Source organism: Anaerohalosphaeraceae bacterium, assembly GCA_035378985.1.
In the GTDB taxonomy this organism is placed as follows: domain Bacteria; phylum Planctomycetota; class Phycisphaerae; order Sedimentisphaerales; family Anaerohalosphaeraceae; genus JAHDQI01.
In genome coordinates, this window is the sequence record DAOSUR010000014.1 from 1 (window position 1) to 57,671 (window position 57,671).

Consider the following 57,671-nt stretch of genomic DNA (forward strand, 5'->3'; position numbering starts at 1 on the left):
GTTTCAATCCCTTATTCATCAGGGGAAAAATGCAAGATTATCCGGGGGAGGAAGCAGTTCAAAAATTTTTTCATATGGGAAGTTTCAATCCCTTATTCATCAGGGGAAAAATGCAAGTCCTTTTAGTCTTTCTGTTTTTACGTTTTTGGACTTTTGTTTCAATCCCTTATTCATCAGGGGAAAAATGCAAGCCGGTTCTGAAATTCGGTCAGGGAGACTATGCCGTTGAAGTGTTTCAATCCCTTATTCATCAGGGGAAAAATGCAAGTCGGAGATGACCGAGGACGGACGTCCCTGTTTCCGCACGGGTTTCAATCCCTTATTCATCAGGGGAAAAATGCAAGTTATAAAATAGACGGAAAAATCCTGAAATCCTTCCATACAGGGTTTCAATCCCTTATTCATCAGGGGAAAAATGCAAGACAAAACATACTGGATTTCACTGGCTTCTGACGAAGACGTTTCAATCCCTTATTCATCAGGGGAAAAATGCAAGACCGGCCTTTGTAAGCCCTTTGTTTTCAAGGGGTTGCGAGGGCAAAAACTGTAATCCCCCCTTTTGGGGCTTTTTTTCAATCGTTTTTCAAAGACCCTGAACCGCCAAAATCGCTATAAACTTTTGAAAGACCACAACTTACAGATTTTCTGTAATCGATTTATTTCAGATTATAAAGAATGTCTCCTGCTGTGTCAAGTGCCCTTGTCCCTGAAATTGTGTTTTTGCCAGACAATTTTGGCATATATGGTAGATCCGAACGGAATCCTCCTGCGGGTTGATAATCTGAGCCAGCCGCTGCATCATTTCTTTCAAAAGAGTCTTGTCCAAATCTGCTTCAAACACACTGTATTGAACCCGGTCGCCGTAGTCAAGCAGGGTTTTGGCGACCCTCAGCCGTCTTTTATCATCGGTACAGTCATAGGCAATCACGACAAACATGTGAGAGATTCTCTACAAAGGCAGCTGATAAAAACGGTAGATTCGGCCGGTCTGAATTGACTTTTCCAGGCGTTCAGCCTGCTCAAAAAGCAGAGAAAAGGGACTCAGCGGTTCCCGTTTTTCCAACAGACGCTGCGGGGTCTGCAGATATGCTTCCCATTCGGCAATCAGCCGTTTTCGAGCCGCATCGGACAAAAGAACCGGCGCCGGCTGCCCCCTGCCGACCTGAAAATCCGCTTTCTGAAGAATCTTTTTGTTAAACAGAAGCATGACAAACCGGTCGGCTATCGGCTGACGAAACTGCTCTACAAAATCAAACACCAGCGCCGGCGCGCTGCGAATCGACGCATGCATCAGACCGCAGTAAATATCCAAATCGGTCGCTTGAAGGGCGTTCTGCGCCAGCGCCGTCAGCAGCATATACACATACGACAGACAGGCATTGACCGGGTCCGCCGGCGGGCGGCGAACCCGTCCGCCGAAATCCATTTCCAGCGAATGAAAGATTTGCACGAGGGCCTGAAAATACATTCTGCCAACCAGACCCTCGATGCCCCGTACGGTCTCGACGGAGGGCTGTTCATCCACCCGCGCGGCGATTTGGAGAATCTCTTCCGATGCCTTCGTCAGCTCGGAATTGCGGTGATTATACGCATATCGTCTGATAACATTTGCGGCAGAAACGGCCTTGGCCCTCACAAGCTCGCGGCAGAACAGAAGGGTTTGAGCCGGGTCTTCGGCCAGTGCATACTGCCGGCGGCGGAGCGCTGCACGGGGACTGTCCGGCGGAATCAGCGTACCGCGAACCTGACCGCGTGAAGTAAGCATCACCACAGATGCCTTCCGGTCCAGCAGCAGCGCCAGGGCCGACGCCGTCAGCTGGATTCGTCCGATAATCACCAGCCGCTGAAGGCGGTGGACCGGTATCGACAGCAGCGGCTGGTCCTCTTTGGAAACCAGCAGTCGACGACCCTGTCGGGAAACTTTGGCCCCCTGTTCCTGCAGATAGACTGTGCCCATCCGACACCCCGTTTCTGCTCGTCCTGCTTCGGAGCCTATCGGCAAAGAAGACAAGGGGATTCACCGGAAGAGGAAAACAAACAGATTTTGGGCAGACAGCATTTGTGAAGGGACATGAAAAGAAACTGCATCCAAAAGCTGATGCCACACAGCCTCCAAACGGGTGGAAGATGGGATTCGAACCCACGACCCTCAGAACCACAATCTGATGCTCTAACCAGCTGAGCTACTTCCACCGCAACCGCCGTCGAACCCCGGCGAACCAAAATAACTATCTTACCCGATGGAATAGAAGTTGTCAATCAACCCTCGAAAAATCGCTCGCTTTTCCGAGCCCGTTTTTCTTTTTCCGGCTTGATTTGTCCCCAATGTCCCGTATAATTGTTCCCCCGATAAACCCAAGATAATCTGGTTGAAGAAAGGGGAAAATCCAATGGCAAACGCGGTAGTCAGTCAATCCGGCGGCCCTACGGGGGTTATTAACGCCTCGCTGGTCGGCGTGATTACGGAAGCAATCAAGCACAAAGAAATCGACAATCTCTATGGGGCAGTCCACGCCGTCTCCGGCATTGTAAAAGAAGACTTTATCGACCTGAAAAAACTGTCCGTCGAAACCCTTCGCCGGCTGGCTCTGTCGCCTTCCTCAGCCCTCGGCTCCAGCCGCGACAAGCCGGATGAGGAATACTGCAAAAAAATCCTCGACGTTTTCCGCAAATACGAAGTGGAATATTTCTACTACATCGGCGGCAACGACTCCGCCAACACCTGCTACATAATCAACAATATGGCCGAAAAGGTCGGCTATCAGTTCCGGGCCTTCCACGTCCCGAAAACCGTGGACAACGACCTGCTGGTGACCGACCACTGCCCGGGCTACGGCACCGCCGCTAAGTTTGTCGCCTGTGCCCTCATCGGCGATGACCTCGACAACCGCGCCCTTCCGGGCATCAAAATCGATGTCATCATGGGCCGGCACGCCGGCTTCCTGACGGCCGCCTCCGTCCTCGGCAAGCAGCGGGATGATGACGGTCCGCATCTGGTTTATGTGCCCGAGCGGCCGATTACGATGGACAAGTTCCTGGCGGATGTCGAGGCCGTCTATAAGAAGCTGGGCCGCTGTGTCGTGGCCGTCAGCGAAGGCATCTGCGATACCGATCACGTCACCTGGACGGAAAAAATCGCCCAGACCGGAGAAAAAGACGCCCACGGAAACGTGCAGCTGTCCGGCACCGGCGCCTTGGCCGACTACCTGGCTGCTCAGGTAAAAACCAAACTGAAGGTCAAACGCGTCCGCGCCGACACCTTCGGGTATCTGCAGCGCAGCTTTGCAGGCCTGCAGTCCGAAGTGGACCGGCAGGAGGCTGAAATGTGCGGGCGGATGGCCGTGCAGTACTCGATGAAATACGACAACGGTTCTGTAGCGATGAAGCGAACCGGAAACGGCAAAAACTACGGCGTGGAATACTTCCGCACTGAGCTGGCCAACGTGGCCGAAAAGACCAAATCCCTGCCGGATGAGTTTATCACTGCGGAAGGCAACGGGATTACGCAGGCCTTTGTCGAATACGCCCTGCCGCTGGTAGGCCAGCTGCCGCAGACCGAGTATCTGGGCAACTACCCGCGAATCAAGAAAAAATAATAACGCTCTGTAAAACAAAAACGCCTGTCGGATTCGCTGTTCCGGCAGGCGTTTTTTATCGGCCAGGTTATTTTCTGCAATAATCGGTCTTGTATTTCGTGATTACCGCCTCCACCCCGCTTTCCGTACCATCAGCGGCGGCATCTGTTCAGGCTTGACTCGATTCATATCCGGCTTAACACAGCTGCGTAAATTCGGATAAACCTTAATCTCATAATTGAGCATAAGCCAAGGTACCGGTTTCTTCTCCAAACGCTTCATAATCGGCCTCTATTTTGACGTTTCGTACTTCCCCTCTCTCATCGGCCGAAATTTTGCCTATCTTAACCACCCCAATCGTACTTTTCCCCTATGCCAAAACGCCCGATAATCGTATAATAAACAACACAAAAACAGGAGATGGTTATGGATTTGATTTTACGTGAATCGAAAACCTCGGCGCACTACAGCATCAGTTATGTGCTTGCAGGCAGCTGGAATGCCGACCCGAGCGTTCAGATTGATTTCCAGAAAGCCCTGCTCGAAAACGGACTGGAATTCTCCCAATCGCTGTTTTATAAAAACGGCTTCCAGCTCCGCCGGGAACCGCCGTCTTCCCCGCTGCAAATCCTCCTCGAAAGCCCGGCGCCCCAGATTCACAATCTGAAGATTATCGCCCTGAATCCCAACTGCGACTTGGACTATTTCTGCCGCGAGGCGGAGGCCGTCACGACTGCCTATCAGCAAATCTGGCCGGCCGAACAGTACCAGATTCTGAACACCAGCGCCCGCATCGACCATCTGTATAGTACGAAGGTTCATGCCTTCCAATATTTGTGGGAAAATCGGCTCAATCAGTCGCCGGAGGATTTTAAGGCATTAGGCGGACGGCCCGTTCACGGCGGCGGCCTGCGTCTGCTGATTCCGCCCCACGCTGCCGAAGGACAGGAGCCGGTCACGATTGAACTGCGGGTCGAATCGTTTCTCCGCGAACCCCGCAAGCTCCTGGTTGAAACCGCCTTTACATGGCCCAAGCCGCGCGTCCTGACAGACGGGGAACGCTTCGACCCAAGACCCTACCTGGAAGCCGTCGAAAACTACGCGGCAACAGAGGTATGGAACTTTATCACCCACGGCTCCGGTCCAGCCGGCTCTTAAAACACAAGCGAAATGTTATAGATCCTGAAGCGGAAACCGTCCCAGGGCCGCCAGGGCCATCTCAACTTGCCCCAGCGGGGCACTGACGGCAAAACCCGCTACGTGCGGAGCCAGCTGGGCAATCATCTCGTGGGCAATTTCGGCCCCGATGCGGCGCCCCTCCTGGCGGGTTTTGGCTTTGGCCATGCGCTTCAGCAGCGCCTCCGGCACAACAACCCCCGGCACTTCGTTGGCCATAAACTCGGCATTTTTAAAACTGACAAACGGCCAGATGCCCGCCAGAATAGGGATGCGGCAATTCTCCACCGCTGCCTGAAATGCATAAAACATTTCCAAATCAAATACCGGCTGCGTTATGGCATACTCCGCCCCGGCCTGCACTTTCAGCCGAAACCGGTCAATCTCCCGGTGAATATCCGACGCAACCGGATTAGCCCCGACCCCAATGGTCAGTCCCAGCGGCTCCGGCAGAGGATTGCCCGCTATGTCAATCCCGCGGTTGAGATTCTGAACCACCCGGGTAAGGGCGATCGAATCCAAATCAAATACCGCTGTGGCATTCGGATAATCGCCGAGTTTGGGCGGGTCGCCCGTAATAATCAGCACATTTCGAAGACCGACGGCATACAGCCCCAGCAAATCGGACTGAAGACCGATGAGATTCTTATCCCGGCAGCAGACGTGCAGAATCGTCTCAATCCCAGCCTCCTGCTCAATCTTGACGGCTGTAACCATCGGGCTGAGCCGGGCGCTGGCGCGGGGGCCGTCCGGAATATTGACCGCATCAATGCCGTGCTGGGCACACAGGCGGGCCCGCTCGAGCACCCCGCGAAGGTCCACGCCGCGCGGCGGCGTCAATTCCACGCACACAATCGGCTGACCGGCAGCCAATTTGGCCCCCAGTTTGGACCGTTCTTTGAGCGGCCGGGGCTCGACACCGGCCGGAGCGGACACCTCAATCCGGCTTGACGGCACAGACACGGCCGACGTCACCCGGTCCAGCGGACGGACGGCCGTGGCAATCTGATGAATATGCTCCGGCGTGGTCCCGCAGCAGCCCCCGATTATCCGTGCCCCGTTTTCAAAGAACCGCTTGGCATACTCGGCCATATACTCCGGCGTGCACATATACAGCATCCGCCCATCCACCTGACGGGGCAGACCCGCATTGGGCTGCACGGAAATCGGCTTGTCGGTAATGTCGCGAATCCGCTGAAGGGCCTCGAGCATATGTGAAGGCCCGACCGAACAGTTCAGTCCGACCGCCGCAACTGCCGGATGCTGGGCAACCGCAGAAAGGGCCTGTTCAATCGGAGTCCCAAAGACCGTCTGGGCATGCTCCAAACAGGTCATCTGGGCCAGAATCGGCAGCTCACAGACAGACCGAACCGCCTCCACAGCAATCAGAAGTTCCGCTTCGCTGCTGAAGGTTTCCAGCAGAAAGAAATCCACTTCCCCTTCGAACAGCGCCCGCGCCTGTTCGGCAAAAACCTGATGGAGCGTAGAAGTCAATTCCGGGTCCGGGACCGGAATATTCAGCCCGCTGGGGCCGATTGAGCCAGCCACCAAAACTTCCACGGGCGCAGCGTCTTTGGCGATTTCCGCCGCCGTCTGGTTGATGACCGCCGTCTTGTCCGCCAACCCGAACCGCCCCAGTTTGATGCTGTTGGCCCCAAAGGTATTCGTTTCAATAAAATCACAACCCGCCTGGATATAGGCCTTATGAATCTCCCGTATCCAGTCCGGCCGAGATAAACTGAGCTCCTCAAAGCAGGTGTTGACAAAGGCCCCCCGCTGATAGAGCATCGTGCCCATCGCCCCATCGCCGATGACAATGCCTTCTCGAAGCCGCTGCAGCAATCCTTTCTTCATTGGAGCAATTGTATACAAAAACTGATTCGTCTTGTAAAGAATCCTCTCTGCAATGGACAATATAGACCTGCTTTGTTGTTTTATAAGCAGACAAAAACCCTTGCATTTTTTTCGTCTTTTTCTATACTGACCCCTCAGTCTCTTAATGATAATCCCCCATTTGATAAGGATAAACTCGAATGGCTGACAAACTGGATGACCTGAAAAAGGTACGGGAACTAATCAATTTAATGAAGGAAAACGACCTCATCGAGGTGGAAATCGCGGATGGGGACCAGAAAATCCACTTGAAACGTCCCCAGCCGGCAACCGCTCATTATATTCCTTCGGTGGTCCCAATGGCACCTGCAGCCCCTGCAGCTCCGGCCCCCGCCGTCCAGAAACCTCAGCCGGATATGGCTATGCCGGAAGAAAGCGGTCTGCTGGAAATCAAATCTCCCATCGTCGGGACTTTTTATGCCGCTCCCAATCCGGAGGCCGCCCCCTACGTCAAACCGGGGGATAAAGTCAAGCCCGACACCGTTGTCTGCATCGTCGAAGCGATGAAAGTAATGAACGAAATTAAGGCCGAAGTGTCCGGAACCATCGTGGAAGTCCTCGTTAAAGACGGCCAATCCGTCGAATTCGGCCAGACTCTCTTCCGGGTGCGCCCCTAACCCCGCTAAACCGTTCCGGCAAAACTTGAGGAAATTATGTTCAGCAGAATCCTGATTGCCAATCGAGGAGAAATCGCCCTGCGGATTATCCGGGCCTGCCATGAATTGGGCATCGAGGCCGTGGCGGTCTTTTCCGAAGCCGACCGCGGAGCCCCGTATCTGGAGACCGCGGACGAGGCCATCTGCATCGGTCCGGCGACACCGGCTAAAAGCTATCTGAATATCCCGGCTATTATCAGCGCCGCTGAGATTGCGGATGTGGACGCCATTCATCCCGGCTACGGCTTTTTGGCCGAAAATGCCCACTTTGCAGAAATCTGCGGAGAATGCGGGATTACATTCATCGGCCCGGACCCGCAATCCATGCGGATGCTGGGCGACAAGGTCCAGGCCCGACTGGTGGCCCAAAAGGCCCGCGTGCCCCTCGTGCCCGGGTCCGAAGGCGAGCTGAAGGATGAAGCGGAGGCAATCAAGCTGGCCAACAAAATCGGCTATCCGGTCATCCTCAAGGCCGCTGCCGGCGGCGGCGGACGCGGAATGCGGGTCGCCCACAACGACATCAGTCTGCACAAGGCCTTCGCCGCTGCACGCGCCGAAGCCGAAGCCGCCTTCAAAAACGGGGCCCTGTACCTGGAAAAATACATCGTGGAACCCCGACACGTCGAAGTGCAGGTGATGGCCGACAAAACCGGAAATGCCGTGCATTTTTACGAGCGTGACTGCACCATTCAGCGGCGGCATCAGAAACTCATTGAAGAATCCCCCTGTCCGGTGCTGGATGAAAAAACCCGTGAGGAGCTGTGCCGCTCGGCCCTGCGGCTTGTGCACGAGGCCAAATATCACAATGCCGCTACGGTCGAATTTCTTCTGGACCGTGACAAAAACTTCTACTTTATCGAGGTCAACACCCGCATTCAGGTCGAGCACCCCGTCACAGAGCTGGTAACGGGCCAGGACCTGATTAAATGGCAGATTCAAATCGCCGCCGGAAACCCGCTCACGCTGCGCCAGCGGGACATCAAACACACCGGCGTGGCGATGGAATGCCGCATCAACGCCGAAGACCCCGCCCGAAACTTTGCCCCCTGTCCGGGTCCGATTCACCGCTTTATCGTCCCCGGCGGGCCGGGCGTGCGGGTCGATACCCATTTGGCTCAGGGCTCCGTCGTCTCCCCGTATTACGATTCGATGGTCGCCAAAGTAATTGTCCATCAGCCCACCCGCGAACAGGCCATTGCCACGATGAAGCGGGCACTGCGGGAGTTTCGCATTGAGCCGATAAAGACTACGATTCCGGCGTGCCTGAAAATCCTTTCGCACAACCTGTTCGTAAAAAATCAGGTGGATACGAGTTTTATCGAACGGCATATGAGTTCCTGATTCGAAAGGAAATCCTATGCATTTGCAGCGGACTGTGGTCCCGTTTCTGCTGCTTTTGCTGCCGCTGACGGCTGTTCTGGCTGTCATTGCGGCCCATCGCCAGGCCAAACTGCAGAAAAAGGAGCCGCTGTCACCGCCGGCTGTGCGGGTGAGCTTCGGCACAGACTCCTGGCCGATGTTTCGCGGCAATCCGCAATTAACCGGCACTGCCTCGGGCGAACTGCCCGAGCACCTCACGCTCGCCTGGAAATTCAAAACAAACGGACCTGTCAAATCCACTCCTATCGCCGCCGACGGCAAAGTCTATATCACCTCGACCGACCAAAAACTCTACGCCGTGGACCTGAAGACCGGCTCCCTCCTCTGGAGCCGGGAACTGGGAGAAATGGAGGCCTCCGCTCTCTGGACTAAATCGGCCCTGTATGTCGGCACCACTACCGGCTGGTTCTATGCGCTCAACCCCGCTGACGGTGCCGTCCTGTGGAAATATGAAACCAAAGGCAAAATCGCCGGCTCCGCCAACTTCCTTAACGGTTGTATCTTCTTCGGAAGCTATGACGGGACCCTCCATGCACTCAGCCCGGATGGAAAAGTCCTGTGGACTTTCCAAACCGAAAGCTATCTGAACGGCACACCGGCGGCCGTTCCGTCGGCAGTCATTGCCGGCGGCTGCGATGCCAACCTGTATCTGATTCATCCAGACGACCCCAGGCAGGTTCGCCGAATCGACACCGGCTCTTATATTCCGTCCAGCCCGGCTGTGTACGAGAACCTGGCCTATATCGGCAACTTTGAAGGACAGCTCTTTTGTGTGGATACCCAAACGGCACAAATCGTCTGGACGTCCAGCCATTCGGACGACGCCTTTTTTGCCGCACCCGCCGTCAATGAACAATACCTGGTTGTCGGCTCGCAAAAAAATAAAGTCCTTTGCCTGGACCGAAAGACCGGCGGGCTCCTCTGGACATTCCGCACGGAGGATGCCGTTAATTCCAGCCCGGTCATCTGCGGTACCAAAGTTCTGTTCGGTTCCGACGACGGCTTCTTCCGGATGCTCTCGCTGACTGACGGCAAAGAACTCTGGTCTGCCAACCTCGCCCGGCCGATCGCCTCCTCTCCGGCTGTCGTGAGCAATCTTGTTCTGATTGGCTGCGACGACGGCTTCGTGTACGCCTGGAAACAGCCGGACTGAACGCCCTATGTTCTTTTTTGTGTTCAGTACATCCTGTCGGGAAACGGAAGGGCCTGCCCTCACAATAGACTGCCCATCCTGCGGGGAAAGGGGGCCTGCGGATTCTGCAGAGATTGTGGAAAAGGGGACACTGTTTTTCTTCATACCATCGTTTCGGGTTCGCACAACCCGACTGACCTGCCGAAATTGCGGGAGGAGTTTTTACCTGAACCTTCCGCTGGAAGATGTGTCCCAACTGACACCTGCCGACCTTCACCAAATGCTCTGGAATACTCCTTCCTCCCTGCTCCCGACTGTACTGGCTCTAATTGCGTTGGTCGCCTCTATAATCCCATTCGCCGGGCTTCTTGTTGCACTTATCACCCAGCCCTTCATCTGGAAAACCCCAAGCTGGCAGCGAATTGTTTCCCTGTTTGCCATAATAATTTCCTTTTTCTCAACGTTTTTTTATCTTGTTTTCCGCTCGTAAACCCTTAAAAATAAAATGGATATGCTTTTATAGGACCCGCAATATATCAACTATTAAACATTTCAATAAATAAACATTGTATTTCTTGAAATATTTTCTGTATAATGAGCGTATAACCTTACAGAAAAGACGACGGTTCTTGGACGGCCCCATGGGACCGGAATTGGAAAAGGCCATACAGGATTTGAGTTTGCGGATGCGTCTGATTCGCGCCGCACAGGAAGGCGATGCGCCCGGCTCCCTGAGTGAACGCGAGGCCCTGATCCTGCAGCAGCTGCTCGAACGCCCCGAGATGACGGTCTCCGAAATCGCCCAATCCTGGCCGAACGTCAGTGAAAGCACCATCTCGATAACCCTCACGCGTCTGTGGCGCGAAAAAGGACTCGTGTCCAAGACCATCAAGCCCGACAACCAGCGGGTGACCCTGGTCAAACTCACCGACAAAGGCCGACAGACAATTCAAAAATATTTGGAGCAGCAGACAGAACGCTTCAACGCTCTTTTCCATGCCATCAACGTTACTCCGGAAGAAAAAGAGGTCCTGATTCGCATTTGCACGCGGGCATCCGAATTTTTGGACAAATACCTGTCAGCGATGCAGAACCAGCCCTCGAAATCGTAAAAATCGCATGAGCAAACCGGACTTTCCCAAGCCGGTCTGCCCAGAAAGGAGATAAGCCATGAAAAGCAGACATATACAATGGCTTCTGTTCGGGATGGCAATTCTGGCAGTGTCCCTGACCGCTTTGGCACGAGAAAAACCGGACAATCGCGGTTCCGCTCGGGGAAACGACCGCCCCGCCGCTGCACCGCAAAAGCAGGAATCTCCTCCATCGCAACCGGCGCCGCCTGCTGAACCGGCTAAATCGGCAGAGCAATCCGCATCCACTCAGCAACCCTCCCGCTCGATTCAGCAACCCGCCGCAGCACGAGATGCTCTCACCCGGCCTGCTGTCCCTGCCGCAAGGCCCACGCGGTCTTCTGAAAGCCGCAGGCTGTCTGCGCAAACCTCGCAAGGCAGTCCGCAGCAGACAGAAAGAAAAGTCGTCTCTGCTGAAAAAACTGCACGCAGAAACAGCCCGCCGTCTGTTTCCAGACCTGCGGAAACACAGGATGTTTTGAAAACCCGTCCAGCCGATTCAAAAACCCTCTCCCGTCCAACCCGACCGGAACGCTCCGCTCCCGCTGAAATCAAAACGCCGACAGATGTATCCTCCCCATCTTCCGTACGTTCTCAAAGCCGTCTGAACAGCCGGCGGCACGTTGTTGTCGCCAATCTTTCCGCCGGTCGAAACAGCCGACGCACTCAATCCGATTCCCCGGAAGAACAAGAAACAAAATCCTCTGCCGACAAAAACAAACCGGCTCGTCCGCAGAATACACGCAGTACGCTGACCTTGAAATCCTCCGAGCAGAAAACGAACGACAGAAAAGAAAAGTCCGGGCAGCAAACCGATTCGGTCCGTGCCGCTTCGGAGCGGAAGAATCGCCGCGTCATCGTTTCCAAAATCGAACGGCCCGCTCCGCGTGAAACCCGCGACGGCGGCACAAAACTTCAGCCCCCCTTGGAGCGCCCTCTTGCCCAGCCCGCACGCCCCGGCAGTCAAAGCATCATCCGGGCCGATGAGCTCAGCGAGCCGACCCGACACCATCCGGGCCGAGAGGCAAGGGCGTCCGTGCACAACAGTCGTCCAAGCCATAAAGAGCGATACGACAGCAAAATCACCGTCACACCCGAAAAGAAAATTGTTGTCGTCGGCGACATCACGCCTCACCGTCCGCGGCCCTATATCCCTCGCCGGCTTCATCCCGACCTGGTGATTGTCCGCAGCAGTCCGCACTGGCACGATTGCGGTTCGTATTTTTCCCTGACATTTTCCTTTAATTCCTGTGCCCGTCTGGCCTGCGTACCCTATCGTTCCTGCTGGGGTCTGACGTATTATTACCCCCGCTATCACCGCCGCTATGTCTTTGTGAGCATCGGCGGCTGGTGGCCGTGCGAATACCGATACATTCGCTATTACTGGTACGGCTGCCATCCGTACTACTGGTACGGTCCGACCGTCATCACCTCTGCCCCCGTTATTGAGCAGAACATCTACAACACGTATAACTACTACGGCAAAGCCGACGCCGACTCTTCGCAGAAAACCTCTGCTCCGTGGAAGTATCCCTTCGGCGATTCCAACTATGATGTGAGCGGCTATATCGAAAAGATTTCTGCACCTGACGCTCCTCAGTTCCAGACTGCTGCCGACCTGTGCTTCGATCGAGCCGTCAATCTGTTCCTGGCGGGCAAATACGCGGATGCCGCCGCTCAATTCCGAGAGGCGGTCCGGCTTTCTCCGGATGATATTATCCTGCCGTTCACGTACAGCCAGGCCCTCTTTGCCGACGGCGACTATGCCCATGCCGCCGCCGTGCTGCGTTCGGCTGTGGCGGCCATTCCGGATGACCAGCTGACGATTTACTACCCGCGCGGACTGTATGAAAAAGAGGAAACCCTGCTGGCCCAGATTGAGGTCCTCGAAAAGGCGGCGCAGGAAGAGCCTTTTGCGGCCGATTTCCATCTGCTTTTGGGGTATCAGTACATCAGCATCGAAAAGTATGACAAGGCCGCCGACCATCTGAAAGAAGCCGTCAAAGACCCGGCGAATCAGCCCGCCGCCCAAAAACTCCTCGACCTGCTCACCCAGCTCCAGCAGCCCGAAGACGATTAGCCCCTATGGGTAAAACAGCCCCGGGCGAATGAGCCCGGGAAAAAAAATTGAAATCTTTCACCATACCCTTACGGGCAGGGCTATCCTATGCCGCCTGTGCAGGCTCAAAGTTCGTTTCTGGCCACCGAAAGCCGGCCGAGGGACTCTCTTTCTTCATTCTTAATTCGTAATTCTTCCTTTCTTCAATCCGTGTAAATCCGCGGTTTCTTATACGCTTTTAGGCGGTCTTCCTTAAACTTTCCACATCCCGTCTTGACAAAACAAAAAAATCTCTTATACTGCAATTTATTAAAGAAAAGGAGGAACGGAAAATGAGAAAGCTGTCCTTTTTCCGTTGGTTGGTTGTTGGAGGATGGATGTGCTCATCAGCCCTGTTCGGCTATTCCGGAGGCGATGGTTCCCCTTCTAATCCCTATCAAATCAGCACACCCCAAGACTGGCTGACCCTTTGCAGTACCCCCGCCGATGCAAACGGCCTTTGTTTTATCCTCACGAGCGACATCAACCTTTCCGGATTTCCTATCTCGGAGGTTGGCACAACTGAACAGCCGTTTACCGGGTCATTGGACGGAGCCGGACATACCATTTACGGGGTAAACTTTCAGTCCGCTGCCGATTTCTCCGGATTATTCGGAACAATCGGAACGGAGGGTCTTGTGCAAAATCTGACGGTTTATAATCCCGTCATTTCGGGTACCTCTTTCCACAATTTTTACATCGGCGGACTGGCCGGTTATAACAAGGGTACTATCCGCCGCTGCACCGTGGTCCGGGGTTCCTTAACACCAGAATATATTTTCATCAGCGGAGGTTTGGTCGGGGGTAGTGAAGGGCTGCTTCTGGACTGTTCCTACATCGGAGATACAACCCTTTCCGGCTCCTATGCAGGAGGTCTCGCGGGCATGAATTGGGGGACTATGGTCTCCTGTAAATCTCAGGGGAATATCTCTATCAACGGTACGCGCGGCGGGCACCTGGCTGGAGGAAATTCCGGAAGAGTCTTTCGCTGTGCGGCATCCGGCAGCTTGACGGTTTCCGGAACCGAAGGCGGCGGACTAATCGGAATCAATACCGGAACAGTCGAGTCCTCCTCGGCAGATGTAAACATTACCCTGTACCCCGGATCCAGCAAATACGCCTTCATCGGCGGGCTGATTGCCGACAACGGGGGCCCTGTTTTGAACTGCTGTGCAAAAGGAAACGGTACCGCCTATCTCTTATATGGTCCATCTTATACATGCAGAGCGGGCGGACTAATTGGCCGAAGCAATCCGAATATACTCCATTGTTATTCAACCGGCCAGGTCCGCGGCATTCCGGCACCTCAAACGATTCTCGGCGGTCTTGTTGGGGAAAAAGCAGGTCAGGGAAATATCGATGAGCCCTATTCATTCTGGGATATTCAAACCAGCGGATGCACTGTCAGCGCCGTCGGCACAGGCAAGACAACCGCAGAAATGAAAATGCGTTCGACGTTCCTTGCGGCCGGCTGGGATTTTACAAACGAAACAGACAACGGCCCTTATGAGACCTGGCGATTATGTACGGATGGAATCGATTATCCGCGGCTGAATTGGCAATCTCGCACAGGAGACCGGAATTGCCCGCCGGGAGTAGAGAAAACGGATTTGGCCTTTCTGGCAGAATGGTGGTTGGCAGACAACTGCGGGTTTGACAACGAGTTCTGCGCAGGAACAGATTTGAATTATTCTCAAACGGTGGACGGGGCGGATTGGGCAATCTTTACCCAAAATTGGCTGAAAAATCCGTAAAATCACCTATTCTCCTCCTCTCCTTCTTGCCCAAAACAAAAAACCGGATTATATTGAGGACACAGTCAGCAAAAGGACTTGCAGCGATGCTCGAACGACTGGAACAGCTTCATCCGATTATGCAGGCCCTCTTGGCCACGCTCTTTACCTGGGGGCTGACCGCCCTCGGAGCGGGCACCGTCTTTTTCTTCAAAAGCATCAACCGCCGCACGCTCGATGCGATGCTGTCCTTTGCGGCGGGCGTGATGATTGCCGCCAGCTACTGGTCGCTGCTGGCGCCGGCCATCGAGATGGCCTCCAATCAGGGACAAATCGCCTGGATTCCCGCCGCCGTGGGCTTTCTGCTGGGCGGAGCCTTCCTGCGGGGGGTCGATGTCCTCCTGCCGCATCTGCATCTGGGCTATCCGACCGAAGAGGCCGAGGGCATTCATACCTCCTGGCGGCGAAGCGTGCTGCTGGTTCTGGCCATTACCCTGCACAATATCCCGGAGGGACTGGCCGTGGGCATCGCCTTCGGCGCCCTCAAATACGGCCTGTCCGAAGCCAGCTTCAGCGGGGCCCTGGCCCTGGCTATCGGCATCGGCATCCAGAACTTCCCCGAAGGAGCGGCCGTATCGGTTCCGCTCCGCCGCGAAGGATTCAGCCGCCTGAAGAGTTTCTGGTACGGCCAGCTGTCCGGCGCAGTCGAGCCGATTGCAGGCGTGCTCGGGGCCTGGGCCGTAATGAGCATCACCCCCCTGCTGCCGTATGCACTGGCCTTTGCGGCCGGGGCTATGATTTTCGTCGTCATCGAAGAGGTCATCCCTGAATCGCAGCGGGCAGGCCATGTGGACCTGGCCACCACCTCCGCCATGCTCGGTTTTACCGTCATGATGGTTCTGGATGTGGCCCTCGGATAGCCGTCGTCAGGAATCCGCAGGCGTCTTCTTTCTGCGCGTCAGGATGTGATAGCCCAGCATCAGGACAAACAAAACCAGCAGCAATTGCAGGATTCTCTTGGCGGCGTGATCAACGGAGGCGTTAATCTGCCGGGTAATCTGGTCCTGGGTCTGGGGCATCTGCTGAAGCGTCTGAACAACCTGATGAATTTGCTCGGCAGTCCGGCCGATATTGGACACGAGGGCATCAAAATCCCGCATCGTAAACGGCGGACCGGCCTGGGGGTTCCGTTCCCTGCGAACCGTAAACGGCTCCACCAGTGCGCGAGCTGATTCGGCAGCCCGGGCAACTTCCGCCGCCGTCTCTTTGAGTGTTCGCCCTGTCGTATCCAGCGATTCAATCGCCGCCCGCACCTCAGCGGCTGTCTCTCGGGCCGAGACAAGGGCTTGATTCAGGGCTGTCTGAGAAGAGTCCTCCTCAAGCATGGCCGTCAACTTCTCCGCAGCAGCCGACAGACGGACACTGCTCTCCGAAAACCGCTCCAGACTGGTCAGCAATGACTGCATCTGCTCAGAACCGGCCCATTCATCCATAAACAATTGGGCCTCCCAGTGCATCATCTCCGGCAGGTCGCGGACGACATCCGTAAACCGCTCGGCGGTATTGCGGAACTGATAGACGGCATCGGCCGTCCTGTCCACGCCGCGCATCGCACTGAACGGCGCCATCGGAATCGTAATCACATTCATCAGCGGGTTGGGGCCTTCCTTCTGCTCCTTGGTGGCCATCACCACCAGATTCGAGTAAGTCCCGCGGATGGGGTTCCGCCGGGCGAAATCCATCAGATTGTCATAGGCCTCCTGGTACTTCTGCTCATCGAGGAACAGCCGGGCAATCCGCCGGATTTCCTCCTCCGCGCGGCGGGTAAAATCCACCACAACAGACTGCTGACTGCCGTAAAGGTGCATCCCGTCTCCCTGCTCGAGATACAGACGCATCCGGAGGGTAAAACCCCAAATCTCCAGAAACGCCGCCACCGGATCGGAGGGCTCCAGCATGGTGTCAATCGCGGAGATGATGCGCATCCGCATTTGGAGGCTGATTCGCTGGGTCCGGCGGGCTCCGTTCTGCGTATCAATCTGTTCGCCAATCCGCTTCAGCTCCGCCACATAATAATCCCGATAGCTGTTCAGCAGTTCCCGCAGCTCCTCTTTGGTAATCATTCCCTCCTGGGGTGTTCTCATCGTGCCGACCGTGGAACGATGACCCAGCTCACAACCGCCGAACCCCAGCAGAATCAGCCCTGTCAAAAGACAGACGGATAATTTCATATTCATTCCTCTTCCTACAAACAGATGTCAGCCCGATTCCAGCCGGCTGAATTCCATTGTAGCCCGCTTCCATCAGATAGAACAAATAAAAAAACTGTGAGGGCCCACAGACCCTCACAGTTTATCAAATGCATGTCTTTGAGGGCTTATTTATAGAAATGCGTCGATTCGGTTTCCTGAACATCGCGATCCAGCTGATCCGCATTCAGAACCACTCCAAATCGGACATCCCCTTCCTTGGCAGCCTTGACCGTAACCTTCCAGCTCGCTTTGGCCTTGGCGTTCAGAGAAGCCAGCGGCGCAAAGGTCACCTTGTTGCCCTCTGCACTTCCTTTTGTAGCGCCGTCGGCAGAGACAAACTGCATCGTATCTTCCAGCATGCAGACAATCTTGAGATTTGTAGCAGTTGCTGTGCCTTGGTTCGTTACGGTGATGACATATGTCTCATTCTGACCGACTTCAATGGGGTCTGCCACATCAACAACTTCCAGCAGCAAAGCCGGAATTCCGCGGATTTCCACCGAAGCGGACTTGGAAACATCCTGAGCGCACACCGCTTTGGCAGTGGCGGTATTGCTGATCTTGCCGAGCGCGGTCGGAACATAGGAAACCGTAAACTGCTTGGAAGCCCCGGGCGCCAAATCGCCGACGTTCCAGGTAATCAGCCCGCCGGACTGCGTCCCGCCGCCGCTGACCTGAAGCTGTTCAACTCCTGTCGGTATCATGTCGGTAACGACGGTATTCCTGGCCACCCCGTCCCCCTTATTGGCCACTGTAATCGTGTATTCTACGCGGCGTCCGCCGTATTCCCATTCCCTTCCAATCGTTTTGTCAATCGTCAGGACGGGCTGGGTCACTTTCGTCCGTGTCACATTGGACTCAGACTTCAGATTGCCGTCTGCTACAGCAACGGCCCTGTTCTCATACGTACCGGTTTTGGTCGCCTTGATCTGAACGGTCTTGGTCGCCGAACGCCCGGCCGGCAGCGAATCCACCTTCATTGTAACCTGCGAGGAACCGTCCATCGTTGTCAGACCTGCCGGCAATGGGTCGGTAATCTGAATATTCCGTGCTTCGCCTGTTCCCTTGTTGGTAATCGTAAATGTCACCTGCATCGGGTCGCAAATGGAGACTTCTGCCGGCGCATTCTTTACCAATTCAAGAGCCGGCTGAACCACCTGGGTCTTGGCACAGGCCGGGATGATATAGGTTGCATCCGCACAGGTGGCAAGCCAACCTTCACTAGTGGCTTGTCCCTTGACCACCATCGTCTTGGCCTCATTGGGTCCCATGCTGTCCAGCTGCCAGGTCAAAATCTGACCGGCCAACTTGCCCTCCGGCGACGAACTGATGTATTTAAAATTCTGCGGAAGCCGCTCTGTAATCACAACCGAACTTAAGGTCTTATCTGTCAGATTGGTGGCCTTAATCGTGTATTCAAACGGAGCATTCATCGTGACCGTCTGAGGCAGAATTTTTTCGAGCTTAAGCGTTCCGCAGCAATCATTGTTGTACAATTGGGTCGCCGTGTAATAGGCCGCCGCCGGGGCCGGTGCGGGCTTAGGAGCCGGGGCCGGAGTCGGAGCAGGAGCCGGTTCAGATTTGGTTTCTTCGCATTGAAAACACTGGCAGCCGCTTGCCGCACAAAGACAAACAATCAGCAAAATAGATAAAAGTTTTCTCATAAGTAACCTCCTTAAAAAGTTGAAATAGGGAAATAGATTTCATCACGTCTGATTTCATCACGGGGGAATCTTGTTGGGCCAATACTGACATTTATCCATAAGTTTTCTCCCAAAATCCATTCAAAATCGACCCTTAAAAATCTATGGTAATAACTTCTTCTCCTTTTGGAAAGCAATTATTTTAAAAATTATGAGCGTTACCGCCTGCTTAACTTCACCGCATTTCATCTTACAAAACAGGCAATTTGCATTTTGACGGCTTCATCCTCAGCCGATATAATTTTTCGCAAAAGTATGGAAGAAGAAATCCGGAGTCTGATGCATGCAAACTGCTCTCCTGACATTGATCGCCGTATTCATTATTTTGCTGCTGGCGGCTGCTGGAGTCTTGATTTTTAATCTTTCAGCGCTTCGCCGGGACACGGCCGCTCAGCAGACAGCCGCAGGGCTTCTTCAGCAGCAAATAGAACAAATGCGGCAGAGCAATCTGATTCTCTCGCAGACACTCGAAAAGAATCTTCAAACGGGCCAGCAGAGCATCAGTCAGTTTCTGGCCCACAGCGGACAGACCCTGGGCGAGCTGAAAGAACAATTGGGCCGACTCAAAAGCGACAGTGAACAGATGCTGCGCATCGGCCAGGAGGTCCGTAAACTTCAGGATATCCTCAAAGCCCCCAAACTGCGCGGACAAATCGGCGAATATTCGCTGGAGGGACTTTTGGGGAATATCCTGCCCGCCGAACACTTCGCCATTCAGCATACATTCAAAAACGGCAGAATTGTCGATGCGCTGGTTCGTCTGCCGGATTATTCGGTTCCGATTGATGCGAAGTTTCCGCTGCCGGCGTTTGAAAAGATTGCCGCCGCCGAAACCGAAGAGGAACGCAGCAAAGCGCGCCGTCAGTTTCAAACCGACGTCTGCAGACACATCGACAAAATCGCCGAAAGCTATATCCTGCCTGCTGAGGGCACAGCGGACTTTGCCCTGATGTACATTCCGGCCGAAAACGTCTATTACGAAACCATCGTTCATTCTGATTCGGACAAAGTCAATCTGCCGGACTATGCCCTTGCCAAAAAAGTCATTCCGGTCTCCCCCAATCTGCTGTACGCTTATTTGATGACGGTCGCCATGGGGCTTCGCGGAATGCAGATTGAAAAACAGGCCGCCGAAATTCGCACCGCCCTGGAACAGCTGACCGGTTCATTCGGCTCATTCGTCGACAGCTGGGGGGTGCTGGGCCGGCATCTGCGGAATGCTCAGAATCAATACGAAGAAGGCGACAGCCGCTTGAACAAGTTTACGCTCCAGCTGGAACAAATCCGTCGCGCAGACAAGACATAACGGAGAGCAAACAATGAAAAGGATTATCCTTTGGACATGTCTGACGGTATTGGGACTCGTGCCGCTCATCAGCTGCCGGCAGCAAACGAAGCCTTCTAAAGGCGTGATTGTCCTGGTTCACGGAGCCTGGGGCGGCGGCTGGGGATTTCGTCAAATGGAGGAACTGCTGCAGGCCAAAGGGTATCAGGTTTATCGGCCCACCCTGACCGGACAGGGAGAGCGGGTCCATCTGGCCGGCGAGCAAATCAGCCTGGAAACCCACATTCAGGATATTGTGAATGTGATTGTGTTCGAGGACCTGAAGGATATTGTACTCCTCGGCCACAGTTACGGCGGAATGGTCATCTCCGGTGTTGCTGACCGGATTCCGGAGCGAATCAGCCGGCTGATTTATCTGGATGCCGTTCTCCCGGAGGACGGAGAGAATCTGCTGGACCATCCGGCCTTTGCCGCCAACAAGGCACAGCTGCTGGCCGCAGCACGCGGCGGATTCATCTATCCGATGTGGGTCAAAGAGGACCAAAGTCCGCCCAAGGATGTCCCGCATCCCTTAAAGACCCTCACCGACCCCATCGTCCTGAACAACCCGAAACGTCTGGAGATTCCGGCTGATTATATTCTGACGATTGACCCGGGTACGGCCGAACAGCTGGATACATTTTATCCATACGCTCAGCGGGCGGCCCAGTACAAATGGCCGGTGCACCGAATGGAGGCCGACCACAACCCCCAGCGGTCCAAACCCAAGGAGCTGGCCGAGCTTCTGGACCAAATCCTCCAAAGCCGCCCGGTCAAACAACCACGCCCTTCTTGAGAATCAGGTTGGCATAAAGGGCCGGCTCGCTGGTGGCTACAATCGCAAAGGCATTTCGGGCACGTTCATAGAACGCGTGCCGCTCGATTTGCTCAAAATCAGTAAACTTCTCGCCGCTGGCCCGAATGATTTTCCGGTATTCCTCCCAAATCGTCGGGCGAGTCGGGTCGCCGGGCACCACCTGCATCAGCACAGCCGGACGCTGGACATACTGGTCCAGCGGAAAGAATTTCAAAACGGCCTCCAGCAGCGGCGGAATCATCAGGCCGTCGGCCCGGATGAGACGGCGGGCATTGGAACAGGCCGGAAAGTTGCCGTCCGCCAGCACCAGTTCATCCCCGTGGCCCATCTCCATCAGAACCTTCAGCAGCTCGGGCGAAAGAATCGCCGGAATTCCCTTGAGCATAGCATCCCTTTCCCAAAACAAGTCCGATCTATTCTAAAGGGAAAAATCTCCGCCGACAAGCCCAAGAGGAACGGAAACATCATTTCTGTTCCCTGACAGCTGATGACTGTTAACGGGTGCATCCTCTTTTCCCCAGGCTTGCGCCCGGGGCTGATTCCCACGTCAGGCCCTTGTCCTTCCCTCGCATCCCCCGTCATTCCCGCGGCATCTTGTCATTCCCGCGGCATCTTGTCATTCCCGCGGCATCTTGTCATTCCCGCGCAGGCGGGAATCCAGTCTTTTATTTCACTCCTTCCAGCATCCTGTCCACCGAGGCTTTTCGCCAAGGAGGAAGGCGGGAATTCAGCCCTGTTTGGAAACAAAGGCTTTAGTACACTCCCGGCGAAGGGGCCCCGGCGGTCCAGTTGGCCGGGTCGTTTCCATAGGCGGAAAGAGAAATCCGCTGCAGAGCTGCCCCGCCTCCATCCGGCTGATTCGGCCAAGGAAAATCATCATCGTAGGCAACCTGGTCGACGCGAATCCAGAAACGGTTTTTCCCGAAGGGCTGTTCCCCGGGCCGACAGAGCCGGACTTTCTCGCCGCCGTTGCTCAAAGACGTATCATTCTCAAACGGCCCCAGAATGGGAACATCTGCCGGAATCTGTGAACCGTAATAGGCCCGCAGAGCAGATGGATTTTTGGCAATAATCAAGACACCCCCGGCGGGAATTTCCGTGTTCAGCGGGAAAGGAAAGTCAATTCCTTCCGTAAAGGCCCACGGAACCAATTCCTGAATAATAGCGCCGGGCGCTGTTTCCGTATCAACCCAGTCCTGCAGGACAACCGGTTCAGAAGAGATGTTGACCAGCTCGATATACTCATCCCCCGTATTGTCGGGAGCGGGATTGTACTGGATTTCCGAAATCACAATCGGCCCAACCAGCGGATACGCGTTGGGGCCGCCGGGGGTTGGAGTGCTCATCGCCACAAAATCCATATCACCGTCTGTTTTTAGATAGCGTCCGAACGAAATACCGGTCAGCGAAGCATCAAATGACTGAGAAGCCTGGCAGGTGCCGTCGCCGGAGGTCAAATAAACGGTTTCGCCGTTTTCGCTCAGGGCGAAGGCCGAACCAAAATGCTGATTTTCATAAAAAACCGCATAGCCGTATGGCTCAAGGACTGTCCCATTCGGAATTTGGTATTTCATCAGGTTGGTGCTGCTGTCGCTGAGGAACCATCCGCCGATGGAAATCGGCTGTGCGGTTGTGTTGTACAGCTCAATCCAATCCGGTGCCTGATTATGAGAATGAGCCAGCAGCTCATTGATAACAATGCTGCCGGGCACTGGACCGACTTCAAAGACGGCCTCCGCCAAAGCACTCCACAGTCCCACACTGGTTCGGGCACGCGCTTTGACACAAACGGTCCTGGACAGGGTCAGCGGTGTGGTATAAACCGCTGCCGAAGCGGTATTCACCGCTCCGCCGGTCAAGCGAGGATCGGCGCCGTCAAGGGTGTACCAGATTGTATTTTCGCCGGCGGACATTGTCAGAACGGCTCCGCTGTCAGCCCGTCCGCCGTACTGCAGAACACCGTTCACAAAAAACTCCGGAGCCGCAATCGTCGGATACCACGGCGGATTTTTCGAGGTAAACTGGGCCAGCACAACATCTCGCCGGGTCGGGATGAAATTCGTTAAGAGCCGATTGCACTCGTTCAGCCATTCCGTATTTCGGGTATAAGGAGTCGCCGGCCGCCGGTTGTCGCCCCAGCGGGCGGATTCACCGACAATCGCCCGGTCAATCCAGGTGGTTAAGTTTGTAAAGAGAGCCGCAAAATTCTCCGGCGTCAACGCTCCGTTGTGGAAGAAATGTTTGTGAACCCGGTCTGCAAAAAGGATTCGATATTCGGGATTGACAATCCACTTCTGATGAAGTCCGGTCGGCGCCATCGCCGTGTTCTTTGTGGTGGCATCGACTACGGTAAACGTGCCGTCATCCATCACATGTTCGCCGTCCCACATATGCCAGCGCCAGCGCCCGGCTGGGTCAAACCGATTCCGCGTCGCATACCAGTTCTTGTGGTCCCAGTCGCCGTTGCCCAGATAGAAGTTGGCCAGCAGGTAATCAATAAAGTCGGCAACATCCAATTTCTGCTTGAGATTTTCGAACGCCGTCAGATAATCCGGGCTGGTGGGAGAAAGAGCAAACAGAGCAATATAATCCTCATTGCTGCCGCTGACAATGTTGGTGTAATCATGTTTGAGCACATCATAATCATCCTTCTCGCCGCCCAGATAGGCCGCTGCAAAAGAATCATCCGGCCGCTCGTGCAGCCAGTACAGCCCCCAATACAAGCCGTTCAGATACAGATGCACGGGTCTGCCGTGACAGGCATAGCCGCCCATTGCCAACTGCGTATTCGACGCCGCCTGGTCGCGCACATACTCCCCACGCAGACGCTGGGTTGCATCCGCGTGAACCCAGCTGTTTTGAGGACGTGAATCCAAAATAACCGTATCAAACCAGTCCGCTGCACTGGGTCCGAACAAGGGGTATTCGAGCCGGCCGCCGTAAACCCCGCGGAAGGTCAGCCGGAAGGATAATTTATAACTCTTCCACCGGTTCAGGGTCGTGCCGCCGCCGCTGACGCCGCCCTGCATCCGAACTCCGCAGTTGGTGTGGAAGGACTCGATGCCCTGCGGGTCCAGCCATTCGACGGAGCCGGCCCGTTCCGTTCCGTCCTGACTCTGATTGATATAGATTCCGGTGCCGGAGCCGAAAAGCTGGGCTATCGGCACCACCAGTGAAACCGACGGAATCGCCTTCAGGTCGTCTTTGAGCGTCGCTGCATACAAAGCCCCGAACTGCCCGCTTGGCGAGGCAATATCCGGGTCCACCTGATAATCCCCTGTAACGGAACCGCTGTAGGAACCGCCGGGCCAGGTTATCGGATACCCATCCGGCACCACCTGGGCTCCGGTGGATGGATTGGCTGCCTGCGTAAGAACATTATCCAAAAACAAATAGGTCTGCGTATCCACATTCGAAGGCAGCCAGCCGGTTTTGAAGGCCGCCGCACGCAGACACGTTGTTTTGGTGATTTGAATCGGATTGGCCGGATTGTAGATTTGACCGTTTGTTTCTGTAGGCTCCGTCGTATCCGTTGTATAGCGAATAACGGCATCCGGCGTGGGGCAGAAAAGCTGAACCGTAAACGGGGCATCAAAAAATCCTCGTTTCACACTGAAACGGGTGTCGCCGACAACTCCTTCATAAATCCCCGTATTGGCAGCCCCTCGTGTCGGCGAGATCAGATAACCGACTTGCCCGTCGGAGCCGATTCCGTACGAGACCAGACCCCGTTGAGGCGGATAGGTCTCAAAAGAGTCCTCTATCCATTGTCCATCGGGACGAACCAGGGCCAGAAACTCCCCATCCATCGACAATTCAAAATTGGTATGCAGGTTCCCCCAGTCGTCCACAAAAGGATAGCCGTATTTCGCTTCGTCCTTGTTGGATGCGTAAACCAGCAAATAGCCCCAGGGACCGATGGAAACGCCGGTTGGAAACCGCCATTTGGTCAGATGGTTTTGGCTGTCGGTCAGATACCATCCTTCCAGCGAAACGGTCTGGTCGGACAGATTGCGGATTTCAATCCAGTCTTCGTAAGCGGGCTGGCCATTGACCTGCGTGTAGAGATTGACGGCCGGCAGCGGACGCAAATCGCTGACATTGGAGTTGACGGCCATAAATTCATTGAGCACCAGTACCTTCGGCGGATGGGTGTATTCCGCCGAAAAAGCGGTCAACTGACCCTCGGAAACAAAAATCTCATGAGGCGGCGGAGAAAACCAGCCCGAAAGCGCCGAAAACTCAATGGTATGAGGCCCCTGCGGCACCGAGGATAGAACGGCCTGGGAAGACAGCCAGGTTCCCCCGTCCAGCCGCCACTGAGCCCCGGCCGAAACAGCTTCTGGAGGCAGAATCATCACCTGAACCGACCCCAGCCGCTCCTCCAGCCAGGAAGAGGCCAGAAAATAAAGGTCTGACAAATCCGCCCGACCGCTGCCGTCCAAATCGAATTGATTCGGTTCACTTTCAGTCAGCCAGCCGGCGGCCCAGTCGCTCAGGTCCGCCAGATTCACCCGACAATCCCCATTCACATCCCCCAAAGGACAGAGCGGCTCTTCCACCGTGATAACCACTGTATCGGCCGCTTCCAGTTCGCCATCGCTCGCCCGCAACTGCAGCTCGTAGATGCCGGCTGTCGGAAAACGCACCGCGACCTGCGGCTGATTGGGAGACGAAACAAACACCGCATCCGACGGTCCGGAAATCTGCGACCAGGCGAATTGCAGATAGCCGTCGGGATTTCCATACCCGTCGTCAGATACAGAGCCGTTTAAGATCAGATACTCACGCGGGCGCCGGATGGTTTTGTCTGTTCCGGCATTCACTCTGGGAGCCGTGTTGCCCTGCTCGGCGAGCATAAACCCGCCGAACGGATACGCCCGATAGTCGCTGCCGTAGGCCTGAGCCCGCACTATGAAACTTCCCGTTCCATCGCCCCGGTCGGCTACGCGAATTTGGTCCCAACGCACGACATATCCGGTAGTGCTCAAGTGATTGCCGCCGGCCTGCAAAACGGTTTGGTCCCCGCTTTTCAAATAAACGCCGTCTGAACTGTTATTGACGGCACTGATATGTCCGGAAAGGGTAAAAAGGGTCAGACGTTCCGGATAGAGATACCCCCGAATCGCCGTTGTAACAAATGTATAGTTTTTTTGAGGGTTCAGACCGGTAAACTCAATTTCAACCCACCAGCCGCTGCTGCCGTAATAAATCAGCCGATTCGAAAAATCGACAATCCCGCCGAACACGTCATAAGCCGGCGTCCCTGGCCGCGGCTGACTTTCCCCCTCGGCAGAGCCGCTGGTTTCACTGACAGCCAGTCCGGCTGATGCATTCCATCGAAAAGCAACCCTGACGGGGGTCTGAAGACCGGTCGCAAAATCAATCAAATAGCCGGAGGTTTGGGATGTAAACCCGTTATAAATAGTCCAGTTTGTGACATTGGGGGCTGTTGTATCATCCGTTCCCCGAATGCAGTCATTGTAGGCAATAAAATTACAAACAGCAAAAGATGGCAGAAACAGGACAAAACAGATGTGCTTTTTCACTTATCCCCCGACAAAAAATCTTTCTCTTTTTTTAAAATAAATGTCGGGAAAGCAACGACTTTTACAAAGAAAATTAGTTTTTTGTTAAATCAGAAAAATTACAATTCGCTCAAGGCCCGCAACGCCTCTTCCTGGTCGCTGAAGTGGCTTTTTTGTGTTCCGATAATCTGATAATTCTCATGCCCCTTTCCGGCTATTAGGACAATATCCCCCTCTTTGGCTTCATGAATCGCCAGCCGGATGGCTTTTCTTCTGTCGGGCTCAATCACGACGGACTGGGTCCTGAAAGTCTGCGTAAATCCCTTTACTATATCCTGAATAATCGAATTCGGTTCCTCTGTCCTCGGATTATCACTGGTGACGATAACCCAGTCAGCAAGGGCCTGAGCCACCTGGGCCATTCGGGGACGTTTGGTTTTGTCCCGGTCGCCGCCGCAGCCAAAAACGACAACGAGCCGCCCCCGACACAGCGGCCGCAGCGTTGTCAGAACGTTTCGAAGGGCATCATCCGTATGGGCATAATCGACAAAAACGCGAATGCCGGCCTCCTGGGCTTGTCCGCAAAGAATCGGTTCAAGCCGTCCTGGAACCGCCTGAAGTGCTGACAGCCCTGCCGCCACCGTGGACACATCCAATCCCACGGCAAAACAAAGCCCCGCCGCCGCCAGATGATTGCTGATATTGTGAAGACCCGGCAGGGGAGTTTGGACTTTTTCCTTAATATTTCTGAACACCAAATAAAACTCGCTGCCGACAGCATCCATGGATTCAATCTCTGCGGTAATATCTGCTTCCTTATGCGTGGAGTACCACAAAATGCGGCGATTGATTTTCGCGGCTATTTGAACAGAGGCATCGGAATCCGCATTCAGCACCGCCAGCGCGTGAATAGGCAGCCCCGTGAAGAGTTTGGTTTTGGCCGCCAGATAGGCCTCCATCGTTTTATGATAGTCCAAATGGTCCCCGGTTAAGTTGGTAAAAGCCGCTGCGGAAAAGGAAATCCCCGCCAGCCGATTCTGGTCGAGGGCATGGCTGCTGGCTTCAATCATCATAAAGCGTCCGCCATGTTCGACCATTTTGGCCGCGGCTTGCGCTACGGTGAGCGGGTCAGGCGTAGTCAAAGGCGAATCGAGAATTTCGCCGATCAAATCATACTGGATAGTCCCGATTAATCCGCAGGGCAGTCCGGCCGTATTCAGGACCGAACGAACGAGATATCCGATTGTGCTCTTGCCGTTGGTGCCTGTGACAGCCAGATTGGTCAAACGGCTGTTCGGATTGCCGTACGAGGCCTGGGCCAACTGACCGAGCGCCGCCGAGCTGTCCTGAACCAAAATCAATTCCACCGAAGACGGCAAGACCTCAGGACGTTCAGCCACAATATATTTAGCCCCTTGCTGAACGGCTTGAGAAATAAAAGAATGACCGTCCACATGGGCACCGCGCACCGCAACAAACACATCCCCCGGCTGCACCTGCCGAGAGTCATTTCGCACATGGATTAAACGAGAACCGCTTACCCGAGCCAGCAACTCCGTCAAGGTCATGTCCGGAATACTCCATTGAGAATCGGATTTTCTCTTTGTAGATGCCGATAATCTACAATTGTTTTATACCGTTCATTGCAAACCTGTCCAAACACAATTATAATCTCTCTATCGACAAAATAAGCTCCTCACCCTGAATAGGAAGGATGGAATTATGAAAATCTCAGAAAGAGTTCGTACGAGCTCTGTTATTCGTTCTTATCCGATAATATGGGTTGCGCTCGGATTCTGGTTTCTCCTAGACCCACCGCTGCTGTTCGGGGCAGAGGAAAAACCTTCTTATATGGCCATTTTTTTGGAGGGCAAAAAAGTCGGGCATTCCATTCGCACCCGTCAGACAGAAAACGGTCGAGTCATTTCAACTGAGGAGATGACCTTTATTGTCTATCGCGGCGCCCAAATGACCCGTCTGTACACCAAGGAAACCCATATCGAAACCGCCGACGGAAACCCCCTCGGGTTTGAAATGATTCAGGATATCGGCGGAGGCATGCAGAAGCGAAGCGGGGTCATCCGTCCCGACGGACAAATGGATGTAACCCTCGAAATCGCCGGGACCCAACAAACCCTTGTACTGGCCTATCCGCAGGGTGCTTTGATGACCGAAGGGATGCGGCGTCTCCAGAAACAAAAAGGACTGGCGGAGGGAACAGAATTTGAAGCCGTTATCTTTCGCCCTGACATGCTCGAGACCACCGGCGGCGTGCTGTCAATGACCGTCAAAAGCGGCCCCAAAAAAGAAATTGATTTGCTCGGCAAAAAAATCCAGGCCTACGAAACCGAAACTCTTCTGCGCGTCCCCCTCCCCTTTGGGAACCAGGTTCAGACCATTCGAACGGTCAATTACTGCGATGATGAGCTGGAATCGCTGAAGATTCTGGTTCCTTTCGGTGACAAAACTCTCGAACTGGTCTCCTGCGAGAAAGAACTGGCTTTAAGGCCGGAGGATATCTTTGATTTCCTTTCTCTAATAACCGTGTCCAGTCCGGTTCCTTTGCCGCCGGCAGGGACCGCATCAGCGATTGCATACGAAATCACCGTTCTGTCGCCGGAGGGAATTAAGATTCCTTCTGACAACAATCAGGTTGTTGAATCCCTTGGAGAGAAACGTCTTTTATTAACGGTTCGCCCGGCCGTTCCGCCTTCCGACATACCCTTCCCTTATACGGGCAGCGACCCGGAGATTCTGGACGCCCTCAAAACCACAGAGTATCTTCAAAGCAAAGATCCGAAAATCGTTGAAATGGCCCGGACCGCTGTAGGCAACACGACAGATGCCGCCAAAGCCGCGCGGCAAATCGAGTCCTTTGTCAGCGGATACATTAAAAAGCAGGATTATTCCGTCGGATACGCCACCGCTCGCGAAGTCGCCGAAAGCCGTCAGGGAGACTGCAGCGAACACGCCGTTCTGACCGCCGCCCTCTGCCGGGCCGTGGGGATTCCCGCCCGAGTCGTCAGCGGACTGGTCTATACAGAAAATCTGGCCGGTCAGAAGAACGTCTTCGGGGGACACGCATGGGTAGAGGCCTATATCGGGGGAGTATGGGTGGGGCTGGATGCGACCCGCGCCCCGCAAGGGTATGGTCCCGGTCATATTGTGCTGGCAAAAGGCAACGGCAACCCGACCGATTTTCTGAATCTGACGACCGTCTTTGGAAGCTTTAAAATCGACAAAGTAACCGTGCTTCCAACCCTGCCGGCCCAAACGCCAAAAACGCAGGAATCTTCCGCATCCGTTTCCCAATAAAACCCTTTTCAGCAGGAGTGTTTCTATGCATCCCTGTTCAGACAGCAAAAAACACGCAGAGCATTTGTGCAAATTGACTGCCGATGGTCTTCACCGCAGCCGGCCTGAGGAATACAAAGGGCTTGTCAAAGACCCTCAATACGTCTGCAAAAGCTGCGGACGCGTTGCCGCCAAAAAAGACTCTCTCTGCAGCCCCGTTGCGCTGGGGACCTGGGAAGAATAAGCAGGTCGAAGATTTTCTCTGAACCTCAGGAACGCATGGGCGGCTCCGACGGCTGAATCGGCAGCGGTGCCTGAATAGAGCGGATATGCAAATCGCGCTGCGGGAAGGCGATTTTAATCCCTTCCTTGCGAAATTCCTCATCGATTGCACAATTGATCTGGTGTTTGACATCGACCAGACAATCCATCGAAGGAATATAAACCCGAAGCTCAAACTGCAAAGCGCTGTCCCCGAAACTGTCAAATACTACGCGAGGCGCCGGATCATCCTGAATCACATTCGGATGAGAACGGGCGATTCGATATAAAACCTGTTCAACCTTTTTGATGTCCGAACCATAGGCCACACCGACGGGGAACGCCAGACGCAAAACGGTATCCGAGAGAGTCCAGTTAATCAGCCGGCCGGTAATAAATTCCCGATTGGGCACCACCAGCTCCTTGCGGTCCCACAGCTGAATCGTCGTCGCCCGGGTCTGAATGCGGGTCACACGTCCGGTCACCTCTCCGATGGTCACGACATCCCCCACCCGCAGCGGACGCTCCAGCAGAAGCAGCAGACCGCAGATAAAGTTGGCAAAAACCTCCTGCAGGCCGAAGCCCAACCCGACACCGAGGGCGGCAATCAGCCACTGAATGGACGACCAGCGAATGCCCAGCTCTGAAGAAACCAGCAGAATGCCGACAATCACCAGTACATAGCGGCTGACGGAGGTGATGGCAAACCGCACCCCGGCATCCAGCGGGAACCGCCGCAGAAGACTCACTTCCAGAAAGCCCGGAATGTTTCGGGTCAGAATCACCGTCAGAATGGTGATAATCAACGCCCGGAACAGCCCGGCCATTGTAATGTCTTTCACCTGCCCCTGAGCATCCGATGAGCTCCACAAATGAACCTTTTCCAGCACACCGAATGCGGGCAGCACAGACCTCCAAATCCAGAAGACCCCCGCCGCCATCAGCACAATCACCAGGGCATTAATCAGCTTTCGGGTCTGCCCGAACAGATGAGCGAACCATTCCGGAGAATGTTCCATCCGGCTTTCTTTCGACGGAGCAGCCTGCTCCGCAGACGCAGCAGGTTCGAGGGGGCCAATCGATTGGAGATGCAGGGACTGCTGAAGCACAGAAAGCCAGCGAATCAGCATCCCATAGACAAACAGAACAGCCAGCAAAAACAAAATCGTCTCCTGCAGACGCTGTTCGAGCTGCCGGGCGGTGAACCCGTATCCGAGAACGGACAAATAGCAGAAAAACAGCGGAACCAGCCAACAGAGTCCGTACCAGGCATATCGAAACGTATAGAGCCACTGAACACGATGCAGATAAGAAGACAGAAAACCTGAAGGCCGCAGCACAATCAGCAGAAACATCATCAGAAGAATCTGCCGGGCCAAAAACAGCAGCCGCAGGACGCCGTTTCGGGCCGCTTCTTCAATCGCGGCATCCTCCGTCAGATACCACACAAAAACAAGCGGAATCAGAATCTGAAAATACCAGCCGATATGTCTGCGAAACGCGCTCAGGAAATCCGCGGGCAGGCGGAAATGCTCCCCCAACCCGGCAGGAGCACAGAAAATCTGAAGAAACCGATAGACAAAAAGACAGACCGAAGATGCCAGCAAGCCCGCCGCGAGAGACGCAGTTTCCGGGAAAAGAGCCGAGTTTACTTTCAGACGCCAGCCCAGATAGAACGGAACCAACGGTCCAATAGAAGCCGACAGAATAGACAGCAGCAAAGCATACACCGTGTAAAGGTATCGATCGGAATTGACTTTGGAAACTTTCTGGGCCAGTTCCCGGAGCCTCTTTTTGAACCAATTTCGGCAGCGGAAAAGCCCAATCCAGCCGGCCGCACAAAGGATATGCAGCCCCCATTCTTCTACGACATCCTGACGCCAGGCCGAAAAAATCTGACGCCATCGGCTACCGGATATCCATTCCCGGCCGACCCGAAGAACAGACCAGAAATCCCGAAGACTGAACAAAGAGGTGTTCTTGACCCAAAAACTGTTCTCCTCGATAAACCGTTGATATGTCTGAACAGTGCTGACCAGGGCTCGCTCCTGAATATCCAGCTGGGCCAACGCCGTCAGATACTGCATCGTGGAAGCCGTCAGATTCTGGAGAAGCTCCCGCTGCCGGCTGAGCAGTTCGATGACCTTTGGAAGCAAAGCGGAATAGTCTTCGTCGCGTTCCGACAGCCCCGCCGATGCAAGCCGAAAGGCGGCCTGGCCCGACACATCGGCTAAATCCGACCACTGGCGGTCGTATTTGCCCCATTCGAGCTGAACTGCAGAGCTTTCCATCATCCGGCGGCGAATCTGTTTTCGATGCTCACGCAGATCAGGCAGGTCGTTTTTCTTGGTCACCAGCAGCACCCCCAGGGCACTGGTCACCTGCCCGGCTCGGGCAATCTGGGTCTGAATGCCCTCATAATCTTTGCTGACATTCCTCAACTGAGTTTCAACCATCATCGCATAACGGGCGTTTTCTTCCAGCTGGCGAATTCGCTCTGTCTGAAGAGAAGCCAGTTCGGCGTTTTCCAGAAGCAGCTGCTGAAGCACCGGATGCGTTCCCTGTGATTGATGCGCGGCCTGCTCGGCCTGGGCCTGAATCTGCTGAACCTCACGAAGACGGGCCTGCTGAAGCGCCTGCTCCCAACACCGAACCCGACGTTCGGCCTCCGCCAGGCGCCGAGACGAGACATCCCGCTCCAGCATCATCAGGGCTTCGGCGGCGGCATACGCCTTTTCCTCCTCCTCCAAAAGCTCCATCTGAAGACGAAATGTTTCAATCTGAATCTGACTGACCAAAGCAGTCGCCTGGGCCGGCTCGGCCGCACGAAACGGTACAACAAGCGGCGGCATCTGCTGCTTGATTTGGTCCATCTGACCGCGGGCGGTCAGGAGTTCCTGCGGAATCTGCGCCCTGCGCTGGGTGCGGCGGAGCATTTCCTGCTGAACCTGTTCGGCATTCTTGCGGGCCTCATCCCAATCCGTACGGGCCGCCGCAAGTTTCTCCTCCAGTTCTGCAATCGAAAGTCCCTCCGCCGAAGGCAGCCCGGACGACTGATTGAGCGCCGCCAGCGTCTGACGGGCCTTTTCCATCTTCTCCGGCAGCGACGCCTGCATCTGTCGGAAAGACTCAACTCGACTTTGGAGCTCCTTATTTTGGGTCAGAAGGGCCAGCGCCTTGTCATACAGTTCGAAAAGTTTTTGACGGGTCTGCCCCTGAACAGACGAATCCTGCTCGACAGCTTTCCGATACTGCAAAACTTTTTCTTCGGAAATCTCCACTCCGGCGGTCGAAGCCGATAAAACCTGGCCAAAACTGCAGGAGACCCAAACCAAAAAGAAGAAGACCGCAGGAGTCGATTTATAACAACAACGGCTGTTCTGATTCATAGCTAATATCCCTTAAAACGACCTTAAATTACGATTTTTGAGTATCTTACCCCATCAAAAAATCTTTTCAACGGCATTTTCAACGCCGTGGGCTTCCTGAAGCCGCCGCAAGCAACAGAGATTGTGAAATTAGAAAAAGATGGTATAATCAGCTTTTTGGGAAAATCCGGATAAAACACTTATGTTTATTGATCAGGCAAAAATTATTGTCAAAGCCGGAGACGGCGGGCACGGATGCGTCAGTTTTCGGCGGGAAAAATTTATCCCCAAGGGCGGCCCGGACGGCGGCGACGGGGGACGCGGAGGCAATGTGTACTTCCGCGTGGACCCCTCGATTGACACCCTGCTGGATTTTTCCGGACGCCATACTTGGGAAGCCCAGAACGGCAAGCCCGGCGAGGGAAAAAATAAGCACGGGGCCGACGGCGAAGACCTGATTATCCCCGTGCCGCCGGGAACGCTGGTTTATGATGAAGACCTGAACATCCTGCTGGCCGATTTGGACCGCGAGGGGATGCAGGTCTGTATCGCCCGCGGCGGGCGCGGCGGCAAAGGCAACAAGGCCTTCGCCACGCCGGTTCGCCAGGTGCCGCGCTTCGCCCAAAAAGGCAAACCCGGCCAGATGCGCAAACTCCGGCTGGAGCTGAAACTGATTGCCGATGTGGGACTGGTCGGAATGCCCAATGCCGGCAAGAGCACCCTCATCTCCCGCTGCTCGAAGGCCCGACCCAAAATCGCGGATTATCCGTTCACAACTCTGTCGCCTGTATTAGGGATTGTCGAGCTGTCGGATTTTCGCCGGTTTGTGATGGCCGATATCCCCGGGCTGATTGAAGGGGCTCATAAGGGAGCCGGGCTGGGGCACGATTTTCTGCGGCATATTGAACGCACGCGGATTCTCGTTCACCTGCTGGACATTCTGCCGGCGGACCGCTCCGACCCGGTCGTTAATTACCACACCATTCGCAATGAACTGGAATTGTACAGCCGGCAGCTGCTCGAAAAGCCAGAAGTGATCGTCCTGAACAAAATCGATTTGGACCCCGACGGCACGCTCGTGCGACAATACAAAGAGCGTCTGCCGAACGGAAAACCGATTCTGGCGATTTCCGCCGCCACCGGACAGGGAATTGCCGAACTGAAAGAAACACTCTGGAGTCTGGGAAAAGGAAAACCTTATGAATCTGATCGCGATTGACATCGGCAACAGCCGAGTCAAAGTGGCTCTCTACTGTGATGATGAAGAAAAATGGCTGCGGTCCATCCCCGGCGATCCGGCCCTCGAGAACACCCTCCGGCAGACGCTCCGGGAGGCCTGGGAGCGCATTCCGCTTTCGAAATCCGCCGCCGAACCGATTCGCGACGGAGTCCTGGTGGCCAGTTCGGTCAAGCCGGTCTGGACCGATTTGCTGGAGAAACTGGTTCGGGAAGAGTTAAACGAAAAAGTGCTGCTGGTCGGCCGGGATATTCCTTTGCCCATTGAAACCAGTGTGGACAACCCGCTGGAAGTCGGGACCGACCGGCTGATTGCCGCCGCAGCCGCCTTTGCCGTGGTGGAAGACGCGGTCGTGGTGGCGGATTTCGGAACGGCCGTAACGATTGATTTGGTGGATGAAAGCGGCGTTTTTGTCGGCGGCACCATCAGCCCGGGCTTTGAGATAGCCGCCAAGGCCCTGCAGGAAAACACCGCCAAGCTGCCCCGCATCACGATGGCCAAACCCGTCAGTCCCAACGGAGCCAACACCGTCGAGGCCATTCGCTCCGGCCTTTATTATTCGGCACTGGGACTGCTGGAGACCGTCTGCCGCAAATTCGCCGAGCAGCTGGGACGCTGGCCGCAGGTCATTCTGACCGGCGGCGGGGCCGCCCTGATTCGGGACGACTGTGAATTCGTCGATTCCTATGTGCCCGACCTGACCGTGCGGGGCCTCATCATCGCCTACAAAAAATACCTGTACGAAAAGGCGGAAATCGAACAGCTCGACCGCGAAGACAACCCCAAATGGACGTCCAAGCCGCCGAAAAAAGAATAAGTCCGCCCTCCGGATTCGAACGGGAACAAACCTGGGCCTGCATTCGAACCGGGGCGGGGACAGCCGCCATTGGAACCGTCGAAATCGAAGGGCCGGAGGCTCTGAATGCCGTGCGGCGGATTTTCCTTCCCTTCCGTCCGGATGTCGAATGGAAAGTCGGGCGGATTCTCCACGGTCGCTTTCTTGCCGATTCCCGCGTGCTCGATGAGGGACTGGCAGCGATGGAGGCGGAAAACCGCCTCGCCCTGCACGCCCACGGCAATCCGCTGATTCTCCGGCAAATCGTAAAAACCCTTCAAAACACCGGTGTGCCGATTGTCCGTTTTGAACAGATGCTCCGGCGGCGGTTCCAATCCGCCTGCTGCAGTTTCATCGAAGCAGAAGCACGACTCGAAATGCTGCGGGCGGCCTCTTTTTTGGGGGTTCAGTGTCTTCACCATCAAATCACAGGCGGTCTGACGGAAGTACTCCGGCGATGGATAAACCGGCCGGAGATCCAATCGATTCCCTCCGAAGCCGAGGCCATCCTGCAGCACAGCCGAATCGCCCGGCGAATCCTGCAGGGCGTCCGCATCGTGATTGCCGGCCCGCCCAACAGCGGCAAAAGCACCCTTCTGAACCGACTGGCCGGACAGGAGCGGGCGATTGTTTCCGATATTCCGGGCACCACCCGCGACTGGGTAACCGCCTTCGGACGCCTCGGTCCGCTCTGGGTGGAATGGGTGGACACCGCCGGTCTGGATGAAGAGCTGGCCCGGGCGGATACGCTCGAACAAATCGCCCAGCAGAGGACAAGAGAACGGCTGACGGGCTGCGACTTGATTTTGTACGTTCTGGATACGTCAGTGCCTCTATGGACCCGGCAGCTGCCGACATCCGGCCTCGTCCCGACTCTGACGGTCCTAAACAAATATGATCTTTCTAAAGTCTTTCCTTCCAATGAACAGAACGCAGTTGCCGTCAGTGCCCTGCACGGGACAAATATCGAACAACTCTACGAGCGAATTCTTCAGATTCTCCAGATTGACTCCTTTGACCCGGCCCGGCCGGCGGCCTTTACAGACCGGCAGATTCAGCTCCTGCAAAAGATTGTGTCCGCCAATGACCCGGACGGCATAAAAACCCTCATTCAACAGTTGTTCAAGGCCCCTCAGACTGTATAATCAGGACTATGAAGCCATCGGTCAACCAGGACAATCTGACGCCGGCGATGCGGCAGTTTCGCTATTTTAAGCAAAAATATCCGGATGCCGTCCTCTTTTTCCGGATGGGGGATTTTTATGAAACGTTTTTTGAAGACGCCGCCGTCTGCTCCCGCGTGCTCGGGCTGGTGCTCACCAGCCGGGGCAAGGCCGGAGACCAGCCGATTCCGCTGGCGGGCATTCCCTATCACGCCGTGGACGGCTATCTGAAAAAAATGCTGCAGGCCGGCTATAAAGTGGCCGTCTGCGAACAGGTCGAGAACCCCAAAAAAGCCAAAGGCCTGGTCAAGCGCGATGTCGTTCGGATTGTAACACCCGGCACCCTGACGGATGAGATTCTTCTGAATGAACGCGAAGACAATTTTTTGTGCGCCATTCACCTCGGACGAACCGCCGATGCCCTGTCCTGGGTGGATTTGTCCACGGGGCATTTCTTCATTCAGTCGGTGCCGAATGAGAAGGCCCTCGATGAAATCCTCCGCCTCAACCCGAAGGAAGTCCTGCTGGCCGAACGCAAAGGCGACCTGTTCGGTGCGGAAACCCAGACCCTGGCGGCCCGAATCCGCCAGATGACAAACGCCGTCGTAACGGAGCGGCCGGGCTGGTATTTCGACCCGTACACGGCCCGGCAGAAGCTCCTGAAACACTTCAGCGTCTCGACACTCGAAGGGTTCGGCATTCAGGACGGCGATGATACGCTCTGTGCGGCCGGCGCAATTTTGGAATACCTGGAAGAAACCCAGAAGACCGCCCTGACCCACATCACCAAACTCCAGAAGGTCGAGCCCAGCCGATTCCTGAGAATTGATCCGATTTCGCTTCGTTCTCTGGAAATCGTCCAGACGATTCGCGGCGAAAGCACACGGGGCACCCTTCTGCAGACGGTGGACAGGACCTTAACGGGCATGGGCAGCCGGCGGCTCCGTTCGATGCTGTGCATGCCGCTGTACGACCTCGAAGAAATCCGGCGAAGGCAGGATGCCATTGAAGAATTCGTCGAACAGGAGGCCGTCTGCAGCCGCATCCGAGACCTCTTAAAAGAAATCGCCGATGTGGAGCGGATCGCCGCCCGCATCAGCACAGGCCGGGCGACCCCGCGGGACTTGGTTGCCGCCGGACGAACCCTGCGGAAAATCCCGCCGCTGCGGGAGCTTTTGGCCGGATGCTCCGCCGCCCTGCTCAATCAGCTGGCCGGCCAATGCGACAGCATGGACGAACTGGCCGACCTGCTGGAGAAGGCCGTCGAACCGGACCCGCCGATGCACCTGCGCGACGGCGGCGTCATTCGCACGGGCTTTGACGAACAGCTCGACCGGCTCCGCTGCCTGTCCAAAGACGGACGCAGTTTTCTGGCGGACTATCAGCAGAAGGAAATCCAGCGAACCGGCATCCCCAACCTGAAAATCGGCTTTAACAAAGTCTTCGGCTACTATATCGAAGTGACCCACTCGATGGCAGACAAGGTGCCGCCCGACTACATCCGCAAGCAGACCGTCAAAAATGCGGAACGCTACATCACCGAACCGCTGAAGGAATATGAAGAGCAGGTGCTGACCGCCTCTGAGAAGGCCCTCGAACGAGAGCAGGAGCTCTTCGACCAAATCCGCCTGCACACGGCACAGTATATCCCGCGTCTGCAGAAACTGGCCGACGCGGTTGCGCAGATTGACTGTCTGGCCTCGTTTGCCCATCTGGCCCGCCAGAATCACTACATCCGCCCGCAGATAACCGATACGAAAGAACTGGTCATCATCGAGGGAAAACACCCGGTTTTGGCCGACCTGATGGGCTCGGAGTTTGTTCCCAATGACGTGGAATTAGGAACCGAACGCGGCGATTTGGCGATTATCACTGGTCCGAATATGGCGGGCAAAAGCACCTACATCCGCCAGACGGCCCTGCTGGTGCTGCTGGCTTAGACGGGCTCCTTTATTCCGGCCAAAGAGGCCCGCATCGGACTGGTGGACCGAATCTTCACGCGAGTCGGGGCTTCGGATGAACTGGCCCGCGGCCAGAGTACCTTCATGGTAGAGATGACCGAAACCGCCAATATCCTGAACAATGCCACGGAGCGGTCGCTGGTCATTCTCGATGAGGTCGGACGCGGCACGAGCACCTACGACGGGCTGTCGCTGGCCTGGGCCATTACCGAACATTTGGCCAACCACATCAAATGCCGCACCCTGTTTGCCACGCATTATCACGAGCTGACGGAACTGGGGCGGCTGCTGGTCAATGTAAAAAATCTCAACGTAGCCGTGCGGGAATGGGAAGGACAGGTCATCTTCCTGCACAAAATCGTGCCCGGCGGCACCGACAAAAGCTACGGCATTCACGTAGCCAAACTGGCCGGCATCCCCAAAACAATCCTCCGCCGCGCCGATGAAATCCTCAAGGACCTCGAAAACACCTTCGCCAAAGAAGCCTGCGGCGAAAAACTCGCCCGTCATAAAACCGCACAAGACGAGGATATCCTGTTTGTCGAAAAACACAAATCCGTCCTCGAGAAACTCCGGGAACTGGATGTCAACAACCTGACCCCCATCGAAGCCATCAATCTGCTCAATGAAATCAAAAAGGAGATGCAGTGAACCTCTTTTCAGGAGAACTCGTTATGCTTCGAACCCTTCTGCTGAACATCCTTGCCGCCGCTCTGTTGGGTACCTCTCTTTCCGCAGACGTCCGGAATATCATCGTCATCGGCTGGGATGGTGCCCAGCGGAATCATGTCAAAGAAATGATTGAACGCAACGAGCTGCCCAACCTCGTCGCTCTGTGCAAAGAAGGCAGACTCATCGACATCGATGTCACGGACGGAGCAACAGATACCAAAGCCGGCTGGACCCAGATTCTGACCGGCTACAGCTGCAGCATCACTGGAGTTTACAACAACATCCGTTATCAGCCGATTCCGGAAGGATATTCCGTTTTTGAACGTCTCGAAAATCATTTCAGTACAGAAAAAATTGATACGGTCGCCGTGATCGGCAAGAAAAACCATGTCGGAAATGCTGCTCCAAAAAAAATTCCATACACCCGCTTCGAAAAACAGCTTGAGCAAAAGAAAAAAGGAAACCCGGCGGCCGCTGCGGCCCTGGCTCGAACCGCCCGGATTCTCGAAGAAAATGGGCATAAATTCGCTTTTATTCCGGGAGAGCCCTGGTATTCGGCCAGCCGGAAAATGGACCTGTTTGTGAACGGTCTTTCTGAAAACGAAAAAGTGGCCGAGCGGGCTTTGGAAGAAATCGAAAAGCGAAAAGACCGCCGTTTCTTCCTGTTCATTCATTTTGCTCAGCCGGATCACGCCGGACATCAATACGGGGAAAACTCACAGGAATATACAAAGGCACTCCGGGACGATGACCTCTGGACCGGCAGGATTGTCGCCAAACTGAAGGAACTGGGTTTGTATGACAAGACCCTTGTTTACGTTGTTGTCGACCACGGCTTTGATGAAGGCCAAAAAAGCCACGGCTATGCTCCCTATGTCTTTCTCGGCACCAATGACTCGTCTGTCAATCGAGACGGAGACCGAGCAGACATTGCGCCTACAATTCTGAAACGCTTCGGTGTGGACCTGTCGAAAATCTCTCCGCCGCTGACGGGAGTTCCGCTGGACGAACCGGCTCCGCGGAAAATCGCTCCGGCCCAAAAACCTGCGGCACAGGCCCGCAGCAAAAAAACAAAAAACCAGCCCCTGCAGTCTCTCGGAAAAGACAGCCCGGCCCTCGAGAAACTCCGGATGCTGGATGTCAACGACCTGGCGCCTATCGAAGCCGTCAATCTGCTCAAAGAAATCAAAAAAGAAATAGAATAGCTGCCGGCAGCTGTCGCGGCCTTCTATTGCTTCATCTCGTGCAATTCTCTCCTCTGGCGGATGAGCCGCCCGCGGACTTCGCTTAAAAAACCGTGATACTGCGGCCCGCGGAAATCCGGAAAGGTGAACTCAAAACTCCGCCAGGCGCCCTTGTGAAACATCAGGGTCACCTCGGCATACATATTCTGCCCGATGTAAATCCGATGGGAAAAATTCTTGGTCGAAGCCAGAACCAGTTTGGCCGGCTCCAGATACCCCGGGTCCAGGTTCACCGGACGCGGCCAGGGGGTTTTTAACTCCTCCGCCAGTTTTTTTTCCAGCTCATTGGTCTGGTGTTTGATTTCCGCCAGCCGACCCGGCTCGATCAATTGCTCAAAGGCCAGAAAATTGCGGAGAATCGACGGTCCGGTCTGCTCCCGGTAGTAGTCCGTCTGGGTAAAGGGCCAGACCTCGCTGACAATATCCGCCCGCCCGTACTGCCGCTGCAGGGCTTCCTGAGCCGCCTGAAGACAGCGCAAATCCGACGCAAGAATCCCGCAAATCAGTTTGACCGGCTGGGGTGATACAACCTCTCCCATAAGCAAGATATCCGCCTTAATCGAGCAGACTCCGGACTTGTTTTAAAAGCCGAGGAATATGGTATTTGACAATATCCCAGACAACTCGATTGTCAACCGCACTGTAGCCGTGAATCAGAATATTGCGAAAGGCGATGATTTTTCGGGAATCTTCTATTTGCTCTGTGATTTGTGCATCGAGTTTATGCAGCCGACTCATCGCCTCCCCGATAATCTCGAACTTTCGCTCCACGGAGGCCTGAAGCTGATCATCTTCAAGATAATGTTCAAGTATTTTGCCGCGCGTGTACGGCTCAATGGACTCCGCCGCCCGGAGAATATCCTCCAATAAAGACCGTTTTTCAATCTGCATAGAGCGGCTCTCGCTGTCGATTCACCATATCCAGAAAATATCTGTTCTTTACGGCTGTGGGCATAAGCAGGTCCACCGGCCTTCCGAACAACTGCTCCAAATCGAACAGAAGACCGAAATAAAACTCGGCATACTCTCCATCCCGGAGCGGCAAAAACTCAACCAAAAAATCCAAATCGCTTGTTTGAGGATTAAACCGGCCTGAAGCGGCCGAGCCGAACAGTTCCAGTCGGGCTACTCGATATTTCTTGCAAAGTGCCTCCAGTGCCCCGCGATGCTGTTTGATCTGTTCAATCACAACCTGAATACCCTCTCGTTTCTTTTCTGATTATACCGATTCATCAAAAGAGGGTCAAGCAGACCCGCCATTTGGGAAAAGCGAATCCTGTCCACACACTTTTATACCGAAACCGCATTCAATCTGTTCAGCATCTGCTGAACCAGTTCGGCGGCGAAGTCGGCGGCCCGGGAAATCTCCACCATCCGCTTGTCCTTTTCGCTTCGCAGTTTCACCTCGGCCTTGCCCTCGGCCAGCGAATTCTTGCCCAGCATAATGCGAATCGGAATGCCCAGCAGGTCGGCATCCTTGAACTTCACGCCCGCCCGCAGGTCCCGGTCATCCAGCAGGACCTCTATGCCTTTGTCCAGAAGCTCGCGGTAAATCCGCTCCGCCGCCTCCATCACATCCGCGTCCGGTGCCGCGGGCGTCACAATTACCTGCCAGGGAGCAATCGTCATCGGCCAGATAATCCCCCACTCATCGTGCGACTGCTCTATCGCAGAGGCAACAATCCGGTTGATGCCGATGCCGTAGCAGCCCATCAGGCACGGCTTGCGGCGGCCCTCTTCATCCAAGAAGAATGCCTCCAGTTTGACGCTGTATTTGGTGCCGAGCTTGAAAACCTGTCCGACTTCAATCCCCCGCTTAAACAGCAGTTTTTTCCCGCCCCAGGTGTCGCCTGCAACGGCGTTGCGGACATCACAAACCTGAATCCCGGCGCCTTCGAGCGGAAAATCCCGGCCCGGCACAACATTTTTCAGATGGGAATCCGTCTTGTTGGCACCGGTGATGCCGACGGCCATCGCCGCCACGGCGTGGTCAATCAGGATTTTGCCGACGCGTTCAGCCAGCCCGACCGGCCCGGCAAAGCCGACAGCCGCCCCGGTCACCTTGCGAATCGTCTCCTCATCCGCCAGCTCAATATGATGCCCGACAAAGAACTGATTGACCTTCTCCGGATTGACTTCGTGGTCGCCGCGAACCAGAACCGCAAAAACCTCCTCGTCCGTCTTGTAAATCAGCGTTTTGATCAAATCCTGCGGCCGGGCCTTCAGAAACGCACAAACCGCTTCGATGCTGCCGACATTCGGCGTATACACTTCGGCCGGCGCATCCGCCCGAACCGGCGGCTGTTTGGGCAGCGGGTCCACCGGCGCCTTTTCGATATTCCACGCACGCTGCCCGTCCTCCGTATAGACAATCACATCCTCGCCGTTTTCACAGGGAACCGTAAACTGATGCGAACCGGTGCCGCCCATCTCGCCCGTCTCGGCTTCGACAATCACAAACTCCAGCCCGCAGCGGGCAAACACCCGTCTGTAGGCATTGTACATATCCATATAGGTTTTGTGCAGGCATTCCTCTGTAGCGTGAAAACTGTAGGCATCCTTCATCAGAAATTCACGCGAACGAAGCACCCCGAAGCGGGGCCGAAACTCATCCCGATATTTTGTATTGATTTGATACAGATTCAGCGGCAGCTGCTTGTACGACTGAATCTCCTGTGAGGCCAGATATGTAAATCCTTCCTCCGCCGTCGGCGAAAGGACATTCATTCGCCCGTGCCGGTCGCGGAACTTGCCCAGCGTCTCGCCGTAATCCATATCCCGGCCGGTTTTCTGCCACAGCTCCATCGGCTGCACAACCGGCACCGTGCACTCCTGCGCGCCGGCGCGGTTCATCTCCTCCCGGACAATATTCATCACCTTCAGCAGAATCCGCTGGCCGGCGGGCAGATAAATATAGGTGCCGCTGGCCAGTTTGCGCATCAGACCGGCGCGAATCATCAGCTGATGCGAAATAATCTCCGCTTCCGCGGGTACTTCCTTGACCGTAGGGATGAACGTCTGACTGTAGCGCATGAAAATCTCCTGAAATCTTTACATCGTGTCCGCCAGGCGGACCAAAACCTTCTCGACGATTTCCTCGGGCACTTCCAATGCCCATTGTCCGTCTCGGCACAGCACCGAACCCAGTTTTTCCAGCAGCACAAATCGCGGCCGCCGACCGACGGATTTTTTATCCAGTTTCAGCAGCTCCAGAATTTTCTGGGGCGGATACGACCCTGCTGCGCGGGTCGGAAGCCCCAGTTTGACCAGCAGGGCCTCGATCCGCTCCAGCCGGTCATCGCCAACCAGCCCCATCTCTTTTTCAATCCGGCCGGCGGCAATCATTCCCATCGCAACCGCATGTCCATGCAGGAGCGAATAACCGCTGAGGGCCTCGAGCGCATGTCCGATAGTATGGCCGTAATTAAGCACACGCCGTCGGTTTTTCTCCAGCGGGTCCTCCATCACCACCGAGGCCTTGATTCGGCAGTTCTGACAGGCCAGATACTCCAGCACCGCAGGGTCTCGTTTGAGCAGCAGGTCGGTATTCTTTTCCAGCCACGCAAAAAAGGCAGCATCGGCGATGGCGGCATGCTTGACCGACTCGGCCAGTCCGGCCCGATACTGCACCTCATCGAGGGTCCGAAGCGTCTCTGTATCCATATACACGGCTGCCGGATGCCAGAACACTCCAAAGGCGTTTTTGCTTCGGGTGCTGTCCACGCCGGTTTTGCCGCCGATGCTCGAATCAGCCTGGCTGATGGTCGTCGTCGGGATGTGCACAACGGGCACGCCGCGTTTGAAAACAGCCGCCGCAAAACCGGCAATATCCCCGACCGTTCCGCCCCCCAGCGCAATCACCAGGGTATCCCGTCCCAAAAAGCAGCTTTCCATCGCCTCCAAAATGGACGTAAGCATCTCCATCGTTTTGGACACTTCCCCCGGCGGGTCAATCACATACACCCCCATTTGGCTGCCGCCCAGAAAGCGGTCCAGATGACCGGCTCGCGCAAGAGAGCGGTCCGTAATCACAAACCCCATCCGACCGGTAAACTGCTCCTTAAGAGCCGCCCGCAGCCTGCCCAAAAAACCGGAACCGATAAAAACCGGATACCCTCCTTCCGGCAGAGCAGGCGTTGACACCGTGAACGTCTTCAAATTGTCTTTCAAAGGGCAGTCCATGGTTTTCACTAATAGGCAATCAGCCGATGAATAGGATAGGAACCGAGTTTCTTGCGTCCCTCTAACCCGGTCAGTTCAATCAGAAAGGAAAAACCGCAGATTTGGCCGCCCAGTTTCTTCACCAGTTCGCAGGCCGCCGCCATTGTTCCGCCCGTCGCCAGCACATCATCCACCAGAAGGACCCGCTGGCCCGGACGAATGGCATCGCAATGAACCTCGATCGAGTCCTGACCGTACTCCAGCCCATAACTGACCGAGGCCGTCTGATACGGCAGCTTGCCTTTTTTGCGCATCGGAACAAAACCCGCGTTCAAAACCGCCGCAACAGCCGAACCGAAAATAAACCCCCTGGCCTCCACAGCCGCCACACAGTCAACTGCTTTGTCTATATACGGACTCGACATTTCCTTTATTGCCCGCCCAAACGCCTCCGCATTCGCCAGAAGCGGCGTAATATCCCGAAACAATATCCCCGGCTTCGGGAAATCAGGAATACTGCGAATATAGTCTTTCAAATCCAATTCCATCCCTTTCCTGCATGCAGGCCGTCGCATCTCAGAAACGGGGATTATAGCAAAAAACTCCCCCAAAAAAATACTTTTTTGGGCGGCATATGTACATAAAAAAAGCGGACCTGTGAATGGTCCGCTTTTGTCGTTTCCCACCGATTGTTTAACGGGTCATCAGTTCGTTCAGTTTGGCCAGGCCGCTTCGCTGAATCTGGCGAACCCGCTCGCGCGTCAGACCGAGCTTTTCGCCGATTTGCTTGAGGGTCAGAGGCTCCTGCCCGTCCAACCCGAACCGCAGCCGAAGCACCTCCGCCTCGCGCGGGTCAATCTCTTCCAGTAGCTCAAGGGCCTGACAAAGTTCTTCCTCGCCGCCGATTTCATCATCCGGCAGCGATACCTTGTCATCTTCGATGGCCTCTTCAAGCCCTGCATTGCCCTCCGGACTGTCATACTGAAAACCGGCCTCCACCACCGAGACAATATCCTGAATGGCCTTGGCCTTGCGAATCGGCACCTTCATCGCTCCGGCCATTTCTTCCAGGCTGACGGTGCGGCCAAGCTTCAGCTCCATCTCCGCATAGGTCTGGCGCCACTGATTAATCAATTCCACCATATAGGTAGGGATATGAATCGGCTGGGCGTTGTTCAGAATCGCCCGTTTGATGGCCTGCTTAATCCACCAGGCCGCATAGGTGCTGAACCGCACCTTGTGCTCCGGGTCAAAGGTATCCACCGCCCGCAGCAGCCCCAGATTGCCCTCCTCAATCAGATCCCCCAGCGTCATTCCGCGTCCGGAAAACCGCTTGGCAATATTGACCACCAGCCGAAGGTTGGAACGAACCAGCCGGTCGCGGGCCTCCGGGTCATTGTTTTCAATAATCGCCTTGGCCAGCGTCTTTTCTTCCTCCCAGCTGAGCAGCGGGGCCTCATCGATTTCCTTCAGGTAGTCTTTAATGGTAATATCAAAAGCCATTTCGGTTTTTCTCCTGTTTTAGCCGACCCATCGGGAACGGACGGTTTTGCAGCAAGTCAAATACCCTGTTATTTTCGGACGTTTGTGTCAGGACAGACACAACATTCTGATGGGTTATCGGCTGAAAACCCCCCTCTCCTTAATCTCTTCTTTCAGCTCCTGTGAAATCGAAAAAACAAAAAAACGCCGCGCCCTTATAGTGAACGCGGCGTTTGAAGTCCTGCAAAAATAGGCTGCTTAATCAGGCATTTTCCTGTTTATTTTCCGGTGAAATTTTCATCGGTCCCGGCATCAGCGTGCCGTCCAGACCGCCTCGGCGAGTCGGGGTTTCCGGCTTACTTTCCGACGCGGACTTCTTCTCTTCACCGCCGGCAGAGGCCGCCTGGTCTTCCGCCGCCCAGCGAACCCGACGCAGCGAAAGACCGATCTTGCGGGCTTCCGTATCCACCCGAAGAATCTTCACCTCCAGCACATCGCCGATCTTGACGACATCCTGCGGGGACTCGACCTTCTCATCGGACAGCTCGGAAATATGAAGCAGTCCCTCCAAATCCGGCTCCAGCTCGACAAACACACCGAAGTTCGTCAGCTTGGTCACCACCCCGCGGACAATCTGTCCGGGAATATACTTTTCCGGAATCGCCCGAACCCACGGGTCTTCCGTCAGCTGCTTGACGCCCAGCGAAATGCGGTGCTTTTCTTCATCCATTTCGAGCACCACACACTTGACTTCCTGGCCCTTCTGAAGGCACTCGCCGGGGTGGTTGTATTTCTTCGTCCAGCTCAGGTCGGAAATATGAATCAGCCCGTCAATGCCCGGCTCGATTTCCACAAAGGCCCCGTAGTTGGTCAAACTGGTCACCTTCGTCGTGACAATCGTCCCGACCGGATACTTCTGGCCGGCAATCGACCACGGGTTGGTTTCCAGCTGCTTTAAGCCCAGAGAAATCTCCTGCTTGTCCTTGTTGATGTCCAGTACGGCTACTTCGACTTCCTGACCAACCTGCAGGATATCCGCCGGATGGGCAATCCGCTTGGTCCAGCTCATCTCGCTGATGTGAATCAGACCCTCCACGCCTTCTTCCAGCCGCACAAAGGCCCCGTAATTCATAATATTGACTACCGTGCCCTTTACCCGGCTGCCGACCGGATACCGCTGAGCCACCGTTTCCCACGGGCTGGGGGTCTTCTGCTTCAGTCCCAGCGAAACCTTTTCGGCCTGACGGTCGATGCCGATAACCACGCACTCGATTTCCTGATCCATCTGCACCATTTCGGACGGATGAGAGATGCGTCCCCAGCTCATATCCGAGATATGCAGCAGGCCGTCCAGACCGCCCAAATCGATAAAGACGCCGAAATCGGCGATGTTCTTGACCACGCCCTTGCGGAGCTGGCCGACTTCCAGTTCCGCCAGCAGCTTTTCTTTGTTGGCCTGCCGATTCTCTTCAATAATCTTGCGGCGGGACACAACAATATTGTGGTTTTCCGTATCAATCTTGAGAATCTTGCACTCAATTTCCTGACCGATAAACCGGCTGATGTCGCCGGGCTTGCGAATGTCCACCTGCGAGGCGGGCAGAAAGACCGGCACGCCGATATCCACCAGCAGACCGCCCTTGATGCGGCGGCTGACGATTCCCTTGACAATATCGCCCTCTTTGTGGTGCGTAATCACATGCTCCCAGCCGCGAATCCGATCGGCCTTGCGCTTGGACAGCAGAATCGACCCTTCGGCATCCACTTCTTCCAGAAGCACCTCGATTTCCCTGCCCGGCTGAATCTCCGAGGGGTCATCAAATTCCGAAGCATCCACAATGCCTTCGCTCTTTAAGCCCAGTTCGACAATCACATCATTGCCCAGCTGGGTAATAATCCGTCCTTTGACAATCGTGCCCGGCACGAGGGCTTCCACATTCTTATCCAGGACCTCGCCGAGCAGCTTGTCATGCTCATCCGTAAAGATTTCACTGACTTGTTTTTCGAGTTCCTCGGCTGTCAGACCGAGCTTGCTGATAATGTTTCTGTCCACCATAAAAAAATCCGTCTCTTGTGGAGTCTGTTCATCCGCACCGACGGCGCCCCACATGTACGCCGCCGGGCTTTCTGCATCCCGGGTTAATTTATTCCTCGCCGCCGGCCCACACAGCCGACGGTCTTATCCTTTTCTCTTTTCTTAAAGAGCCGGTTCTTCCGAAGAGTATTCCTGCAGATGCCTGACAAAGTCTTCGATGACCCAGTCCGGAGTCGAAGCTCCGGCGGTAACGCCTGCGGTTCGTTTCCCGGAAAGTATCCTTTTATCAAGTTCCTGCCAGTTTTGCAAATGAAACGTTTGCGGATTATGCTTTTTGCAGAGTTCCGCCAGTTTTTTTGTGTTGGCACTGTGCAGCCCGCCCAGGACAAACATCACATCCACCTGCCGACACAATTTGACGGCGGCCTCCTGTCGGGCCATTGTTTCCCGACATAGTGTATTAATAATCTTTAGTTCCAAAAAGCCCTTCTTGAGAATCGCCGCTACCGTCTCTGCAAAATAATCCGGGCTCTGAGTGGTTTGGCAAATCACACCTAACCTCTCATTGGTACTTAAGTTATCCAAATCATTCGGTCCGGCGACAACCCGGACATCCGGCGCAGAACCCACAACGGCCTTTACTTCCGGATGATTTTTGTCTCCAACAATAATTGCGCGATACCCCTCCTCATTTAATGTCCGGGCTATTTGCTGGACTCGCTTGACAAGCACGCAGGTTGCGTCGACAATTTTCAGACCTTTTCGCTTGATTTTGTCCAGTTCTTCCAGCGTCGCCCCGTGGGAACGGATTAAAACCGTCCCGGAATGGACTTCATCGATGGAGGAAACGGTCTTGAGGCCCGCCTCGGAAAGCCGCCGCACGACATCTTCATTGTGAATAATCGGCCCCAGACAATAAACCTCCTTTTCCTCCGCCAGGGTCTTCTGGGCCAACTTGATGGCATTTCGAACACCCGGGCAAAATCCGCATTTTTCAGCCAGGAGGACCTTCATCTGGATTCCTTACCAATCGGTGGGCACCGGCGTGGAATAATCCAAAGGCGGCCGGCCCATTTTGGCCCGCAGCTCATTGTGCATTTGACGAAGCAGAGCGGTCAGCTCCTCCGCAAAGGTCTCATCACCCGCCTGTTCCACGTGCTCGGGGGAAATCGGTTTACCGTACAGCACGCCGACACGACCTGCCAGTCGGGGCCGTTTGCGGGTTCGAGGCCAGCATTCAAACGCCCCGTCAATCACCATCGGCACAATCGGGGCCCGAGCCCGCCGGCTGATAAGCCCAAAACCCGGCTTGATCACCGCAATCCGTCCGTCAAACGTGCGGCTGCCCTCCGGATACAGACAAACCGCCCGCCCCTTTTTTAAGGACTCAATCACGGTGCGGATCGAGCGGATATCCGCCTGGCCCTGACGAATGGGAATCGCGCCCAGCGAATAAATCAGACGGCCGAAGAACCCGCGAAAGAGCGTTTCCCGAGCCACAAACAAAAACGGACGCCGAACCCAGGATTGGCTGAACATCGGGTCAAGAAAACTCTGATGATTGCACAAAACCAGAATCGGCCCTTCTTGGGGCACATTTTCCTTCCCGAACACACGAACGCGGTACAGCAGAGAAAAAACGCTCACGGTAAGAAACTGAGCGATTCTGCGCCACAAACGTCCGCCCCAGCTGTCCAGAATATCAGCTTCCGCCATCGACGGTTCCTACAATCTGAAGAATCTTTTCCACAACTTCCTGCGCCGTCAGAGAGGTGGTATCAATGACGACGGCGTCCGCCGCCGCCGTCAAGGGGCCTACGGAACGGTTTCGGTCCGAAGCGTCCCGATTCTCGATTTGCTCTTTCAGCTCTTCCAGACTCACGTATCTTCCGCTTTGGGCCAAATCTTTCTGGCGCCGCCGGGCCCGCTCCATTACATCGGCTTCAAGAAAAAACTTCCACCGGGCATTCGGAAAAACAACGGTTCCCTGATCGCGGCCCTCCGTCACCACCTTCGGAAACTGCCGGGCAAAATCCTGCTGCATCTGAACCAGTCGGCTCCGGACAGCCGGCTGGCAGGCCGCATAGCGTACCTTCTCCGTCACCTCCGGCAAACGAATCCGCTGCGTATAATCTTTGCCGTCCACCAGAACTCGAAGAACCTGCCCGTCATGCTCAAACTGAAAACGAGTCGTCTCAAATATCTTCAGCAGGGTCTCTGCATCCTCCAAATTAACGCTTTTATCCATGGCCGCCGCCGTCAGAGCTCGATACATAGCACCCGTATCCAGAAACACCGCCCCCAGCCGCTCTGCAAGCATTCTGGCAACCGTACTCTTGCCTGCACCGGCCGGTCCATCAATCGTAATCACCCAGGATTCCACTTTACGGCCTTGTCTTTCCACCCAAACTCTCTATAGAACAATCAGAGCCGGTACTATACCATCAAGCCCTGAAAAGGTAAAGGGATTCTGCAGCGGCAGAACCTTCGCCAGAGGAGAGAGAAGGCTGAAAAAGCAGGGTGAATTTACCGGAGTTTGGGCTGCGGCTTCATCGGCCGTGCATACTTGTAGGTATCTTTGTAACTGACAAAAGCCACGTGGCCGTCCAGGAAAATTGCATTGGCCAGCCCATCGTTGCGTTTTTGAAGCGTGGTCTTGTGAAAACTGGCAAAGCAATCGTAAAACCGATTTACATCCGGGTCCGGAATCGTTGTATAGGTCCATGCCGCCGGGTCCTGAGGATGAAGCGGGGCTCCGCACAAGGCATTATCGTTGAAGACCGCCCCATACCGGACCATCTGGCTGTTTCGATAGATAAACCAGCAATTTTCTTCGGCAAAAAAGAACACCGAAGTCGGGGAGCGAACCTCGGCCATTTTAATCACCAGCCGGTGGTTTTCCGCTGTCAAAGAGGGCTCAAAACCGCCCAAAAAGGCATTCATGCTGTAGCCGAACTGCGGCTGAATGGGAATCACCGACGGATTGCAGCCGGAGTAGTGTTCCGGACCATACGAAGAAGCGAACCGCTCAAACGTCGGGCAGACATGAATTTCACTCCACGTGCCGAAGTAGGGAAACAACCTGCCGGCCAAGTCTGGACGGCGGTCCGGATTGCGGGAGGCATCGTGCCACTGACACATTCTCGGATGACTGGTCTCATCCACAGAGCGGTAAATGGAATTCCACGCATTCGGAAACGTGTCGTCATAATCATTCAGATACATCTTTCCAACGACGGCATATTGTTTGAGATTATTCTTGCAGAAGACCTCCCAGGCAATGGTCTTAACCTTTCCGAGTGCGGGAATCAGAATTGACAGCAAAAGGCCAATAATGGCAATCACAACCAGAAGCTCAATGAGCGTAAAACCGGTCTTCCGCCTCATACTGATCTCCTTTTGGGGCTGTTTTTTTTTCAACTATACTTCCTACAGAGCAATAGCCGCCGGCTGTATCGATTTTGCAACAATTTTCCCGGAAGCCGGAATCCTTTTGAAATGAATTAGAAACCGGTTTCTAATTCAATTTGATTTTACCCTGCCAAAAAAGTTTGTCAAGGTTTTTCTTTTCGCCCGTCCTACTGCGCAGGTCGGCTCTATTATTAAATGCTCCAACTCTCCCTGTTTTCTATGAATTTTAGAGAAAAAAATTGTATATATATTCTGACAGAGTATGTCTACTAAATGTCTCTTTTTCTCTTCTCCTTTTTCCCTTGAGAGATTCCTTATACGGTACAGTTTGGGGGTTTACTTTGTGTCAACCCTTGCGCACTGGCAATCTTCCGGGCGGGGATTGGCTTGATCATCCCGGCGAATGACGACAATGCTCGTGTCATCCGTCTGGCTGGCCAGACCGACAAAACGACGCCGCCAGGTCATCAGCGAGCGAATAAAGGCCTCGGAACTGTGCGTGCAGGTCTTGCCGATGGCCTCAAAAAACCGCTCTTTGCCCCAACTTTCCCCTTCAAAATTCATCGCATCAATCAATCCATCGGTGTAAAGAATCAGCAGGTCATCCTGGACAAAGGGGATCGTTTGTATCGAATACTCTGCATCCGGCCAGACCCCTAATACCAGACCTCCCTGCTCCAGTTCGAGCAGCTCTTTGCCGTGCCGAAGCAGCCCAGGCTCATGCCCGCAGTTGCAATAGGTCAGGGTATTTTCTTTCGTATCAATCCGGGCCATAAAAAGCGTGATAAACTCTCCATCCCGGCATTCCCGGCAGGCCGTTCGATTCAGCCGGGCGATGACCTCCTGCATGCTGTGCCGGCCGTATCCGCCGTCCGCGTAGGCCCGAAGCGTCCCGCGGAACATACTCATCATAATCGCCGCGGGCACCCCCTTGCCGATGACGTCGGCAATCCCGACAATCAGCGTGTGGTCATCCAGCTGCAGAAAATCATACAAATCCCCGCCGATTTCATAGCAGGGCTGATACCGCGCCTGAATATCCAGTCCCTTCATACAGGGGGCCTTTTCGGGAATCATTCGACGCTGGATAACCGCCGCCAGACGCATCTGCTCAGCCATCCGGGCCCCTTCGAGGGCCTCCGCGTACAAGCGGGCGTTGGTAATCGCCACAGCACACTGGGTCGCCACCAGCCGGGCCAGACGAATTGCATTCTCATCAAACCGATTCGGTTCCGGACTATACAGCCGCAACACTCCCAGCGGCTTGTCGCGGAAAATCATTGCCACCGTCAGCTGGCTGATGAGCCCCTCTCGAATGGTGGCCTCCCGGTACTGCACTCGGCTGTCCACCCGCATATCATCCAGCACCACCGCCTTGCCCTCAAAGGCCTCTTTGACCACGGGGTCATCCTTGGTCACCGGTCCTTTATTGCGATAGGCCTCGCTTAAGCCGTAGGTGCTGCGCATCTTCAGGTCGCCTGATTCTTCATCCAGAAGCCGAATCGAACAGGCCGTCGTGTTGGTTACGCGCACGGCCGTCTCGGCCAGACGGTCCAGCACTTCCTGAAGGCGGAAATTGCCCGCCACCAGAGTGGAAATCTGGTAAATCTCTTCTTCCCGCTGTATTTGCTGTTTTTCTGATTCTGTCATTACTGTATCCATTAAAGCTCCTCCATGAACATACAAAACCATAGATGATTCTACGTTTGAAGAAACTCCTATTATATCTTTTTTCTTCAAAAACGATACGAAATTAGTCAGCTTTCGATTACAAACCTGACATACCCACTCATACTTGCCTATTCTGCATAGACATAGTCCTTTATTTCCCTCGAATAGCATAATATAAGGACATTTTACATCCGTTGTTCGCCGGATTCTTTCCCGTTTTTTGAAGTTTTTGCTGTTTTTCCAGTAAAAAGAAGGTAGAGCGGACATTAATAAAAGGGAGACAAGCACAACGTCAATGGAGCGTTTTTTATGGAAATCAAAAAAACGGGGGCGAGTCGGACAGAACGCAGGGCTTTTACGCTGATAGAACTTCTGGTTGTAATCGCCATTATCGCTGTTTTGCTGTCGGTACTGCTGCCGGCCCTAAAAAAGGCCAAATATCAGGCCCGAATGATGGTAGATCGAAACAACCTAAAGACTCTCGGGACCGCCATGCAGGTCTATTTGACCCATAATAAAAACCGTTTTTTCCCTTACCCGGACAATACCACGAGTGTTCTTTGGCTGGATGCTATCGGACAAAATGTCGGAAACGTGGATGAAGTTCGATTCTGTCCGGAAACTGAATCACAGCTGAAAACCGTTGAAAATGAATACAACGGCTCAACGAGTTTGTGGGGTACATCCCTGCGGCCGTGGCTGTGGAATTATTCGGCTCAGTCGCATAAACGCTATGAAACCGGCAGTTACGGCTTCAACGGCTGGTTTTACGGCGATGCCAACCGCTGGGTGCCGACATCGATGCAGAACTATCCCTATGCCAGCTTAAACGATGTGAAAGCCGCCGGCGAAGCCCCTGTTTTCCTCGATGCCAACTGGGTGGACGGCTGGCCGCAAAATACCAACACCCTGCCTGCTAATGCCGTTTCCGGGACCACCAACTTTTACGACACCGGCGACCAGACCGGCGGAACGACCGAACGGGCCATCGGACGTTTTGTCCTGAACCGCCACGGACGAAAAACCAATGTGGCTTTTCTGGATATGCACGTGGACACCCTGGTCCATGAGCAGCTCTGGACGCTGGCCTGGCACAAAGGGTCAAAACCCAATTATTCGCCTGTGCTGCCCAAACCGCTGCCGAAAGAAAAATAACCCGCCCCGTTATTCAAACAGAGCCCCCGAAAGGGCAATCCGGGCCAGAGAAGGATACCGGGCCAGCAGGCTGTCAGGCACGCGCTGTTTCAGTCCGGTCAGAAGAAACTTCAATTCGAGCGCGTTGGCCAATTCAGCTCCCTTGTAATGATTATTCGCAATCACCGTATAGGTCTTACAATGGGCCGCCAGCCGCCCAATCCGTGCCGCAATTTCCTTTAATTCCTCCGGTGAATAATAATAATCATACCTCTCATCGCGGGTGGATTTGGCAAACCAAGCGGCGGCATTGCGCCCATGCAGACGCATATAACCCGCTGAACCGACGGTTTGGTCATCCAAAACAAACGAATCAGGACCCGCAGGATAATCGATGGAACAAACCGTCACGCCTCTGTTTTCCAGCTCGCGCAGAAAGGCGGGCTGCCTCCAGGATGCATGCCGCACTTCGACGGCAATCGGGCAGCAATCCCGGAATTGCTCAATCAGATTTCCCAGATAGCGCCGATTGTCATCCGCAGCAGTGAAATCATACCGAAACTGCATCAAAAGACAGCGCAGCCGTCCAGTTTCCAGCAAGGGAGCAAAACCGTCCCGAAACTGCCGCACCAGTTCCGAATCAATTTGTCCTTCGTGGGTAAACTTCTGATGCAGTTTGGCAGTAAAGAAAAACCCCTCCCGCCCCTGCACCTGCGCAGCCCAGGTTTCTGTCGTTTTTCTGTCCGGCGGACGATAAAACGTGCTGTTGATTTCGATGCAGTCCACCAGCCCGGATACAAACCGCAGCGTCTCTTTGCAGCCTTTGGGATAGACAATTCCCGCCCAGTCCGGATAGGACCAGCCGGCCGTACCAACGGCAATCGAAACAGACTGCTCCATAAACAGAAACCGCTGCGGCTCAGCGGCTGATGCGGGCGGATTTGCCCTTCATCACCCGCTCCACCTCCGCCAGCGTCGCCGTGGTTGTATCGCCCGGTGTCGTCATCGCCAGCGCCCCGTGGGCCGCTCCGTACTCGACCGCCTCCTGCGGGCTCTTGCCTTCCATCAGGCCGTAGATCAGACCGGAGGCGAAACTGTCTCCGCCGCCGACGCGGTCGAGGATTTCCAAATCCTCCCGCAGGGGCGCATCATAAAAGCGACCGTCATAGTACAAAACCGCTCCCCAGTCATTCCGCGTGGCGGTCCGGGCGTTTCGAAGGGTTGTTGCCACGGCCTTGAAGTTGGGGAAAACCTTGACGGCCTCGGCAATCATCTTCTTGAAGTTCGACGGGTCGAGTTTGGAGCAGTCCGCATCCAGGCCGGCCACATCAAAGCCCAGCGCGGCCGAAAAGTCCTCTTCGTTGCCGAGCATCACATCCACAAACGGGGCAATTCTGCGGTTGACCTCCACGGCCCGCTCTTTGCCGCCGAATTCCTTCCACAGCGAGGCCCGATAGTTCAAATCGTAGGAAATCACCGTACCGTATTTGCGGGCGGCCTCCATCGCCTCCAGAATCACATCGGGCGTCGTCGGCGAAAGCCCTGCAAAAATGCCGCCGGTGTGAAACCACCGCACGCCGTCTCGTCCGAAGATTTTCTCCCAGTCGATATCGCCCTTTTTCATTTGGGAGGCGGCGCTGTTGGCCCGGTCCGAGCAGCCTACCGCCGCCCGAACGCCGTAGCCGCGCTCCGTAAAATTCAGCCCGACGCGGGTCTTGCGGCCGATGCCGTCAAACGGCACCCAGCGGACATACTCGAGACTGACGCCGCCCTGCAGGAGCAAATCCTCCAAAAGACGCCCGACGGGATTATCCGGAATGGCCGTCACCAGGGCCGCCCGCTTGCCGAAGCAGCGGCGAAGACCGCGGGCGACGTTGTATTCCCCGCCGCCCTCCCAGACCCGAAACGTGCGCGTGGTATGAATCCGCTCTTCGCCCGGGTCGAGCCGAAGCATCACTTCCCCCAGAGAAAGGATATCGTATTTGCATTCCGATGCAGGACGCAGGTTTAAAGTCGCCATGATTTCTGTCCTCCCTATCGCGCCAGCCAGCCGCCGTCCACGGCAACGGTGTATCCGTGCATATAATCCGAGGCCGCCGAGGCCAGAAAGACCGCCACCCCCTGCAGGTCCTCCGGCTCGCCCCATCGGCCCGCTGGAATCCGGTCGAGGATGGCCTTATTCCGTTCCGGATTTTCGCGGAGGGCTTTCGTATTGTCTGTAGCCATATAGCCCGGAGCGATTGCATTGACATTGATTTTATAGGGGGCCAGCTCGCAGGCCAAAAGCCGCGTCAGCCCCATCACCGCGCTCTTGGAGGCCGTATAAGAGGGCACCAGAATCCCGCCCTGAAAACTGAGCATCGAGGCCGTATTGACAATTTTGCCGCCCCGGCCCTGCTGAATCATCACCCGGGCGACCGCCTGGCTGAGGAAAAACAGCGTGCGGATGTTGATGTTCATCACATCATCCCAGTCCTTTTCGGAAAACTCCAGCAGCGGGGCCCGCCGGATAATGCCGGCGTTGTTGAAAAGAATATCAATCCCGCCAAGTTTTTCGACGGTTTCCCTGACAATCACATCCACACAGTCTTTTTTGCTCAGGTCGGCCGTGATGGTGATGCATTTGCGTCCGAGCTGCTCAATACGGGCTTTGCTTTCGGACATATCCAGAATATCCACCAGCGCAATGTCCGCCCCCGCCTCCGCCAGAGCAACGGCCATGGCCTGCCCGAGGCCGCGGGCCGAACCGGTGATAATCGCTTTTTTGCCGTCCAACTTAAATTTATCCAGAATCATACTGTCCTGCCTTCCTTCCTTACCGAATATCATCCATTGTCAAATGATCCATATCTTCAAAGGTCTGATTCTCGCCGCCCATGCCCCAGCAGAAGGTATAGGCCGCTGTGCCGACGCCGGAATGAATCGACCAGCTGGGCGAAATGACCGCCTGCCCTTCCGCCACAACGATATGCCGGGTTTCGCTGGGCCTGCCCATCAGATGAAACACGCGGGCATTTGCGGGCATATGGAAATACATATACACCTCCATCCGGCGCTCGTGCGTATGCGGGGGCATCGTATTCCACACGCAGCCCGGCTCCAGCACTGTAAAGCCCATCACCAGCTGGCAGCTCGGCACGCCTTTGGGGTGAATGCACTGGTAAATCGTGCGTTTGTTGGCCTGCTCGATGCTGCCCAGATGCACCGGATTGGCCTGCGCCTTGGGAATCAGGGTCGTCGGATACTCCCGGTGCGCCGGATAGCTGAGCAGATAAAATCGCGCCGGCTGCGCGGGGCTGGCGCTGACAAATTCAATCTGCCGGCTGCCGCGTCCGACATACAGAC

The 57,671-nt window shown here is 55.0% G+C and carries 45 protein-coding genes, 1 tRNA gene, 1 pseudogene and 1 CRISPR repeat array (1 of these 48 running past the window's edge); of the genes and pseudogenes, 19 read left to right on the forward strand and 28 right to left on the reverse strand.

Features of this window, described 5'->3' with window-relative positions:
• A CRISPR array of direct repeats spans positions 1 to 496; the repeat unit is 36 nt; unit sequence GTTTCAATCCCTTATTCATCAGGGGAAAAATGCAAG.
• A 165-nt stretch (positions 497 to 661) separates the two neighbouring features.
• The 3 genes from cas2 to PKY88_10230 all read right to left on the reverse strand — a co-directional run bounded on the left by cas2 (position 662) and on the right by PKY88_10230 (position 2,193).
• Positions 662 to 937: a CRISPR-associated endonuclease Cas2 gene (cas2, locus tag PKY88_10220; GenBank protein ID HOQ05575.1), complete on the reverse strand. Its 276-nt coding sequence runs from the start codon at positions 935 to 937 to the stop codon at positions 662 to 664.
• Positions 938 to 949: 12 nt separating this feature from the next.
• A complete protein-coding gene (gene cas1 / locus PKY88_10225) occupies positions 950 to 1,957 on the reverse strand; it encodes a CRISPR-associated endonuclease Cas1 (protein HOQ05576.1) in 1,008 nt (335 codons plus the stop codon).
• A 162-nt stretch (positions 1,958 to 2,119) separates the two neighbouring features.
• Positions 2,120 to 2,193 (reverse strand) — tRNA-His (locus tag PKY88_10230).
• A 197-nt stretch (positions 2,194 to 2,390) separates the two neighbouring features.
• On the opposite strand from PKY88_10230, the gene PKY88_10235 reads away from it, so the two are divergent.
• Positions 2,391 to 3,596 carry a 6-phosphofructokinase gene (locus PKY88_10235; protein ID HOQ05577.1) on the forward strand — a complete coding sequence of 402 codons (1,206 nt, stop codon included), beginning with the start codon at positions 2,391 to 2,393 and terminating at the stop codon, positions 3,594 to 3,596.
• 102 nt (positions 3,597 to 3,698) lie between these two features.
• Here the strand turns inward: PKY88_10235 and PKY88_10240 are convergent, their stop codons facing one another.
• On the reverse strand, positions 3,699 to 3,857 hold the full coding sequence (locus tag PKY88_10240) for a hypothetical protein (protein ID HOQ05578.1): 159 nt from the start codon (positions 3,855 to 3,857) through the stop codon (positions 3,699 to 3,701).
• Positions 3,858 to 4,001: 144 nt separating this feature from the next.
• On the opposite strand from PKY88_10240, the gene PKY88_10245 reads away from it, so the two are divergent.
• Positions 4,002 to 4,733, forward strand: a complete 732-nt coding sequence (locus PKY88_10245; GenBank protein HOQ05579.1) for a hypothetical protein — start codon at positions 4,002 to 4,004, stop codon at positions 4,731 to 4,733.
• 15 nt (positions 4,734 to 4,748) lie between these two features.
• Here PKY88_10245 and PKY88_10250 read toward each other — a convergent pair whose 3' ends face one another.
• Positions 4,749 to 6,605: a bifunctional homocysteine S-methyltransferase/methylenetetrahydrofolate reductase gene (locus PKY88_10250; protein HOQ05580.1), complete on the reverse strand. Its 1,857-nt coding sequence runs from the start codon at positions 6,603 to 6,605 to the stop codon at positions 4,749 to 4,751.
• A 179-nt stretch (positions 6,606 to 6,784) separates the two neighbouring features.
• Between PKY88_10250 and accB the strand changes: the two genes are divergently transcribed.
• From accB to PKY88_10285, 7 genes are all read left to right on the forward strand, one after another.
• Positions 6,785 to 7,261 carry an acetyl-CoA carboxylase biotin carboxyl carrier protein gene (gene accB, locus PKY88_10255; protein ID HOQ05581.1) on the forward strand — a complete coding sequence of 159 codons (477 nt, stop codon included), beginning with the start codon at positions 6,785 to 6,787 and terminating at the stop codon, positions 7,259 to 7,261.
• Between the two features lie 36 nt (positions 7,262 to 7,297).
• The gene (gene accC, locus PKY88_10260) at positions 7,298 to 8,641 is read left to right on the forward strand and encodes an acetyl-CoA carboxylase biotin carboxylase subunit (GenBank protein ID HOQ05582.1); all 1,344 of its coding nucleotides are present in this window, start codon (positions 7,298 to 7,300) and stop codon (positions 8,639 to 8,641) included.
• Positions 8,642 to 8,657: 16 nt separating this feature from the next.
• Positions 8,658 to 9,833: a PQQ-binding-like beta-propeller repeat protein gene (locus PKY88_10265; protein ID HOQ05583.1), complete on the forward strand. Its 1,176-nt coding sequence runs from the start codon at positions 8,658 to 8,660 to the stop codon at positions 9,831 to 9,833.
• Positions 9,834 to 10,453: 620 nt separating this feature from the next.
• Entirely contained in the window at positions 10,454 to 10,924 is a 471-nt protein-coding gene (locus PKY88_10270) for a winged helix DNA-binding protein (GenBank protein HOQ05584.1), read from the forward strand.
• Positions 10,925 to 10,982: 58 nt separating this feature from the next.
• The gene (locus PKY88_10275) at positions 10,983 to 13,022 is read left to right on the forward strand and encodes a tetratricopeptide repeat protein (protein ID HOQ05585.1); all 2,040 of its coding nucleotides are present in this window, start codon (positions 10,983 to 10,985) and stop codon (positions 13,020 to 13,022) included.
• Positions 13,023 to 13,333: 311 nt separating this feature from the next.
• Complete coding sequence (locus PKY88_10280; protein HOQ05586.1) at positions 13,334 to 14,794, forward strand: hypothetical protein; 1,461 nt, start codon at positions 13,334 to 13,336, stop codon at positions 14,792 to 14,794.
• An 86-nt stretch (positions 14,795 to 14,880) separates the two neighbouring features.
• Positions 14,881 to 15,693, forward strand: a complete 813-nt coding sequence (locus PKY88_10285; protein ID HOQ05587.1) for a ZIP family metal transporter — start codon at positions 14,881 to 14,883, stop codon at positions 15,691 to 15,693.
• Between the two features lie 6 nt (positions 15,694 to 15,699).
• Here PKY88_10285 and PKY88_10290 read toward each other — a convergent pair whose 3' ends face one another.
• Both PKY88_10290 and PKY88_10295 read right to left on the reverse strand, forming a co-directional pair.
• Positions 15,700 to 17,010, reverse strand: a complete 1,311-nt coding sequence (locus PKY88_10290) for a hypothetical protein (GenBank protein ID HOQ05588.1) — start codon at positions 17,008 to 17,010, stop codon at positions 15,700 to 15,702.
• 140 nt (positions 17,011 to 17,150) lie between these two features.
• Positions 17,151 to 18,689, reverse strand: a complete 1,539-nt coding sequence (locus tag PKY88_10295) for a CARDB domain-containing protein (GenBank protein HOQ05589.1) — start codon at positions 18,687 to 18,689, stop codon at positions 17,151 to 17,153.
• Between the two features lie 322 nt (positions 18,690 to 19,011).
• On the opposite strand from PKY88_10295, the gene PKY88_10300 reads away from it, so the two are divergent.
• On the forward strand, positions 19,012 to 20,034 hold the full coding sequence (locus PKY88_10300; protein ID HOQ05590.1) for a DNA recombination protein RmuC: 1,023 nt from the start codon (positions 19,012 to 19,014) through the stop codon (positions 20,032 to 20,034).
• A 13-nt stretch (positions 20,035 to 20,047) separates the two neighbouring features.
• On the forward strand, positions 20,048 to 20,848 hold the full coding sequence (locus PKY88_10305; GenBank protein ID HOQ05591.1) for an alpha/beta hydrolase: 801 nt from the start codon (positions 20,048 to 20,050) through the stop codon (positions 20,846 to 20,848).
• On the opposite strand, the gene fucU is transcribed toward PKY88_10305, so the two are convergent.
• The 3 genes from fucU to PKY88_10320 form a co-directional block, all read right to left on the reverse strand.
• The gene (gene fucU / locus PKY88_10310) at positions 20,826 to 21,254 is read right to left on the reverse strand and encodes an L-fucose mutarotase (protein HOQ05592.1); all 429 of its coding nucleotides are present in this window, start codon (positions 21,252 to 21,254) and stop codon (positions 20,826 to 20,828) included. The genes PKY88_10305 and fucU overlap by 23 nt on opposite strands.
• Positions 21,255 to 21,621: 367 nt before the next feature.
• Complete coding sequence (locus PKY88_10315; GenBank protein ID HOQ05593.1) at positions 21,622 to 26,418, reverse strand: lamin tail domain-containing protein; 4,797 nt, start codon at positions 26,416 to 26,418, stop codon at positions 21,622 to 21,624.
• A gap of 98 nt (positions 26,419 to 26,516) precedes the next feature.
• Positions 26,517 to 27,965: a UDP-N-acetylmuramoyl-L-alanyl-D-glutamate--2,6-diaminopimelate ligase gene (locus PKY88_10320; protein ID HOQ05594.1), complete on the reverse strand. Its 1,449-nt coding sequence runs from the start codon at positions 27,963 to 27,965 to the stop codon at positions 26,517 to 26,519.
• Positions 27,966 to 28,248: 283 nt separating this feature from the next.
• On the opposite strand from PKY88_10320, the gene PKY88_10325 reads away from it, so the two are divergent.
• Both PKY88_10325 and PKY88_10330 read left to right on the forward strand, forming a co-directional pair.
• Complete coding sequence (locus tag PKY88_10325) at positions 28,249 to 29,712, forward strand: transglutaminase-like domain-containing protein (protein ID HOQ05595.1); 1,464 nt, start codon at positions 28,249 to 28,251, stop codon at positions 29,710 to 29,712.
• Positions 29,713 to 29,737: 25 nt separating this feature from the next.
• Positions 29,738 to 29,935, forward strand: a complete 198-nt coding sequence (locus PKY88_10330; GenBank protein HOQ05596.1) for a hypothetical protein — start codon at positions 29,738 to 29,740, stop codon at positions 29,933 to 29,935.
• A 25-nt stretch (positions 29,936 to 29,960) separates the two neighbouring features.
• On the opposite strand, the gene PKY88_10335 is transcribed toward PKY88_10330, so the two are convergent.
• Positions 29,961 to 33,341, reverse strand: a complete 3,381-nt coding sequence (locus PKY88_10335; GenBank protein HOQ05597.1) for a mechanosensitive ion channel — start codon at positions 33,339 to 33,341, stop codon at positions 29,961 to 29,963.
• Positions 33,342 to 33,522: 181 nt separating this feature from the next.
• Here PKY88_10335 and obgE point away from each other — a divergent pair, with 181 nt between their 5' ends.
• From obgE to PKY88_10360, 5 genes and pseudogenes are all read left to right on the forward strand, one after another.
• On the forward strand, positions 33,523 to 34,539 hold the full coding sequence (gene obgE, locus PKY88_10340) for a GTPase ObgE (protein HOQ05598.1): 1,017 nt from the start codon (positions 33,523 to 33,525) through the stop codon (positions 34,537 to 34,539).
• Positions 34,520 to 35,374 (forward strand): type III pantothenate kinase, encoded by an 855-nt coding sequence (locus PKY88_10345; protein ID HOQ05599.1) that lies wholly within the window; start codon positions 34,520 to 34,522, stop codon positions 35,372 to 35,374. The genes obgE and PKY88_10345 overlap by 20 nt, the downstream gene beginning before the upstream one ends.
• A complete protein-coding gene (locus PKY88_10350) occupies positions 35,344 to 36,537 on the forward strand; it encodes a GTP-binding protein (protein ID HOQ05600.1) in 1,194 nt (397 codons plus the stop codon). The genes PKY88_10345 and PKY88_10350 overlap by 31 nt, the downstream gene beginning before the upstream one ends.
• Before the next feature lie 47 nt (positions 36,538 to 36,584).
• A pseudogene (gene mutS / locus PKY88_10355) lies at positions 36,585 to 39,167 on the forward strand (DNA mismatch repair protein MutS).
• 23 nt (positions 39,168 to 39,190) lie between these two features.
• A complete protein-coding gene (locus PKY88_10360) occupies positions 39,191 to 40,393 on the forward strand; it encodes an alkaline phosphatase family protein (GenBank protein HOQ05601.1) in 1,203 nt (400 codons plus the stop codon).
• Positions 40,394 to 40,416: 23 nt separating this feature from the next.
• Here PKY88_10360 and PKY88_10365 read toward each other — a convergent pair whose 3' ends face one another.
• The 13 genes from PKY88_10365 to PKY88_10425 form a co-directional block, all read right to left on the reverse strand.
• Positions 40,417 to 40,971, reverse strand: coding sequence for a DUF4416 family protein (locus PKY88_10365; protein HOQ05602.1), 555 nt, complete (start codon positions 40,969 to 40,971; stop codon positions 40,417 to 40,419).
• A gap of 16 nt (positions 40,972 to 40,987) precedes the next feature.
• Entirely contained in the window at positions 40,988 to 41,323 is a 336-nt protein-coding gene (locus PKY88_10370) for a DUF86 domain-containing protein (GenBank protein HOQ05603.1), read from the reverse strand.
• Complete coding sequence (locus tag PKY88_10375; protein ID HOQ05604.1) at positions 41,313 to 41,621, reverse strand: nucleotidyltransferase domain-containing protein; 309 nt, start codon at positions 41,619 to 41,621, stop codon at positions 41,313 to 41,315. The genes PKY88_10370 and PKY88_10375 overlap by 11 nt, the downstream gene beginning before the upstream one ends.
• 101 nt (positions 41,622 to 41,722) lie before the next feature.
• Positions 41,723 to 43,465: a proline--tRNA ligase gene (locus PKY88_10380; GenBank protein ID HOQ05605.1), complete on the reverse strand. Its 1,743-nt coding sequence runs from the start codon at positions 43,463 to 43,465 to the stop codon at positions 41,723 to 41,725.
• Positions 43,466 to 43,483: 18 nt separating this feature from the next.
• Positions 43,484 to 44,602 carry a 3-dehydroquinate synthase gene (gene aroB / locus PKY88_10385; GenBank protein HOQ05606.1) on the reverse strand — a complete coding sequence of 373 codons (1,119 nt, stop codon included), beginning with the start codon at positions 44,600 to 44,602 and terminating at the stop codon, positions 43,484 to 43,486.
• A gap of 20 nt (positions 44,603 to 44,622) precedes the next feature.
• Positions 44,623 to 45,141, reverse strand: a complete 519-nt coding sequence (locus tag PKY88_10390) for an adenine phosphoribosyltransferase (GenBank protein ID HOQ05607.1) — start codon at positions 45,139 to 45,141, stop codon at positions 44,623 to 44,625.
• A 145-nt stretch (positions 45,142 to 45,286) separates the two neighbouring features.
• On the reverse strand, positions 45,287 to 46,096 hold the full coding sequence (locus PKY88_10395; protein HOQ05608.1) for an RNA polymerase sigma factor RpoD/SigA: 810 nt from the start codon (positions 46,094 to 46,096) through the stop codon (positions 45,287 to 45,289).
• 241 nt (positions 46,097 to 46,337) lie between these two features.
• The gene (locus tag PKY88_10400; protein ID HOQ05609.1) at positions 46,338 to 48,131 is read right to left on the reverse strand and encodes a 30S ribosomal protein S1; all 1,794 of its coding nucleotides are present in this window, start codon (positions 48,129 to 48,131) and stop codon (positions 46,338 to 46,340) included.
• A 141-nt stretch (positions 48,132 to 48,272) separates the two neighbouring features.
• Complete coding sequence (gene ispH, locus PKY88_10405; GenBank protein ID HOQ05610.1) at positions 48,273 to 49,124, reverse strand: 4-hydroxy-3-methylbut-2-enyl diphosphate reductase; 852 nt, start codon at positions 49,122 to 49,124, stop codon at positions 48,273 to 48,275.
• Positions 49,125 to 49,133: 9 nt separating this feature from the next.
• On the reverse strand, positions 49,134 to 49,826 hold the full coding sequence (locus tag PKY88_10410) for a lysophospholipid acyltransferase family protein (protein ID HOQ05611.1): 693 nt from the start codon (positions 49,824 to 49,826) through the stop codon (positions 49,134 to 49,136).
• Positions 49,813 to 50,514: a (d)CMP kinase gene (gene cmk / locus PKY88_10415; GenBank protein HOQ05612.1), complete on the reverse strand. Its 702-nt coding sequence runs from the start codon at positions 50,512 to 50,514 to the stop codon at positions 49,813 to 49,815. Before cmk ends, PKY88_10410 begins: the two co-directional genes overlap by 14 nt.
• Before the next feature lie 122 nt (positions 50,515 to 50,636).
• On the reverse strand, positions 50,637 to 51,497 hold the full coding sequence (locus tag PKY88_10420) for a prepilin-type N-terminal cleavage/methylation domain-containing protein (GenBank protein ID HOQ05613.1): 861 nt from the start codon (positions 51,495 to 51,497) through the stop codon (positions 50,637 to 50,639).
• 360 nt (positions 51,498 to 51,857) lie between these two features.
• Positions 51,858 to 53,183 (reverse strand): SpoIIE family protein phosphatase, encoded by a 1,326-nt coding sequence (locus PKY88_10425; GenBank protein ID HOQ05614.1) that lies wholly within the window; start codon positions 53,181 to 53,183, stop codon positions 51,858 to 51,860.
• Positions 53,184 to 53,501: 318 nt separating this feature from the next.
• Between PKY88_10425 and PKY88_10430 the strand changes: the two genes are divergently transcribed.
• The gene (locus PKY88_10430) at positions 53,502 to 54,347 is read left to right on the forward strand and encodes a type II secretion system protein (GenBank protein HOQ05615.1); all 846 of its coding nucleotides are present in this window, start codon (positions 53,502 to 53,504) and stop codon (positions 54,345 to 54,347) included.
• A gap of 9 nt (positions 54,348 to 54,356) precedes the next feature.
• Here the strand turns inward: PKY88_10430 and PKY88_10435 are convergent, their stop codons facing one another.
• The 4 genes in view from PKY88_10435 to kduI are tightly spaced (at most 19 nt apart) and all read right to left on the reverse strand, a layout consistent with a single transcriptional unit that may run on beyond the window.
• Positions 54,357 to 55,226, reverse strand: coding sequence for a DUF72 domain-containing protein (locus tag PKY88_10435; protein HOQ05616.1), 870 nt, complete (start codon positions 55,224 to 55,226; stop codon positions 54,357 to 54,359).
• 19 nt (positions 55,227 to 55,245) lie between these two features.
• Positions 55,246 to 56,346, reverse strand: a complete 1,101-nt coding sequence (locus PKY88_10440) for a sugar kinase (GenBank protein ID HOQ05617.1) — start codon at positions 56,344 to 56,346, stop codon at positions 55,246 to 55,248.
• A gap of 14 nt (positions 56,347 to 56,360) precedes the next feature.
• A complete protein-coding gene (kduD, locus tag PKY88_10445; protein ID HOQ05618.1) occupies positions 56,361 to 57,122 on the reverse strand; it encodes a 2-dehydro-3-deoxy-D-gluconate 5-dehydrogenase KduD in 762 nt (253 codons plus the stop codon).
• Between the two features lie 19 nt (positions 57,123 to 57,141).
• Positions 57,142 to 57,671, reverse strand: partial view of a 5-dehydro-4-deoxy-D-glucuronate isomerase gene (gene kduI, locus PKY88_10450; GenBank protein HOQ05619.1) — the 3' portion only. Its footprint extends 301 nt past the window's final position; the window shows 530 of its 831 coding nt (coding positions 302-831); its start codon lies off the right edge, out of view; it ends in the stop codon at positions 57,142 to 57,144.

Coding starts and splice junctions, on each gene's coding strand:
- cas2 (HOQ05575.1), bottom strand. CDS start 937: ATGTTTGTCGTGATTGCCTATGACTGTACCGATGATAAAAGACGGCTG.
- cas1 (HOQ05576.1), bottom strand. CDS start 1,957: ATGGGCACAGTCTATCTGCAGGAACAGGGGGCCAAAGTTTCCCGACAG.
- PKY88_10235 (HOQ05577.1), top strand. CDS start 2,391: ATGGCAAACGCGGTAGTCAGTCAATCCGGCGGCCCTACGGGGGTTATT.
- PKY88_10240 (HOQ05578.1), bottom strand. CDS start 3,857: ATGAAGCGTTTGGAGAAGAAACCGGTACCTTGGCTTATGCTCAATTAT.
- PKY88_10245 (HOQ05579.1), top strand. CDS start 4,002: ATGGATTTGATTTTACGTGAATCGAAAACCTCGGCGCACTACAGCATC.
- PKY88_10250 (HOQ05580.1), bottom strand. CDS start 6,605: ATGAAGAAAGGATTGCTGCAGCGGCTTCGAGAAGGCATTGTCATCGGC.
- accB (HOQ05581.1), top strand. CDS start 6,785: ATGGCTGACAAACTGGATGACCTGAAAAAGGTACGGGAACTAATCAAT.
- accC (HOQ05582.1), top strand. CDS start 7,298: ATGTTCAGCAGAATCCTGATTGCCAATCGAGGAGAAATCGCCCTGCGG.
- PKY88_10265 (HOQ05583.1), top strand. CDS start 8,658: ATGCATTTGCAGCGGACTGTGGTCCCGTTTCTGCTGCTTTTGCTGCCG.
- PKY88_10270 (HOQ05584.1), top strand. CDS start 10,454: ATGGGACCGGAATTGGAAAAGGCCATACAGGATTTGAGTTTGCGGATG.
- PKY88_10275 (HOQ05585.1), top strand. CDS start 10,983: ATGAAAAGCAGACATATACAATGGCTTCTGTTCGGGATGGCAATTCTG.
- PKY88_10280 (HOQ05586.1), top strand. CDS start 13,334: ATGAGAAAGCTGTCCTTTTTCCGTTGGTTGGTTGTTGGAGGATGGATG.
- PKY88_10285 (HOQ05587.1), top strand. CDS start 14,881: ATGCTCGAACGACTGGAACAGCTTCATCCGATTATGCAGGCCCTCTTG.
- PKY88_10290 (HOQ05588.1), bottom strand. CDS start 17,010: ATGAATATGAAATTATCCGTCTGTCTTTTGACAGGGCTGATTCTGCTG.
- PKY88_10295 (HOQ05589.1), bottom strand. CDS start 18,689: ATGAGAAAACTTTTATCTATTTTGCTGATTGTTTGTCTTTGTGCGGCA.
- PKY88_10300 (HOQ05590.1), top strand. CDS start 19,012: ATGCAAACTGCTCTCCTGACATTGATCGCCGTATTCATTATTTTGCTG.
- PKY88_10305 (HOQ05591.1), top strand. CDS start 20,048: ATGAAAAGGATTATCCTTTGGACATGTCTGACGGTATTGGGACTCGTG.
- fucU (HOQ05592.1), bottom strand. CDS start 21,254: ATGCTCAAGGGAATTCCGGCGATTCTTTCGCCCGAGCTGCTGAAGGTT.
- PKY88_10320 (HOQ05594.1), bottom strand. CDS start 27,965: ATGACCTTGACGGAGTTGCTGGCTCGGGTAAGCGGTTCTCGTTTAATC.
- PKY88_10325 (HOQ05595.1), top strand. CDS start 28,249: ATGGCCATTTTTTTGGAGGGCAAAAAAGTCGGGCATTCCATTCGCACC.
- PKY88_10330 (HOQ05596.1), top strand. CDS start 29,738: ATGCATCCCTGTTCAGACAGCAAAAAACACGCAGAGCATTTGTGCAAA.
- PKY88_10335 (HOQ05597.1), bottom strand. CDS start 33,341: ATGAATCAGAACAGCCGTTGTTGTTATAAATCGACTCCTGCGGTCTTC.
- obgE (HOQ05598.1), top strand. CDS start 33,523: ATGTTTATTGATCAGGCAAAAATTATTGTCAAAGCCGGAGACGGCGGG.
- PKY88_10345 (HOQ05599.1), top strand. CDS start 34,520: ATGAATCTGATCGCGATTGACATCGGCAACAGCCGAGTCAAAGTGGCT.
- PKY88_10350 (HOQ05600.1), top strand. CDS start 35,344: ATGGACGTCCAAGCCGCCGAAAAAAGAATAAGTCCGCCCTCCGGATTC.
- PKY88_10360 (HOQ05601.1), top strand. CDS start 39,191: ATGCTTCGAACCCTTCTGCTGAACATCCTTGCCGCCGCTCTGTTGGGT.
- PKY88_10365 (HOQ05602.1), bottom strand. CDS start 40,971: ATGGGAGAGGTTGTATCACCCCAGCCGGTCAAACTGATTTGCGGGATT.
- PKY88_10370 (HOQ05603.1), bottom strand. CDS start 41,323: ATGCAGATTGAAAAACGGTCTTTATTGGAGGATATTCTCCGGGCGGCG.
- PKY88_10380 (HOQ05605.1), bottom strand. CDS start 43,465: ATGCGCTACAGTCAGACGTTCATCCCTACGGTCAAGGAAGTACCCGCG.
- PKY88_10390 (HOQ05607.1), bottom strand. CDS start 45,141: ATGGAATTGGATTTGAAAGACTATATTCGCAGTATTCCTGATTTCCCG.
- PKY88_10395 (HOQ05608.1), bottom strand. CDS start 46,096: ATGGCTTTTGATATTACCATTAAAGACTACCTGAAGGAAATCGATGAG.
- PKY88_10400 (HOQ05609.1), bottom strand. CDS start 48,131: ATGGTGGACAGAAACATTATCAGCAAGCTCGGTCTGACAGCCGAGGAA.
- ispH (HOQ05610.1), bottom strand. CDS start 49,124: ATGAAGGTCCTCCTGGCTGAAAAATGCGGATTTTGCCCGGGTGTTCGA.
- PKY88_10410 (HOQ05611.1), bottom strand. CDS start 49,826: ATGGCGGAAGCTGATATTCTGGACAGCTGGGGCGGACGTTTGTGGCGC.
- PKY88_10420 (HOQ05613.1), bottom strand. CDS start 51,497: ATGAGGCGGAAGACCGGTTTTACGCTCATTGAGCTTCTGGTTGTGATT.
- PKY88_10425 (HOQ05614.1), bottom strand. CDS start 53,183: ATGGATACAGTAATGACAGAATCAGAAAAACAGCAAATACAGCGGGAA.
- PKY88_10430 (HOQ05615.1), top strand. CDS start 53,502: ATGGAAATCAAAAAAACGGGGGCGAGTCGGACAGAACGCAGGGCTTTT.
- PKY88_10435 (HOQ05616.1), bottom strand. CDS start 55,226: ATGGAGCAGTCTGTTTCGATTGCCGTTGGTACGGCCGGCTGGTCCTAT.
- PKY88_10440 (HOQ05617.1), bottom strand. CDS start 56,346: ATGGCGACTTTAAACCTGCGTCCTGCATCGGAATGCAAATACGATATC.
- kduD (HOQ05618.1), bottom strand. CDS start 57,122: ATGATTCTGGATAAATTTAAGTTGGACGGCAAAAAAGCGATTATCACC.